Source organism: Methanobrevibacter sp. (assembly GCF_045114555.1).
Classification (GTDB): Archaea; Methanobacteriota; Methanobacteria; order Methanobacteriales; family Methanobacteriaceae; genus Methanobrevibacter.
On sequence record NZ_JBGUKT010000013.1, the window covers coordinates 1 to 57,671 of the forward strand.

General features: G+C 32.7%; 54 protein-coding genes (1 of these 54 running past the window's edge). 15 read left to right on the plus strand and 39 right to left on the minus strand.

The genetic code is table 11. The features are described 5' to 3' along the window. Nucleotides 1–65: 65 nt before the first annotated feature. The 8 genes from ACJMLB_RS02045 to ACJMLB_RS02080 form a co-directional block, all read right to left on the minus strand. Nucleotides 66–2,072: a V-type ATP synthase subunit I gene (locus tag ACJMLB_RS02045; RefSeq protein WP_405323210.1), complete on the minus strand. Its 2,007-nt coding sequence runs from the start codon at nt 2,070–2,072 to the stop codon at nt 66–68. Nucleotides 2,073–2,081: 9 nt separating this feature from the next. Further along, on the minus strand, nt 2,082–2,396 hold the full coding sequence (gene ahaH / locus ACJMLB_RS02050) for an ATP synthase archaeal subunit H (protein ID WP_292786818.1): 315 nt from the start codon (nt 2,394–2,396) through the stop codon (nt 2,082–2,084). Nucleotides 2,397–2,861: 465 nt separating this feature from the next. Next, on the minus strand, nt 2,862–3,209 hold the full coding sequence (locus ACJMLB_RS02055) for a hypothetical protein (RefSeq protein ID WP_405323213.1): 348 nt from the start codon (nt 3,207–3,209) through the stop codon (nt 2,862–2,864). Nucleotides 3,210–3,239: 30 nt separating this feature from the next. Next, the gene (locus tag ACJMLB_RS02060) at nt 3,240–3,746 is read right to left on the minus strand and encodes a nitroreductase family protein (RefSeq protein WP_405323215.1); all 507 of its coding nucleotides are present in this window, start codon (nt 3,744–3,746) and stop codon (nt 3,240–3,242) included. Nucleotides 3,747–3,833: 87 nt separating this feature from the next. Then, nucleotides 3,834–4,676 carry a citryl-CoA lyase gene (locus ACJMLB_RS02065; protein ID WP_405323217.1) on the minus strand — a complete coding sequence of 281 codons (843 nt, stop codon included), beginning with the start codon at nt 4,674–4,676 and terminating at the stop codon, nt 3,834–3,836. A gap of 95 nt (nt 4,677–4,771) precedes the next feature. Beyond that, nucleotides 4,772–5,656 (minus strand): fumarate hydratase, encoded by an 885-nt coding sequence (locus tag ACJMLB_RS02070; RefSeq protein WP_405323219.1) that lies wholly within the window; start codon nt 5,654–5,656, stop codon nt 4,772–4,774. 69 nt (nt 5,657–5,725) lie between these two features. Further along, complete coding sequence (locus ACJMLB_RS02075) at nt 5,726–6,601, minus strand: peptidase (RefSeq protein ID WP_405323355.1); 876 nt, start codon at nt 6,599–6,601, stop codon at nt 5,726–5,728. Nucleotides 6,602–6,671: 70 nt separating this feature from the next. Next, nucleotides 6,672–8,099 carry an MmgE/PrpD family protein gene (locus tag ACJMLB_RS02080; RefSeq protein WP_405323221.1) on the minus strand — a complete coding sequence of 476 codons (1,428 nt, stop codon included), beginning with the start codon at nt 8,097–8,099 and terminating at the stop codon, nt 6,672–6,674. Nucleotides 8,100–8,267: 168 nt separating this feature from the next. On the opposite strand from ACJMLB_RS02080, the gene ACJMLB_RS02085 reads away from it, so the two are divergent. Next, entirely contained in the window at nt 8,268–10,187 is a 1,920-nt protein-coding gene (locus ACJMLB_RS02085; protein ID WP_405323223.1) for a hypothetical protein, read from the plus strand. Between the two features lie 116 nt (nt 10,188–10,303). Here ACJMLB_RS02085 and ACJMLB_RS02090 read toward each other — a convergent pair whose 3' ends face one another. The 3 genes from ACJMLB_RS02090 to ACJMLB_RS02100 all read right to left on the minus strand — a co-directional run bounded on the left by ACJMLB_RS02090 (nt 10,304) and on the right by ACJMLB_RS02100 (nt 14,844). Then, nucleotides 10,304–11,572 carry a DUF3100 domain-containing protein gene (locus ACJMLB_RS02090; RefSeq protein ID WP_405323225.1) on the minus strand — a complete coding sequence of 423 codons (1,269 nt, stop codon included), beginning with the start codon at nt 11,570–11,572 and terminating at the stop codon, nt 10,304–10,306. 359 nt (nt 11,573–11,931) lie between these two features. After that, on the minus strand, nt 11,932–13,206 hold the full coding sequence (locus ACJMLB_RS02095) for a DUF3100 domain-containing protein (protein WP_405323227.1): 1,275 nt from the start codon (nt 13,204–13,206) through the stop codon (nt 11,932–11,934). 375 nt (nt 13,207–13,581) lie between these two features. After that, nucleotides 13,582–14,844 carry a DUF1743 domain-containing protein gene (locus tag ACJMLB_RS02100; protein WP_405323229.1) on the minus strand — a complete coding sequence of 421 codons (1,263 nt, stop codon included), beginning with the start codon at nt 14,842–14,844 and terminating at the stop codon, nt 13,582–13,584. Between the two features lie 214 nt (nt 14,845–15,058). Between ACJMLB_RS02100 and ACJMLB_RS02105 the strand changes: the two genes are divergently transcribed. Then, a complete protein-coding gene (locus ACJMLB_RS02105) occupies nt 15,059–16,036 on the plus strand; it encodes a transcriptional regulator (protein WP_296855613.1) in 978 nt (325 codons plus the stop codon). Nucleotides 16,037–16,080: 44 nt separating this feature from the next. Beyond that, nucleotides 16,081–16,248 (plus strand): hypothetical protein, encoded by a 168-nt coding sequence (locus tag ACJMLB_RS02110; protein ID WP_296855421.1) that lies wholly within the window; start codon nt 16,081–16,083, stop codon nt 16,246–16,248. A 30-nt stretch (nt 16,249–16,278) separates the two neighbouring features. Here the strand turns inward: ACJMLB_RS02110 and ACJMLB_RS02115 are convergent, their stop codons facing one another. The 6 genes from ACJMLB_RS02115 to ACJMLB_RS02140 all read right to left on the minus strand — a co-directional run bounded on the left by ACJMLB_RS02115 (nt 16,279) and on the right by ACJMLB_RS02140 (nt 20,935). Beyond that, the gene (locus ACJMLB_RS02115) at nt 16,279–16,707 is read right to left on the minus strand and encodes a nuclease (protein WP_405323231.1); all 429 of its coding nucleotides are present in this window, start codon (nt 16,705–16,707) and stop codon (nt 16,279–16,281) included. A 98-nt stretch (nt 16,708–16,805) separates the two neighbouring features. Next, a complete protein-coding gene (fdhD, locus tag ACJMLB_RS02120; RefSeq protein WP_405323233.1) occupies nt 16,806–17,636 on the minus strand; it encodes a formate dehydrogenase accessory sulfurtransferase FdhD in 831 nt (276 codons plus the stop codon). A 102-nt stretch (nt 17,637–17,738) separates the two neighbouring features. Next, complete coding sequence (locus ACJMLB_RS02125) at nt 17,739–18,554, minus strand: hypothetical protein (protein WP_405323235.1); 816 nt, start codon at nt 18,552–18,554, stop codon at nt 17,739–17,741. Between the two features lie 188 nt (nt 18,555–18,742). Next, nucleotides 18,743–19,837 carry a radical SAM/SPASM domain-containing protein gene (locus ACJMLB_RS02130; protein ID WP_296869300.1) on the minus strand — a complete coding sequence of 365 codons (1,095 nt, stop codon included), beginning with the start codon at nt 19,835–19,837 and terminating at the stop codon, nt 18,743–18,745. After that, on the minus strand, nt 19,837–20,463 hold the full coding sequence (locus tag ACJMLB_RS02135) for a TetR/AcrR family transcriptional regulator (protein WP_296869298.1): 627 nt from the start codon (nt 20,461–20,463) through the stop codon (nt 19,837–19,839). Before ACJMLB_RS02135 ends, ACJMLB_RS02130 begins: the two co-directional genes overlap by 1 nt. Before the next feature lie 130 nt (nt 20,464–20,593). Continuing rightward, nucleotides 20,594–20,935, minus strand: a complete 342-nt coding sequence (locus tag ACJMLB_RS02140; protein WP_296855409.1) for a heavy metal-binding domain-containing protein — start codon at nt 20,933–20,935, stop codon at nt 20,594–20,596. 301 nt (nt 20,936–21,236) lie between these two features. Here ACJMLB_RS02140 and serA point away from each other — a divergent pair, with 301 nt between their 5' ends. Beyond that, complete coding sequence (gene serA / locus ACJMLB_RS02145; RefSeq protein WP_296869297.1) at nt 21,237–22,811, plus strand: phosphoglycerate dehydrogenase; 1,575 nt, start codon at nt 21,237–21,239, stop codon at nt 22,809–22,811. Between the two features lie 183 nt (nt 22,812–22,994). Here serA and ACJMLB_RS02150 read toward each other — a convergent pair whose 3' ends face one another. The 9 genes from ACJMLB_RS02150 to ACJMLB_RS02190 all read right to left on the minus strand — a co-directional run bounded on the left by ACJMLB_RS02150 (nt 22,995) and on the right by ACJMLB_RS02190 (nt 32,221). Next, entirely contained in the window at nt 22,995–23,780 is a 786-nt protein-coding gene (locus ACJMLB_RS02150) for a Mov34/MPN/PAD-1 family protein (protein ID WP_405323240.1), read from the minus strand. 49 nt (nt 23,781–23,829) lie between these two features. Beyond that, nucleotides 23,830–24,588 carry a tRNA(His) guanylyltransferase Thg1 family protein gene (locus ACJMLB_RS02155; protein WP_405323242.1) on the minus strand — a complete coding sequence of 253 codons (759 nt, stop codon included), beginning with the start codon at nt 24,586–24,588 and terminating at the stop codon, nt 23,830–23,832. A gap of 90 nt (nt 24,589–24,678) precedes the next feature. Next, on the minus strand, nt 24,679–25,440 hold the full coding sequence (locus tag ACJMLB_RS02160) for an aspartate dehydrogenase (protein ID WP_295608317.1): 762 nt from the start codon (nt 25,438–25,440) through the stop codon (nt 24,679–24,681). 422 nt (nt 25,441–25,862) lie between these two features. Then, a complete protein-coding gene (locus tag ACJMLB_RS02165) occupies nt 25,863–26,273 on the minus strand; it encodes a PRC-barrel domain-containing protein (RefSeq protein ID WP_405323245.1) in 411 nt (136 codons plus the stop codon). Between the two features lie 669 nt (nt 26,274–26,942). After that, complete coding sequence (locus ACJMLB_RS02170; RefSeq protein WP_405323248.1) at nt 26,943–27,668, minus strand: tRNA-binding protein; 726 nt, start codon at nt 27,666–27,668, stop codon at nt 26,943–26,945. A gap of 119 nt (nt 27,669–27,787) precedes the next feature. Next, entirely contained in the window at nt 27,788–29,203 is a 1,416-nt protein-coding gene (locus ACJMLB_RS02175) for a lactaldehyde dehydrogenase (protein WP_405323250.1), read from the minus strand. A gap of 114 nt (nt 29,204–29,317) precedes the next feature. Next, nucleotides 29,318–29,539, minus strand: coding sequence for a class III signal peptide-containing protein (locus ACJMLB_RS02180; RefSeq protein WP_405323252.1), 222 nt, complete (start codon nt 29,537–29,539; stop codon nt 29,318–29,320). Nucleotides 29,540–29,552: 13 nt separating this feature from the next. Beyond that, nucleotides 29,553–30,449: a type II secretion system F family protein gene (locus tag ACJMLB_RS02185; RefSeq protein WP_405323254.1), complete on the minus strand. Its 897-nt coding sequence runs from the start codon at nt 30,447–30,449 to the stop codon at nt 29,553–29,555. A gap of 728 nt (nt 30,450–31,177) precedes the next feature. Next, nucleotides 31,178–32,221, minus strand: coding sequence for a M24 family metallopeptidase (locus ACJMLB_RS02190; protein ID WP_405323256.1), 1,044 nt, complete (start codon nt 32,219–32,221; stop codon nt 31,178–31,180). 205 nt (nt 32,222–32,426) lie between these two features. Between ACJMLB_RS02190 and ACJMLB_RS02195 the strand changes: the two genes are divergently transcribed. From ACJMLB_RS02195 to larE, 3 genes are all read left to right on the plus strand, one after another. Further along, nucleotides 32,427–33,680 carry a YcaO-related McrA-glycine thioamidation protein gene (locus ACJMLB_RS02195; RefSeq protein ID WP_405323259.1) on the plus strand — a complete coding sequence of 418 codons (1,254 nt, stop codon included), beginning with the start codon at nt 32,427–32,429 and terminating at the stop codon, nt 33,678–33,680. Then, complete coding sequence (locus tag ACJMLB_RS02200) at nt 33,680–34,312, plus strand: TfuA-related McrA-glycine thioamidation protein (protein WP_405289042.1); 633 nt, start codon at nt 33,680–33,682, stop codon at nt 34,310–34,312. Before ACJMLB_RS02195 ends, ACJMLB_RS02200 begins: the two co-directional genes overlap by 1 nt. A gap of 166 nt (nt 34,313–34,478) precedes the next feature. Continuing rightward, nucleotides 34,479–35,546, plus strand: a complete 1,068-nt coding sequence (gene larE / locus ACJMLB_RS02205) for an ATP-dependent sacrificial sulfur transferase LarE (RefSeq protein WP_405323261.1) — start codon at nt 34,479–34,481, stop codon at nt 35,544–35,546. Between the two features lie 64 nt (nt 35,547–35,610). Here larE and ACJMLB_RS02210 read toward each other — a convergent pair whose 3' ends face one another. From ACJMLB_RS02210 to ACJMLB_RS02230, 5 genes are all read right to left on the minus strand, one after another. Further along, a complete protein-coding gene (locus ACJMLB_RS02210) occupies nt 35,611–36,126 on the minus strand; it encodes a hypothetical protein (RefSeq protein WP_405323263.1) in 516 nt (171 codons plus the stop codon). Nucleotides 36,127–36,807: 681 nt separating this feature from the next. Beyond that, entirely contained in the window at nt 36,808–37,644 is an 837-nt protein-coding gene (locus ACJMLB_RS02215; RefSeq protein ID WP_405323265.1) for a CBS domain-containing protein, read from the minus strand. Between the two features lie 361 nt (nt 37,645–38,005). Next, nucleotides 38,006–38,632: a CatA-like O-acetyltransferase gene (locus tag ACJMLB_RS02220; RefSeq protein ID WP_405323268.1), complete on the minus strand. Its 627-nt coding sequence runs from the start codon at nt 38,630–38,632 to the stop codon at nt 38,006–38,008. A 22-nt stretch (nt 38,633–38,654) separates the two neighbouring features. Beyond that, entirely contained in the window at nt 38,655–39,098 is a 444-nt protein-coding gene (locus ACJMLB_RS02225; RefSeq protein WP_405323270.1) for a universal stress protein, read from the minus strand. Between the two features lie 82 nt (nt 39,099–39,180). After that, entirely contained in the window at nt 39,181–40,323 is a 1,143-nt protein-coding gene (locus ACJMLB_RS02230) for an amidohydrolase family protein (RefSeq protein WP_405323273.1), read from the minus strand. A 165-nt stretch (nt 40,324–40,488) separates the two neighbouring features. Between ACJMLB_RS02230 and ACJMLB_RS02235 the strand changes: the two genes are divergently transcribed. Next, on the plus strand, nt 40,489–40,953 hold the full coding sequence (locus ACJMLB_RS02235) for a DUF2124 family protein (RefSeq protein ID WP_405323275.1): 465 nt from the start codon (nt 40,489–40,491) through the stop codon (nt 40,951–40,953). Between the two features lie 107 nt (nt 40,954–41,060). Here ACJMLB_RS02235 and ACJMLB_RS02240 read toward each other — a convergent pair whose 3' ends face one another. The 3 genes from ACJMLB_RS02240 to ACJMLB_RS02250 all read right to left on the minus strand — a co-directional run bounded on the left by ACJMLB_RS02240 (nt 41,061) and on the right by ACJMLB_RS02250 (nt 42,363). Next, nucleotides 41,061–41,492: a DUF3021 domain-containing protein gene (locus tag ACJMLB_RS02240; protein WP_405323277.1), complete on the minus strand. Its 432-nt coding sequence runs from the start codon at nt 41,490–41,492 to the stop codon at nt 41,061–41,063. 50 nt (nt 41,493–41,542) lie between these two features. Beyond that, nucleotides 41,543–42,004 (minus strand): LytTR family DNA-binding domain-containing protein, encoded by a 462-nt coding sequence (locus ACJMLB_RS02245; protein WP_405323279.1) that lies wholly within the window; start codon nt 42,002–42,004, stop codon nt 41,543–41,545. Nucleotides 42,005–42,087: 83 nt separating this feature from the next. Beyond that, nucleotides 42,088–42,363 (minus strand): 2TM domain-containing protein, encoded by a 276-nt coding sequence (locus ACJMLB_RS02250; protein WP_405323281.1) that lies wholly within the window; start codon nt 42,361–42,363, stop codon nt 42,088–42,090. Nucleotides 42,364–42,708: 345 nt separating this feature from the next. On the opposite strand from ACJMLB_RS02250, the gene ACJMLB_RS02255 reads away from it, so the two are divergent. Continuing rightward, on the plus strand, nt 42,709–43,308 hold the full coding sequence (locus ACJMLB_RS02255; RefSeq protein WP_405323283.1) for a zinc ribbon domain-containing protein: 600 nt from the start codon (nt 42,709–42,711) through the stop codon (nt 43,306–43,308). Between the two features lie 113 nt (nt 43,309–43,421). Here the strand turns inward: ACJMLB_RS02255 and ACJMLB_RS02260 are convergent, their stop codons facing one another. Next, on the minus strand, nt 43,422–44,036 hold the full coding sequence (locus tag ACJMLB_RS02260) for an indolepyruvate oxidoreductase subunit beta (RefSeq protein ID WP_405323285.1): 615 nt from the start codon (nt 44,034–44,036) through the stop codon (nt 43,422–43,424). Nucleotide 44,037: 1 nt separating this feature from the next. Further along, nucleotides 44,038–46,029 carry an indolepyruvate ferredoxin oxidoreductase subunit alpha gene (gene iorA / locus ACJMLB_RS02265; RefSeq protein ID WP_405323287.1) on the minus strand — a complete coding sequence of 664 codons (1,992 nt, stop codon included), beginning with the start codon at nt 46,027–46,029 and terminating at the stop codon, nt 44,038–44,040. 389 nt (nt 46,030–46,418) lie between these two features. On the opposite strand from iorA, the gene tfrB reads away from it, so the two are divergent. The 4 genes from tfrB to glyS all read left to right on the plus strand — a co-directional run bounded on the left by tfrB (nt 46,419) and on the right by glyS (nt 51,682). After that, nucleotides 46,419–47,930 (plus strand): fumarate reductase (CoM/CoB) subunit TfrB, encoded by a 1,512-nt coding sequence (tfrB, locus tag ACJMLB_RS02270; RefSeq protein ID WP_405323289.1) that lies wholly within the window; start codon nt 46,419–46,421, stop codon nt 47,928–47,930. Nucleotides 47,931–47,997: 67 nt separating this feature from the next. Then, nucleotides 47,998–48,789 carry a TrmJ/YjtD family RNA methyltransferase gene (locus ACJMLB_RS02275; RefSeq protein ID WP_405323291.1) on the plus strand — a complete coding sequence of 264 codons (792 nt, stop codon included), beginning with the start codon at nt 47,998–48,000 and terminating at the stop codon, nt 48,787–48,789. Nucleotides 48,790–48,891: 102 nt separating this feature from the next. Then, nucleotides 48,892–49,767, plus strand: a complete 876-nt coding sequence (locus ACJMLB_RS02280; RefSeq protein WP_405323293.1) for a DUF362 domain-containing protein — start codon at nt 48,892–48,894, stop codon at nt 49,765–49,767. A 202-nt stretch (nt 49,768–49,969) separates the two neighbouring features. After that, the gene (glyS, locus tag ACJMLB_RS02285; RefSeq protein ID WP_405323295.1) at nt 49,970–51,682 is read left to right on the plus strand and encodes a glycine--tRNA ligase; all 1,713 of its coding nucleotides are present in this window, start codon (nt 49,970–49,972) and stop codon (nt 51,680–51,682) included. Between the two features lie 196 nt (nt 51,683–51,878). On the opposite strand, the gene ACJMLB_RS02290 is transcribed toward glyS, so the two are convergent. Then, entirely contained in the window at nt 51,879–52,694 is an 816-nt protein-coding gene (locus tag ACJMLB_RS02290; RefSeq protein ID WP_405323297.1) for a helix-turn-helix transcriptional regulator, read from the minus strand. Between the two features lie 25 nt (nt 52,695–52,719). Beyond that, nucleotides 52,720–53,523, minus strand: a complete 804-nt coding sequence (locus ACJMLB_RS02295; protein ID WP_405323299.1) for a helix-turn-helix transcriptional regulator — start codon at nt 53,521–53,523, stop codon at nt 52,720–52,722. Nucleotides 53,524–53,843: 320 nt separating this feature from the next. On the opposite strand from ACJMLB_RS02295, the gene ACJMLB_RS02300 reads away from it, so the two are divergent. Continuing rightward, the gene (locus ACJMLB_RS02300) at nt 53,844–55,895 is read left to right on the plus strand and encodes a hypothetical protein (RefSeq protein ID WP_405323301.1); all 2,052 of its coding nucleotides are present in this window, start codon (nt 53,844–53,846) and stop codon (nt 55,893–55,895) included. Between the two features lie 120 nt (nt 55,896–56,015). Further along, entirely contained in the window at nt 56,016–56,210 is a 195-nt protein-coding gene (locus ACJMLB_RS02305) for a hypothetical protein (protein WP_405323303.1), read from the plus strand. Here the strand turns inward: ACJMLB_RS02305 and ACJMLB_RS02310 are convergent. Then, a protein-coding gene (locus ACJMLB_RS02310) for a class I SAM-dependent DNA methyltransferase (protein ID WP_405323305.1) crosses the window boundary here: on the minus strand, nt 56,207–57,671 show its 3' portion. 1,241 nt of this gene lie beyond the right edge of the window; only the last 1,465 of its 2,706 coding nucleotides appear in the window; its start codon lies off the right edge, out of view; its stop codon occupies nt 56,207–56,209. The two genes, ACJMLB_RS02305 and ACJMLB_RS02310, sit on opposite strands and share 4 nt — an antisense overlap.

Genomic DNA, 57,671 nt, shown 5'->3' on the forward strand with positions numbered 1-57,671 from the left:
AAATCACATTTCCAATAATTTCATCTTTAAGCGTTGAATTATAAAACTATAAATTTAAATTTTGTCTATTTTTTGATTTTAGTAAATTGTCTTTTAGCTTTAAAAGCTTCGAATGAATGTTTTCCACCCATATAGAATTGAGAGAAGAACTCTACATAGTTAAGACGCAAAGCGTTAACACCAGCACCTAATACTTGGAAAAGGAAGTTAGCAATATGTCCACCAATAAAGATGATAATAGCTAAAACAATACCTACAACTGGAATCATGTCATTTACCATATTGGTCAAGATGTTTACAGTCATTGCAATACCACCAGTAGCTAAACAAAGAGCTAAAAGACGAGCATATGAAAGGACATCTCCCATGAATCCAAATACATCCATAAGTCCGTAAGCACCGTTACCCCAGATAAGCATACCGAGAGCAGCAACAATTAATACTGCACCTAATGCCATACCGATCATTCCAATTGCTGGGAACAAGAATCCTAAAACCAATAAAATGATACCAAGTTCAAATACAAACCATACGATTTGAGAACCGATTGCCTCTTTTTTCTCGCCGTATCTTAAATTGTCAATTGCACCTAAGATGAAACCAAGGTTGGTGTAGATAATACCAATTACAATAGCAATAACTAAGATAGTTGCTGGATATTTGAACGCATTAATGGAATCAATAACTGTAGGGAGAGCAGGGCCCCAACCTAATATTCTAGTCCATAGGTCCCCAAGTAAACCGTTGGTAACCAGACCTAAAATAATAGCCCATACACCACTTGCGATGATGATTAAACCACCATCATGCATGGTTCTATTGATTTTACCCATTCCTCTGTATAAAATGAATCCTATAATTGCAACTAAAAGACCATAACCTGCATCGGTTAAACAGAAACCGAAGAAGAAAGGATATGTAAGAGCTACAAATAAAGTAGGGTCAATTTCATTGTATTTCAATGGGGAATACATTTCAACTAACAATTCATAAGGTTTTGCATATGCATTGTTTTGCTGCAATACAGGAACGTCTTCTGCATTGTCTGGAACTTCCTCAACTTCCATGATTGCATGGCCTTCAGTTGCGGTCTCAATAATAGCTTGAGCTTTTTCCACATCTTTTTCAGGTACCCATGCCTCAAAGACATAAGTCTTGTCAGTTTCAGCAAAACCAGCGAAAACCTCATTCTTATCTTTCTCATTTTCTAATTGTTCTTTTAAAGCAAGAACTTCATCATCCCATTTTTCCGCTACAACTTTCAATTCAGCTTTAGCTTGGGATCTTTCACTTTCGATAGCTTGGAGTCTGGATTCAGAAGAGGAAATAAGACTATCAGGTCTTCCTTCTAAACCTTCAGTTTCAAACTTCTCGAATTCATTTTTCCTAAGTAAGGTATAGATATCATCCTTATACTCATTAGCAACGACGACAACCATGATAAAACTTTCTTTTTCTTCGTCTGGAACTAATTCATAGAAGAGATCATCTGTAATCTTACTGTATTCATCTTTGAATTTCTGAGCTGACTCAGCAGTGATCCTACCAACAATGGTAGAAGTGTACTTGGAATCGCTTAATAGACCTAAGTCCATATCTAAAGGTTTTAGCTTTTTAGCCAACTCCTTATTGGATTCAAGTTTACTCTCTTCACTGTCTAGTGCGGCTAACTTATTTTCAATACCTTTTGTTTCACCTTCGACCTGGCTTAATGTTGATTCTGCATAAGCTATCAAGCTTTCAGTATCAACATCCTCGACTTCTTTTGGAACTGGAAGGTCCGGATTGATAAAGGACATTATCAAATCCTTCATGCCTCTATTCTCAGACAAGGCATCTCCAAGCAAATCGGAAATACCGCTTGTCTTCATGAGAAGTGAAGATAGCTTACCGGTGTGGGGTGTAACTTTTGAAGGTTTCAAAAGTTCTGCTAGCTTAGGATCTTGCTGAATACGTTCAGAAATATCATTTATTTGAACAATACCCTCGTCGTGAAGTGCACTGACCGTAGGACTAGCGTATTTGTCCAAAGTTATAACATTAAGCTTACGCATTCTCGCAGTTCTAAACATTATCTCACACTATAAAATATTTTTAACAATAATTGAAGCAGCTTCGTCTATATTTTTTCTTGCGTCATTTTTGATGCTTTCAACATCTTTTTCTGCTTGAGAAGTAATAGATTCAGCTTCTTTCTTTGCATTTTCTTCTGCATTAAAAACAGTAGATTGAGCTTCTTCGCTAGCTTCATTCTTAGCAAGTTCAATCATTTCATTAGCTTTAACAGTAGCCTCATCAATCATTGCTTTCGCATCGACTGTTGATTGTTCTACTAAGGAATCAGCATCGCTTTCAGCTTTTTTTATTTGGGTAATAGCTTCTGATATCCCTGCCATAATAAATCACCATGGTAATCATATTTTTATTTTTGTTAATATATATATTTTATTAAAATATTTTAATAATATAATATAATAGTAAAATTATAATGAAATCATAATTTGAATTTTAAGCTTAAAATTCTAACCTAAATTAATGAAAAAATGAAATGAGTCAAGAAAAAAATAATCAGGATTTGAAAAGCTCAGAATTAATAAAAATCAAAAATAAAGTATTAAAATAAAGATTTTTAAAATTCTAAAAAATCAATTTCATGAAAAAATCTTGAAATTTCATGAAAGAAAAAACAGCTGAAAATTTAAAAAAAAATAGACTATGTGAAAAATGAATAAGTTTTTAAAAAATTATTTGTTGAAAATTGAAAAAAATAGAAATAAAAAATGAAATAAAAGAAGAAAAAATTAATAAAAAAAATAAAAAAATGAATAAAAAAATTTAAAAAAAATGGAAAAAATTTAAGATTATTTATGGAATAATCTTAAAAAGGACACAGGCAATTTTCCAAGGTATGCTGCAATAGCTATTGCAAGCAATATAATACCAAATAAAATGAAAATAAGATTATATGGCATTAATAGGAAGGTAATACCTACTAAAATGAAAATTAACCCATCAATGAGAATAGCTGCCTTAGTCCAGCTAGGTTCAAATACAGACATTGCAAGTGTCCATCCAACTACAATAAGCACAACGCTTGAAGCAATTATATCATAAGTCACTGGGTGTGCACTAACATAATTCCATAATCCTAAAACCATTAGGATTACTGAAAAAGCAAGTAAAATAATTGATTTTTTTGTAATTCTCATAATATCATCTTAATCGTTTCATTAATATAATTATTTGTAAATGACCAATTCTTCAATAGCTTTTCTAGGAGTGTCTCTTGGCTCTGCATTTCCATAACCTAAAGGAGTGAACAGTACAGGTTCCCATTCATCGTCTAAAGCCAAGAATTCCCTTGCCTTATCAGGTTTGAATGCTGCTATGAAACAAGTGTTTAAGCCAACGTCTTCAGCTGCAAGAATCATATGGGTCATAACAATGGTTGCATCAATGTCTGCAATGTTCTTATCATCATACTTTCTAGTCCAAGCCTTTTCCTTAGAGGCAACTACACAAAGGACAATTGGTGCTTGTGTAAACCAATCAGGACTGTAGATTCCTTTCAATTCTTCCTTATACTTTTTAGTGTCAATTACAATTACCTTAAAAGGCTGGAAGTTAACTCCTGTTGGAGCAAGTTGAGCAGCTTTTAATATCATGTCTAATTTTTCTTGCTCGACTTCTTTATCTTCAAAGCCTCTCATACTGTATCTTTGTTCAATTACATCAAAAAATTCCATGTTTATTTCTCCATATAATAGGATAATTATTACAATTAGTAATTAGGATAATTATGATAAATATGATAATTATGATAAATATGATAATTATTCTTCATTAATGTCTCTATTTTTAAAGCCTTCATAAACGATGTCTTCCAAATCACAGAAGCGTCTGAATTTCTCTTCCTCTTCCATCTCTTCATATGCATGAGCTACGAGTCCAGGAAGTCTTCCAATCATGAAAATTCCTAAACCTAAAGAGCTGTCAAATCCCAAATCAGAAAGCAATCCAGCATTGACTCCATCCACATTCAAGCAAATTCCTTTCCTATCAGAAAGTATGCTCTCGATTACAAGTGCCAATTTTGTATGTGGTCCAATGGATGATTCCATAATGGCCAAATCAAGCAATTTCACTGCACGAGGATCCTTATCATGATATCTATGGCCATAACCAGGAACTCTTTTGGATTCGGATTGATACTTATCAACAATTTCAATAGCCTTAGCTGCTATTTTCCTGTTTACATCCTCATCTGCAGTTTCCTCAAGGTTCAATGAACTGATTGATTCGTGGAATAATTCCATAGCCTTTTCAATAGCTCCAGCATGGTTTTTACCAAAGGACAGCAATCCTCCTGCAACAGCATTATTGATGTTTGCACCTGATGATGCTATCAATCTTGCAGACTGTGTGCTAGGGGGAGTTACACCATGATCGCAAAATGAAACAAGAATATGGTTAAAGATCTTGGATTCCCTTTCATCAGGTAACCTTTCCCTAAGCAATAGAAATACCATCTCAGCAAAGCTAAGATTTGTTATTAAATCTTCCTGATTATAACCTCTAGTAACCAATTCATTAGGCTTTACATCAGTAATCTTAGTTTTTATGCTGTGTTCAGGAAATTTAAAACCATTTTTGCCAGGTTTTGGATTATCGTTCATAATATTCTCCTTAAATAATCATAAATAATCTAAATAATCATTAATAATAATTTTTTTCATCTTTCATTTATATTTTATTTTAAAAAATTTGATAATTAAAACTCAAAACTTGAAACTCTTGGCTCTACAAAACATGCAGGCCTTACTGCTACAATTCTCACTCCACTTGCCCTTTGAGAACCAATATTTACAAAAGAGCCAAGTACAGTTGTTTTACCACCAAGACCTAAAGGACCGATATTTGTCTTATTCAACTCTTCTGCAATGTATTTTTCAATATTGGATTGATTGCTTAAATTACCATGAGCCATTGCTCTTATCATCAATGCATTAGCTTCAAAATGGGTTCTTCCAACTCCGATAGTCGGAATTGATGGAGTGCAGCCTAACATAGCCAATGATTCCTTTAGCCAATCCAAAGCCTCACCAAACACTATATTTGAGTCTCTTTTATGGAAAACCCTATATGTCTTTGCCCTTATTTCAGGACCTCCTCCTTCCAATAGAATTGTGATTCTTATCTTATCATCATCCACTCCAATCAATCTTCCATAAGTGGATTCGTCTTTCTCTTCTATTAAAAAGGAAGCGGGCTTCATCATATTGGATTCATTGTATAAACCTTGTGATTGCTCAATGCGTTCAATATCATTTCCTTTAACAGCCATTGGTCTTCCTGGAAGCTTATCAAGTCCTCGTGCAATGCCAGTATTGATTTCATTGAAAAATCCTTTAGGAATTTCCCTTTCCTGACCTATTTCAATCAAGACATGTGGAATTCCAGTATCATCACATAATGGAAGCTTCTTTTCATCAGCTACCTTAAAGTTTTCAATCATCTGTTCCAAGGCCCAAACTGCATTTTCATTGTTTAGCTCCTTTTCCAACTTTAGAGCCTTTTCATAAGCAGATAGCCTGTCTTGACTATATGAACTGCCTGCATTTACAACTGCATCTTGAACCTTTTCAATCAAATCCATAATATCAACAATAATTTATTTGAAAAAATGAATAAAAACAATTATTTTAATTTATTTCATTTATTTTCATTATAATTTACTCATTATAGCCTCAGGATAATGTCTTTCAATCAAATCCCTAATTAAAGCAACCTGTTTTGCTCTTTGACGAGCTTCCTTTTCAGTTGTATCCCAACTGTGATGCTTTGCAACGGATCCTCCAGTCTTCAAATAGACGGGACTTGCCACCTTAATCATTTCAGGGACTTCATAATGGCGTATGAATCCTCCAGTGGACTTTGGATTTTCAGTATGGATGTCAATTGGAATATCTATTGCATCACGCAATGATGCCAACATTGGAATCTGAAGGTCTCTTACTGGATTAAGTGAGTTCAATCCGATTGATTCAAAGAGCTTTGCTGAAGCAGGGTTGGAACATCCTGCATGAGCAGACAACTTGAATAATAGGTCTTTAGGAAGTTCTCCTGCATCTCTCATTTTAGAAAGAGCATAAAGCAAACCTTCATCGTATAATAATATGCCTCTAACTCCCAAATCAACTGCTCTTTTAACATCTTCAATGGCATAAACAAGGTTATTGTAACCTCTTAACCTATATCCTATGCGTTTTCCCTCTTCAGTTTGAACAGTTGCACTTGTATCATAGGGAGCCCTTGGACCAACTGCTAAAAACAATTGCATATTTGCATCACTTGCCAAATTCACCATATCAGTTATTTCATCATCCAATAGGAACATGATTCCTTTGGTTTGAGTGGCTCTATGAATTGTTAAGTCATAATCATTGGAAGCTTCTAAAAGAGATTCAAGTGCAGAAGGACCTTGTATTCCAGGAACTTCAAATCTGTATTGACCCCCATCTTCAAATCTCTTTTTGGATACATAATCATCATGTATTTCATTGATTCCTAACTTTTCCAATGATTTTTTAGTTTCATCCATCATAAAAATCACTTTTTATAATTAATTATTTGATAATCTTTAATTAATACCATTTTTAAATCAATAAACTTTAATCTAATAAATCCAATTCTTCAAAAACTTCTTGAATTGAATAATTTTCCATATGTTTAATTATTTGTAACTTATTCCTATTAAACTTAGGATTTAAAAGTTTGAATTTCTCTAAAACATCCCCTTCTTTTAAAGGATTTTCCACTTCTCCTAATGGATAATAAGTGGTTTCCTCCAAGATTTCATATGAATCATCACTGAACTTTATTGTTACTTTAGATGGTCTTTTTTCTGGAGTCATTTGATTCAATTCTTCATTGTTATCAATATTGATCTTGCTTACAATTTCTTTTATCATTGAAATGTCCTTATCAGATGATTTTTCATCAAAAAGACCCTTGTCAATCAATTCATCAATAGAATCCAAGCTTAAATCATCTAAAACCAATGCAATGGCTACTGCATAAGGCAATGATTGCTTTAAGTCCTGTGCATTTTTAGGATTGTAATTGTCATGCTCACTTGCAATCCTGTATGTTTCTATATCAATTGAAGAGATGTCTGAATAATCAATTTTCAAATCATCCAAATTTTTCAAATCATTCCATTCATTCTTTAAAACTAAAGTAGAATCAATAGCTGAATGAATATGCCTGCAGAATGGATATTTCTTCAAATAGACGTTGTTGATATGGAATTTGTTTAAGTTTATATCAATGAACTGGGATAATTTGGAGCCATCTAAATTGCCATTCTCATCACAATGCTTTTCATATAAATCTGAAGCCATTGCCTTAATGAATCCTTCTTTTCCATCAATTAATGATTCACCACCAGTAAATCCATTTTTAGCGAGATATGCAGATAATATTCCATTGTAAACTGCATTTCCAACATGCAGAGATTTCCCCATTGTTCCTGCATGATCCGCTTCAAGAAGTCCGGATGACTGGGTTGCACATAAGCCAAAACAATGTTCTGTTTTCTCCTTATCCAATCTTAAAAGCTTTGATGCGACTGCTCCAGCAGCAAATGTTCCTATTGTTCCAGTGCTGTGGAATCCTTGATTTCTATGATTAGGATTAACGAGCATTCCCAGAGCAATAGCTATTTCATACCCTCCAATAATCGCTTCAAGGAACTCTTCTGAAGTGATATCCATATCTAAATTCTTATCTGATATCATTGCCAAAGCTGTTGAAAAGACAACGGACCCCGGATGCAATTGTGCCCATCTATGACCATCATCCAAATCTAAGCTATGAGAAGCAATTCCATTGATAAAACCTTTATTTAATGAATTGAAATCTTCACCGTATAATTCATAAACGGTTTTTAAAGCTATTTTGGCATTATCACTCTCTAAACCTCTTAGATAGACTGCCAAATAGTCAATGAAACATAATTTAGCCTTTTCAATAGCTTCTTTAGGAATATCATCATATCTTAAATGAATCAAATATTCAGACAATTGATTAATAATCATAATCTTATCTTTATAATTTCTATATAATAAGTTTGTATAATTATCACTATTGATAATTATCACTTGTGGACTTGGAATAAAATAATATAAATAATAAATTGGACATATGAAAATATAACGTTAAGAAAACTATTTAATAACGTGAAATTGATAATATTTGGAGGTGAAATGATAGGATATGGGAAATTGAGATTAATTTTCATCCTTAGCATATTATCGATATTACTTTTAAATACAGTCTATGCAACAGAGGATATGGCTTTAAATGAAAATGATGATCCAATAGGAAGTAATGAAAATTGCATCATGCTGGAAGAGGATAATCTAAATGAGGATAATGATGATGGTTTTGAATCCATACAAAAATTGATTGATAATTCCAATGCAGGAGATTCAATTTACTTGGAAAATAAAACATATAAAGGAAATGGAACTCCAATAAAGGTCAATAAAAATTTAACAATCTATGGATATCAAGATAAAAGCAAAATCAACACAATTCTCGATGCAGATTCCAAATCCAGAATATTCGACATTGCTGAAAGCACTCAGCTAAACCTCTATGGATTATGTTTTATTAATGGAAATGGGAACGGAGGCGCCATTTACAACAAAGGAACTTTAAATATATATGATTCTACATTTGAAAATATAAAGGGAAATGATGGAGGAGCAATATACAATGAAGGTCTTTTGAAAATTAATGGGTCCCTTTTTAAATCGAATAGTGGAAGATATGGTGGAGTCATCTACAATTCAAAGGACTTGGAGATATATGATTCATCATTCAATAAGAATACTGCATTTGAAGGAGGGGCCATTTTCAATTCTGCCAATGCAATTATAGCCAATTCCAATTTTACAGGTCAAAGCGTCACACATAAAGCGGGAGTAATTTTTAGTAGTGGAAACCTAAACGTCAACAAATCTATTTTCAATTTAACAACCGGTTCAGATGAAGGGGGAGCAATCTTTACAAGTGGGGGGATTGCAAATATCACATCCTCCAAATTCCTTTCAAACAAGGCATTGAGCTATGGTGGAGGAATTGACAATAATGGAATAATGACCATTGAAAACTCCTATTTCAGCAAGAATTCTGCCTATGGTGCGGGAGCCATTGACAATGGTGGAGACTTAACCATAATCAATTCAATATTTACAGGCAATAGGGCAACTGTAAATGGAGGTGCAATAGACACTAATCAAAACCTGATGATTATCGGTTCCCTATTGGAAAACAATACTGCAGGTGGAGAAGGTGGTGCAGTAATTGCAAGAAGCGATGCCTCCATTAGCCATTGTTCCATAATCAACAATACTGATTCAAAAGGATATGGCATATACAGCATAGCAAACAGCGTTTCATTGGACAATAATTGGTGGGGTTCCAATAATCCGGAATTTGAAAAAATAATTAATATTGATATTTCAAATGAATTCAGATGGATTATAATGAACTTTACTAACATCACTCCATTGAAGCAGAATTCAAAATCCCAATTAATGATAAGCTTCAATCAAACTACCGATAAAAACAATAATTTCTATGATTTAGAAAATTGTTCAAAACTGGCTAATCTTAGAGGAAACATAATTCTTTATGAGGAAAATGAAATCAATAGCTATGAAGTGAATATTGATAATGGAAATCTTTTGAAATCAATTTCTGTTCAATTTGAAAATAATGTTAATGCAACTGTCAATGACCAAACCATTAGCTTAAGAATTTTGGAAAATAATGATGAGGAACATGCAGACAAGGATTCAAATTCCAATGACACTGATTCCAATTCCGAATCATCAGATTCCATAGATGACACAAATGATTTTAGAAAACAGCAAGATTTTAATTTGAAAGAATTTAAAATAAGGGATTTGACTAAATCAGTTCAATCACAAGTTATTAGTTCAAAATTAGATGATGATTCAAATGAAGAGACTAATGCTAGTGAAAATGAAAATAAGATGAATTCTAATGATTTGGCAAATAATATTAATTATTTGATACCTATTGCAATTGTTGCATTGCTTTTGTTGATTTTGATTGCATTTAGAAAAAGAAATGACGACGAAGATGGAAATTAACTAAAAAACTAAAAAATTAATAAATTAAAAAATTAAGATAGAATCTTTCTATCTTTTTACTTTTTTTAAATGATTTTTCAGGAATAATAAAAAAAACTTTTTTTAAAAATATCGTATTATACCATTCCTGTAGCAACTAAAGTTATATGAGCAATAGCTGCAGAACAAAGGTAAGTTCCTGAAATAACGATTAATGTAATGACGATTCCTTTCCAACCAATCTTCTTGAACTCTTCCCAATCGTTACCGATTGCAATACCGACATAAGCCAAGAATGCTGTACATATTGTAGTCAAATCAATTTGGGAAACGTAATGAACCAGGAAGTCGGCTGTTGGAACACCTGGAATTGCTACAAAAATACCGATTAAGCTGATATAAATGATTGCTTGAATATTCCATGGAATAAGCCTTTCAAGAGCCATACCTACGATTGTAATGAGTGAAATCAAGAGCATTCCAATGAATGCATCAATTATTGAAGTATGGAATCCTATGAAATTTCCTACCGCTACAATGAATGAGAACAATACAAGGAATGTAGCCCATCTCTCAAGCTTACCGATAGTCAAATCATCTGTAGTTGCATACTCATCATGCTTTACTTCTTCAATGGCATAATCATCATCAATGCTTATTATCTCTTCATGCCCTAAGATATGGGGAGCTAACCAATCATACATTCTTTCTGCAAGAGGAAGTGAAACGAATATGCACATATAAATACCGAAACAGAATGACAGAAGGTTACTGCATCCTGCAAAAGCCTCTAGCTGAGTAGCCATTGATGGGAACATATGCATCAATGGAGCAAGAGCCGCAGCGTTCATACTTGCACTTCCTACACCTGAAGCCATAGCGTAAGCATATGGATGCATAGGAATGAGTGAAGCACTGATACTTGATAAGAAGCTGATGAATGGAGTACCGAGAATTGATCCGATAACAAAAACAGCTAAAACTCCACGAGTCTCAGGGGATTTGAAACCATACTTATCGATAATGACACCTAAGTTAGGTTCACGGCAAATTGAACTTGTCATACCGATAACTTCCCTTCTAAATCCTAAAAACAGTGCAATAGGCAATGCCAAAAGAGTTCCTAAATTACCTATTTGCTGCAAAATCAAAGCAGGGCCCACTTGGAAAATGCTGGATATTGCCTGACCACTTGAAATAGCTAATTTAGTGATTAAGACACCAATGAATAAAACCATAGCCCCTTCAGCTACCTTAGATTGCTTAGGTCCGACAAATTTAATAGGCTTTGCGAGATAAAGAGCCAATCCTAAAACAAGCGCATAGATTAAAGGCAATAATAAAACACTGATAGTATCCGTTATTTTTATCTCCTTGACTCCAATGAACATGGAGATTATAACCAAGACAAATACAACAATGTGTAAGTTATACTCCTTCCATGGAGGTCTCTTCTTAATTGCCCTATCCGTTTTTTCCCTAAAAGGGTGTTGTTGACCATCAGTAATAAAATCCCGCCTAATTTAATGTATACATTAAAACTTTACATAGTAAAATAAGTTATGATTAAAGATTTTATGTTTATTATTTATAAACTAATCTATTTAATTTTTAAAAATTATAAATCATGATAAATTATTGATAATTTAGATTAGAAGTTTTAAAAAATAATCAGTCCATTAAAAAATTTATGAAAAAACTTACAAAAATAAGAGAAATTTTGAAAAAATTAAAAAATAAATTAAAAAAAGAAAAAAGGAATCTTTTAAATCATCCCTGTTAAGAATAAAACTAGATTTGCAATGCTTGCAGAACCAAGGTAAGTACCAGTGATTACAATCATAGCAATAATGATTCCTTTCCAACCGATCTTCTTGAACTCTTCCCAATCATTACCGATTGCAATACCGACATAAGCCAAGAATGCAGTACAGATTGTAGTCAATTCGACTTGGGAAACATAATGAACTATAAAGTCCGCAGTTGGAACACCTGGAATAGCAACTATGATACCAATTAAGCTTATATAAATGATTGATTGGATATTCCATGGAACAAGCCTTTCAAGAGACATACCTATAATTGTAATAAGTGAAATCAAAAGCATTCCAATGAATACATCACTTATTGGAGTTTTATAACCTACGAAATTTCCAATAGCTACGATAAATGAAAATATTACAAGAAATGTAGCCCATCTTTTAAGCTTACCTGAACTTAAATCCTCTGAAGCAGCATATTTATCATCCTTTACCCCTTCAATAGCATATTCATCATCAATGGTATGTTCATCATCATGCCCTATAATAGGAGACAGCCATTTATACAATCTTTCTGCAATAGGCAAGGAAATGAAAATACACATGTAAATTCCTAAACAGAATGAAAGAATATTACTGCACCCTGCAAATGCCTCAAGTTGAGTAGCCATAGCTGGGTACGAATGCACTAATGGAACCAATGCTGCAGCATTCATACTTGCACTACCTATACCAGACGCCATAGCAAATGCATATGGATGGAATGGTATAAGTGAAACACATATGCTTGAAAGGAAACTGATGTAAGGAGTACCGATAATTGATCCTATAACAAAAATTGCTAAAACTCCACGAGTCTCAGGGGATTTGAAACCGTATTTGTCAATGATAACTCCTAAGTTAGGTTCACGACAAATGGAACTTGCCATACCTATAACTTCTCTTCTAAATCCTAAAAGCAATGCAACAGGCAATGCAATAAGGGTACCTAAATCTCCTAAAAGCTGTAAAATCAAAGCAGGACCTACCTGAAAAATAATATTGATGGATTGCCCACTTGAAATAGCCAATTTAGCAATTAGAACACCGATGAATAAAACCATAGCTCCCTCAGCTACCTTAGACTGCTTACTACCTACAAACTTAATAGGCTTTGCCAAATAAAGACCTAATCCCATTACCAAAGCATAGATTAAAGGCAATAGTAAAATGCTGATAGTATCTGTTATTTTAATCTCCTTTACTCCAATGAACATTGAAATAATAACTAAAATAAACACGACAATATGTAAATTATACTCCTTCCATGGAGGTCTCTTCTTAATTGCCCTATCCGTTTTTTCCCTAAAAGGGTGTGAAGATTGATCAGTGATAAAACCACTCCTAATTATAATATGAAAAATTTTTCAAAAATAAAAAATACACTCTTAGATTTAAGTTTTTAGTTTATTACTTATAAACTAATCTATTTTTTCCTCAAAAATGACAAATAGTGATTAATAGTGATAAATAATGACAAATAGAACATAACTAGGTTAAATAAAGACAAATATTATGTAACTTGGTTAAATAATAACAATAAGCAATATTATTTAAAAAAAAATGTAAAAGATTAAATGAAAATTATTTAAAAAAAAATCATAGAAAAATAAGAATTATTCCAAATTCATACGAATCAAAGGCTTAGATAAATGACGTCTAGCTGAAACTGGAGTTTCGTAGAATTTGCCATTGATTAAAGTTCTTTCTATCTTTTCAGGAACCTTTTCATCTGACTCAATCTTATTACCACAGCTTTTGCACTTGAATCCTTTTCCTTTTCCAGCAGAAGTCATTCTCTTGCCGCATTCGCAAATAGGATTTTTGTAAACAAAATCATTTAGCTTTATGACTTGGAACTTTTCAATGTTGAAAGTGTTCTGTTCACCTATTCCACCATAAAGCTCCACTTCATCTCCAGCTCTTAATTTAGCTACAACTTTTCTAAAGTTCTTGGTTGGTTCATATGCTCCGCACTCAATCTCACCAGTTTTGTCATATAAAGTGAAAAACATGTGCCCACCTTCAATTATATGAGGCTTGTCCTTGACAATTCCTTTTATCTTATAGCAGGAATACTGTTTAAGCTCATCAATAGAATTTGCATTTTGAATGTGCATGTCAGTATGCTGGTTTGTCTTGAAAATGCATGAATCGACAATTTTCTCATTTGGAATGACAATATCCCTTGCAGTCTCAAGAACTTCAGGACTGTTAGATCTGATACCATACAATACAGGGCATGGAGTTTTAGGTTCGATAGCCAAATACTTACCATCAATGTTTTCAAAGGTTTCCGGATAAGTCTCCTTATCCATCTTAACTACAGAATCATAATCAATATTCCTTTTTGTTCCATATCTTGATGGATGCCTATATGCCAATAGCTCATATGTATAGTCTTCAAGAGGGCATGAAATAGCTGCGATAGAACCTATTATCCCCCTTCCTTTCTTGAACTTATGGATTTCAGCACCGATATGGTTTGCAAATTCCTCAGCTTCATCAATAGTGATTATTGAATAGATTGCCTTAAATGCATAATCAATCATCTCTTCAGTGATTTCACCTTGATAAAATACAACTCCAGGATTGGTATTGTCACAATCAAACATTGAAAGCTCTGAAACATACCTAAGGACAATTTCCTTTGCCAAAGCAATGTTTTGATCCATGCCCAATTTGAATGAGACTCCCCCATTTCCTCTTGTCTTGAATCTTGCAAAAGGGTTTAGGCGAATCAATCTTGGATGGCCAACAATCTCGATACCCTTATCCCTAAATTCATTTAGGATAGTTGATGCAAGAAATGTTGTGCACATCCCATCTGGAGAGTCTGTATCATCAATTCCAATATAAAAATAATCCATATAAATCACTGAAATTCCACTATGATTAATTAAAGTTTAGTTAAGCGATTAAAGATTAACTATTAATAATCAAAAATCTAGAAAATTAAATAGTCAATTTTATATTAATCTTAAAAGATAATAATATTATTAAAATTTATTGAAACTAATTAATAAATTCTATCTTAAGATTATCAAAAAATAGATCAAAAATAATTAATTTATACGAGGCAATCCTATGGCAATAACAAATAGGAATCAATTAATACGAGAGGTTTATCAACTGCTAAACAAAGAGGGCTTTGAAACATCCAACATTTATGAACAAAGCTGTTTTGATATAGTGGCTCGTAAGAAATTGCTTATTCTACTTTTGAAAGTCCTCGTGAATATTGATAGCATAAATGAATCTCATGTAGAGGAGATAAGGCAAATCTCCAACGTTTTCTTAGCTAGCCCAATCATTGTAGGAGTCAAATCCAAAAATCATATTTTGGAAGAGGATGTTGTCTACGAAAGGCATGGGCTTCCTGCAATTGGCCTTGAAACCTTGAAGAACATGATTGTCTATGACGAATATCCGGAAATTCTTGCAGACCGTGGAGGATATTACGTTCAAATCAATGGAAATGTTCTGAAGGAATACAGAGAAGAGTACAACTTATCCTTGAAGGATTTAGCTGATTTGGCACATGTTTCAAGAGCTACAATGTACAAGTATGAAAATGGAATGGTGAGAGCAAACACTGAAACTGCAATGCTCCTTGAAGAAATCTTGAATACAAAGATTACCCTTGACATCGACCTTTTTGAACCTTATCAGGAAGACATTAAGCTAAAGGCAGATACAAGCAGCCTAAATCAAACTCAAGGAACAAATGCTCAAAACTTGGCAAAATTAGGTTTTGGTGTGGTTTCAACCAATAAAAGTCCATTTGATGCACTTGCTAAAGCTGAAATAGCTACCAGAAAGAAAGAGCAAACTCCACTTATAGCAAATCTTAATGTTCAGGATGAGCAGAATACAAAAACATTGAAGAAAATGGCAATCAGCTTAAAGGACCTTTCCCTTGTAACATCTTCAGATCCATTCTTCGTGCTTAAGGATGATAAGATTAAGGATTCCATTGATGGAATTCCAGTAATCAAGTCATGGGAAATGAAAGAGGTTGAAAATTCAAAAGAGTTCTTAAGGTTGATTAGGGAAAGAAGAAACAATTAATAAATTTTTATTTGAATTAAAATTATCAAATTACAGGTGAAAATATGGATTTTCAAAAAAATAGAGGAATGATCATTCTTATTATTGCATTGATATTGGCGATTATATTGACCTTTTATGTGGGAATTGTCAATCCAATCATTTTAGGATTAGGAATACTCGCAATTATCGTAATTCTAATCAATATCTATGTAGAAAAGATTAGAAAATAAATATTTTAAAAAAAGAATAAATTGAGGAATTTATGATTCCTCTTCAATGTCACATGGCTTGATCCACTCTTCTTCACCCTTTACCAAGGTTTGAATTGCATCTATTATGCAATGTGGATTCCAGCCAACAACTGCATCTACTTTTTCAACTATTTCTTCCACAACATATTCCACCCCAAAAGAACGAACAAAAAGCAATGGAATATCATATTCCTGTGATTTCTCAATCAGTTCATCACAAATTTCCTCATTTTGATGATAAAGACCATAAAGCAATACAATCACATCTATTTTTTCGAATAATTCATCATTCAACTCATCATCTTGAGTATTGTATTCATTCCATTTGAACTCCTTTTGGCTGTTTATCCTTTCCTTGTAGAATTCATATTCATTATAGGAATCAATCCCTTTGCTTATAAGAAGATTATAAACCTTATTTTGATTTTCACTTGACATACAATCACTTTATTGAATTAAATAAAAAATATAAAAAATTTAAAATAAAATTATTATAACAATAGTTATATTATTGATTAAAAAAAATATAAAAAGAATCATTTATCCAAATTGATTCTTTCTGTTGCGGTATAAAGGTTAAATCTGTCACCACGTACAAAACCGACCATGGTGATGTTTCCCTTTTCTGCAATATCATAACCAGATCCTGCAGGAGCCGCATTTGAAACCAATATAGGAATACCTACTCTAACGACTTTTATTAGCATATCTGCAGGCATTCTTCCACTATAGCATACATAACATTTGGATAAGTCAAATCCTGCCTTAGCTGCTGCACCGATTACCTTATCAACTGCTACATGACGGCTTACGTCCTCACGGGTAATGAACTGGTCTCCATAAACCAATTGTGCAACATGGACACTACCAGTCTCTTGCCATATTTCCGCCTTAGCTGTGAGCCTTTTCATGTTTTCAATAATTTCAGTTGCATTTACTACCAAGTCAGATTCAACTGGTTCAATTGATTTGAGTTCAGTTCTCCATCCTCCTGCACTATCAGACATCACTCCCTGATATTCCAAAAGTCTGCAGGCACAAGCATGTTTAGCTCCGCCTTCCTTTTCCTGAACCAGATCATCACTTTCAAGGTCGATTTCTGGAGTGTGCATATTGACAGTTTTGATGATGACCTTCTTGTCATCGATTTCAATGCTTACAATCTCATCAACAGACTTGATCAATCCATCCCCTAAACAGTATCCAATGGCAAAATCATCCAAATCTGCAGGATATGTAGAAAATTTACGTGGCTGGAGGAAGTCTATATAGAAATATATGTTTTCATCCTCAACAGTTTCTTCCTCAACATGCTCATATTTTCCATTTTCCCATCTGATTGCAGGGATTTTCTTAATGAACTCCATATTCTTCACCTTAAACTAATAAAAATAAATAATTATCTTAATTTCAATATTATTATAATCTACAATATAATTTATAACAATAGTTATATTTATAAATTTATATTAAATTTCATTTAAAATTTTGAATGTTTCCTCTGCCTCTCTTTCACTTGCAATTCCAACAGAAACCATATCAGCAAAATCCAAAGTATTCAAGAAATTGAAAGCTTCCTCTGGTCTTTGAATGCCAACTGCCAAAATCTTATTGATTATGACCTTCTTATCAATTTTATCAAGCATTCCTTTCAGTTCATCCTGCTTATCAGACCTGAAATCTGGAATGTCCATCATGTATCCAAGCTTGTTTACTGGAATCATGTAAAAGTCAAACAGACTTTTATCTTCAAGGATAGGGGAATCAATCAATTCTTCACTTGTCTTGAATGGGAAAGAAGTGATTATTCCTGCTGGAACACCTGCACCATTGATTTCATCCAATATCTCAGTTATGAAATCCCAATCATATGTGTCTATAAGGAACTCATCTACAAGCATTACAGAGTTATCAAACTGTGCCAAATTTTCAATGTCTTCCTTCCAGGTAGCTTCCATCTTTGCCTGTTCATAATTTGGGAAAACATAATCCATTTCTGTCTTTCCTATTGTGGAAACAGATTGCATTTCAACTCCATTGTCACAAGCTATTTTGAATGCCTTCAATAGATTTTCCTTGTTTGCCAAGTTGATGGACCTTACTCCACATTCATATGACTTTTCGATTATCTTGCTAACATTGTTTGGGTTTCTAAGCAAGTCTAAATTATACAAACGAGTCCTATGGCCAAAATAGGCATCTGCAAGAAACGGTGCATTTCCCAAAACTACACGAGGGATTGATTTTCCTTTAAATTCTAAATCTTCATTAAAAATAATAAACACGACCTAAATTGAAATTGAATAAAAATTTTTATAATTCTATGATTCCATAATTCTAAAATAATTTTAAACCTAAATAAAAATTTAATTTAAATAATTATTATATTTATCGAAAAATGGCTAAAAATAGAGAAAAAATAGTGGAAAAATAGATTAAAAAAAGAAAAGGATAATAATTTAAAAAGTTTAAATCATTCATTTAATATTCTTTCCACTTCATCCTTGTGTTCAAACAATACACAGCCTCCTTCATGGTCATCCAAAAGGATGCCTCCATCACGAAGAGACCTGAACAATTTTGAATCCAATGCTTCAAGAAGAGATGAATCTCTAACATTAATATCAGAATACGGTGAAGCAGGACAAGGTTCAGCACCACCATGGGAATTGATATGGAAAAATCCTCTTCCTGCTGCTAAACAGCCTCCAGAGGTCTTTTCATCTCCAGGGAATGATAAGAACAGCATATCATCATACTCTTTTCTGAGAAGTTCAAGCTCATCCAATAGTAAATCCCTTTCATCATCACCAGGAGCAAGTTCTATTGTTTCCTCATTTACTGGAACGTATTCAATGAAAAATATCACTTTGCATCCAAAATCCCTTAATTGATTGATGTATTCCCTTGAAAGCAAATTGGAGAGATTGCCTTTTGTAAATGTAAGAGAAGCTCCGAATATAATATTGTTCTTTCTCATCAATTCCATTGAATTCAATAGCTGATTGTAAACTCCTTCTCCTCTTCTTAGATCAGTTACCTCTTCGTCCCCTTCAATGGAAAAGATAGGAACCAAGTTTCTGTTTTCATCAAACAATCTTAAATAATCATTATTCAATAATGTCCCATTTGTAAAGATTGGGAATAGAATCTCTGGAAAATTGCTTGCTTTTATGATAACATCATCTCTTATCATTGGCTCTCCGCCAGCAAGAACAATAAAGCTTATTCCAAGGTCTTTTGCTTGGGCAAAGATATCTCCCCATTCATCACCGCTTAATTGGTTTAAAGGTTCATTGTCATTGCATGCCTCATTCGCTCTTGAATAGCATCCAGTGCAATGCAAATTGCAACTGCTTGTAATGCTTGCAATTAAGAAAACAGGAATATGCTTACCCTCTTTGCCATAGCTTTCCCTAATTGCAGTGGCCTTTCTTGTATGCTTTGCAAATTTAGCCAAAAACAAGCTTTCCTTAGGATTCCTGAAAGTAGCTTTAATTGCATCTTTAACAATTATCTCTGCTCCTTCAGCAAGATATTCCTCTAAATTAAAAGTATCCTCACCCATCATTTCACCTTCACACAATCCAATAGGAAGTTTGCATGCTCTTCCGCTTCCTCAAAGAAATTTTCTAATGTACTTTCTGGAATGTCATCATATTTTGCACATATTTCAAGAAGCAAATAAATTGGAAAACTATAATACTCTTTAGCTAAAAGTTCAGGATTGCAATCTTCTCTAATAATACCATTTTCCTTTAAAATACTGAAGAATCCTTTCCAAAATATCAATGGCTTGACAAGAATCTCATCCTGGAAAAAGAGCCTTATCTTATCATTATGATTCATCTGTATAAAGATTAATTTCCAAATTTTTAGATTTCTCTCCTCGCTGAACATTGCCTTGATGGCTTCAGAACCCCTATGATAGAACAGTTCTGGGTTTTCCATTAAAAATTCGTTGTCTGCAGCCAAGTTCAAGTCTTCATTATTCAACAATTCATCATATTCAAAAAGGTTTCTTAAGTAATTAAATATATCCATCAATATCGCTTCTTTAGATGAATAGTGACTGTATATTGAACTTTTCCTAATTCCCACTTCCTCTGCAATCTCTCTAAGTGAAACAGAATCATAACCTTTTTTTGAAAACAAGTCTAAAGACACATCAAATATCTTTTCTTTAGTGTTCATATTACCTACCTACCGTTCGGTAGTTATATATTTTGAAGTGATTACTTATAAAGTTAATGATTTGAAAAAAGCTTAAGAAAAGATGAGAAAAGTTAAAGGATTATAAAAAATAAAAAAGGTAAAAAGAGAATTAATCCTCTTTTTCAATTACAACAGCAGTACCATATGCTAAAACTTCTTGCATGTTTTGGGAAATGCTGTCTGAATCCATTCTCATGGTAATGATTGCATTTGCACCTAATTCCTTAGCATGATCAATGCAACGTTTAATTGATTCATCTCTGGATTCTTCCATCATTGAAACGTATTGCTTGATTTCTCCACCGAGCAATCCTTTTAATCCTGCACCAATGTCTCCACCAATACCACGTGCACGTACGGTCAAGCCGTATACGAATCCCTTTTCTTCTACAATCTTGTATCCAGGAATATGATCTGAACTTGCAATTGGAAATTCTTCAATACTTACCATTTTAATACCTCACATTATTTTTCTAGTGAATTTTAAATTAACATAAGTTAATTAGTTTTATATAGGGCTATAAAGTATATAAAGTTTATTTTAAAAAATATTCATTATTCAACAAATATTTTAAATATTATGTAAACAATACATAATATATTATAAGGTACTTCGTATGAATTCCTATAAAATAAATTATCCAAAAACTAGATTTACTATATACGAAGTACCTTTATAATTATCATTAATTTTAATCTTAATCAATATATTAAAATTACATAATTTATTTCGAATAAAAAACGGTGAAATAATGAAAGCATTAGTCGCAGATGCAATAAATGAAAAAGGTATTGAAAACTTAAAAGAAGTTTGTGAAGTTGTGGTGGATACTAGCATTACCCCTGAAGAGTTACTTGAAACCATTGGTGAATATGATGCAATTCTCATAAGAAGCAGAACCAAATTGCCTGCTGAAGTCATTGAAAAGGCAGACAATCTTAAAATCATTGCAAGAGCAGGTGTAGGTGTAGACAACGTTGACGTAAATGCAGCTACCCAAAAAGGTATTATGGTAGTTAACGCACCTGAATCCACTTCAATCACTGTAGCGGAACACACAATGGGACTCATCTTAAGCACTATCCGTAAAATAGCTATTGCTGATAAATCAACCAAAGCAGGAAAATGGGAGAAAAAGGCATTTATGGGTATGGAACTTAGAAACAAGACCCTTGGTGTAATCGGTATGGGAAGAATCGGATCCCAAGTTGTAAACAGATGTAAGGCATTTGAAATGGATGCAATTGCATACGACCCATATTTACCACCTGAAGTTGCTAAAAACATGGGTGTTGAATTATACGAAAACATTGAAGATGTATTGACCAGAGCAGATGTAATTACAATCCACGTTCCACTCACTCCTGAAACCGAACACTCAATTTCAACTGAACAATTCAAACTAATGAAAGACACTGCACTTATCTTCAACTGTGCACGTGGAGGAATCATTGACGAAGATGCATTATACGATGCATTGGTAAATGGAGAAATCCTTGGAGCAGGTCTTGACGTATATGAAGAGGAACCTGCAAAAGAAAACAAGTTGTTCGAATTGGACAATATCGTATGTACTCCTCATATTGCAGCATCCACTAAAGAGGCACAAAGGGATGCAGCTATCATCGTAGCAAATGAAGTAATTACCTTATTCAAAGGAGACATGCCTAAAAACGTAATCAACATGCCTCGTATGAACAATAGCGAATTTGAAGAAACCAACAATTACTTAGAGCTTTGTGAAAAATTAGGAAGCTTCATTTCCCAATCTGCAAGCAGCCCTATCAAAAAATTGGAAATCACCTACAAAGGTGAAATCGCTAAACTTCCAAATAGGGAATTGTTCACAAGAACCATCTTGCAAGGTATCTTAAACCCAATCACTGAAACTGCAGTAAATGCTGTAAACGCAACTACCGTTGCAAAATCAAGAGGAATCAGCATCACTGAAGCAGTAAGCGATGACAGCGAAGGCTACGAAACCATGATTAAGGTTACTGCAAAAACCAAATCAGGCCAAATGTCTGCAGACGGTACCTACTTGCACGAACCTAAGATCATTAAGGTCAATGGCTACTGGGTAGATGTAAAACCTGAAGGAAACATGTTCATTGCAAAATACAAAGACATCCCAGGAAGTATTGGTGCAATTGGAACCAAGTTTGGTGAACAGAACATCAACATCGGTATCATGCAAGTTGGAAGAGACTCCTCTGGTGGAGAAGCTATCATGATTCTCACTTTGGATGAGCCTGCTACTAAAGAAGCTGTTGAAGAGATTAAACAATTAGAAAACGTTTATGACGCAACTAGCTTAATTCTTTAAGCAGATTGTTAAAAAATAGTTTAATTAGAATTCATTGAATTCTAATCTTTTTTTCTTTTTTCTTTTTTTAAAATTTTAAAAACAGCAAATAATTAATCTATTCTCTTTTTAAAAAATTTATCTTTTTTCAATTATAAAAATTAATAAAAATAGCAAATAAAATCTTTTTTATTTGACTTGTGGTTACTCATCATCCTCTTCGAGGAATTTATTTGAAACTCCTTTTAAAATAGGTTTTCCATCTCTGAATTCAATGACAATCCCTAATTTAGGACTTTGACCATTGATTCTCTCTCCACCTATTTCAACCACAGTTGGATTCAAGTCAATAGCTCCCAAATCCTCATCGGAAATGCTGTAAGGATCATAATTTTCACTAAATTCATGTGAATACTTATTGGTCTTTTCCTTATCATCATCAAAGTAGGACAAATCCTTATCCAAATCAAAGAATGATGGGCTTAGATCTTCTCCATCCATTTCATCAATTTCCTCTTTGATTTGATTCAAGTCCTCAAGCATCAAATCCTTATTCTCATCCCTAAAGTTTCCAACTTCAAAGCCAACTGGCTCTCCATAAGCATTGTAAGCTTTCATAGTCTCTAAACTGTATGGTTCACAGACGATTATATGGAATGGGCCATGCTTAGAGAACGTCATCAAATCTGCATGGGACGGATTTGCATTGTTACCTGGATGGGAATGTACAGATCCCCATTTCTTCTGATTAGGTGGAATCATCCAATCATTAAAGCTTGCGCTTGTATGGGACCTTTCACCAGGCAAGAACAATAAGCCAGTGATATATAGAACATTATCCTTAACATGTCCGTCAAGCATTGCTAAAAATTCATTAGGATATGATTTTTTAGAATAGAACACTACAGAATCAATCACTCCCTGATCAACACAGACCTTCCTGAACTGATTCCTCTTATTCATTTTTGAAACTAAATCTTCAAATCCCATAATATCACTTTAAATCATATAAAAATAGTTAACATAATATTATTGAAAGTTATAATTTTTCAAAGAACTCTTTGCTAAAGATGTCCAATTCATAATCAACAAAAACTTCAGACCTTGTAGAAACTGTCTTTTCATTCTTTTTAGGATTGAATCCTTCAATTTCCCATGATTTCTTATAGACTCCAATTCCTCTCTTTTTCCAGGTGTCCACATCATTAAGGTTTATTCCTCTTTCAAATAGCATGTCATGGATTTCATTTGATTTCAACCCTTTTATCTTTTCATTAGCTTCTTCCTTATCGTATTCCTTTTTCAGTGCCCAGGTGCCATATCCATTGATGCAATTTCTCCAACATTCATCTTGTCTCCATTTGAAGTACTCAGATATAGATGCATCATCGATTGGAATGATTCTTGAATCAAATGATATAGGAAATACAATATTCCTTTCATTATCTGATAAGTTATCCAAATCAAATTCATTAGAATAATCGTTTAATAAATTATATGTAAAGGAACTTGAAGCCAGTGAAGCGAATACAGAATTAATCTTCTCAACTCTGCCTGAAAATGGAATCTCATCCAAAAGTATGCTGATTTCATCTGAAAATGCATAAATGAATTTAGGTGCAAACTGATTGAAAATATCGAGGCAAACATTTTCTATTATCTTATAGAAATTCTCATCATAAGGCTTTACAAGATTTAATGCCTTAGATAAACTATGAAACTTGCGCCCATCTAAACGTATGATGATATTTGAGTTCTTTGGAACCTTCATAGTTGAATAAATCTCATAATCCTTCATCTAATCACCTAAATTCTAGTTAATTCAATTATGCAAAATACATATTTGAAAAATTAAATTGATTTTAATTAAAAATATATTAAATTTAAATTATGTTCCTACTGAGAAACATTCACCAAAACTCTTTAAGAGTTTAATAGCTGAAAATGCAGCTAACATGCTTGTTTTTGGATTTGCAGCGAATGGATAGTTTTCAGAACTTGTTCTGAATTCACCGAAGTCACCTTTAACTACAACCTCATGAACGTTCCTATCCACTTTTGGATCCACAATTATCTTTACATCAATATCCATATTGCAAGCAATACTTAAGGATGCCGCAACATTGATATTTACTGGGAATTTCTCAACAGCTTCTGAAGCTTTTCCTTCAAATAGGATTTCTTCCTCTTCAACTTCCCTTCCTAATGATTTAGGTGCTTTCCTTGTAGTCAATGAAGCTTCTGAAATCTTACCAATGGATGCTGCCTTAATACCATCCAAACCGACAATAGCACCAGAAGGAGCATATACTTTCGCATTATGTTCTTCAGCGGTTTTTCTAACCTTGTTTCTGAATTCCTTATCCATCAAAGCACCAACACTCATAACCATAAGATCAATGCCTCTTTCTAGGATGTCCAATGCAATGACCTTTAAAGCAATTGGAGAAGCGGATTCCAAAATCAAATCCACATCATCTAGCATATCCTCTAATCTTAAAACAGCAACACCGTTTGCAATCTGTGCAAGATTTTCAGCCCTTTCTATGTCTGTGTCATAGAAATATTTTATTTGTATTCCACTATCGGATATGAATTCATTCACTATAGTGTTAGCTATAGCTCCACATCCTACAATACCTACTATCATCAGTTCACCTCAAATAATGAAAATTAATTTAAAATTTTTTTGAATTAATCATTCTTGAATTAAGCAAATATTAATCCATGTAAATTTTCCTAACAATAATTAATTTTTCCTTAATAATAATTAATTTTTCCTTAATAATAATTAATTTTTATTAAATAAAAAACTTATCTTATTGAATATAGTTAAGTGTTATTTTGATTTTTAATAAAAACTAGAAAAATTTAAACCATTTATTATAAATTGTTAATAACATTGATAATAACAAGAAAAATGATGAAATTCACTTCATGAAAAATAAAATAAAAAAAGAGAAAATTAAATAAATATGTTAATTAATCTGAAACTACATTTAGAAAAAATAGGCTAATAATCAAAGGATATGGTAAAAATCTCAAAGATTAAAAACATATTTAGTTAAAGAACTATTGTGCTTTTGGTATAGGAGCTTCTACAGGAGCTTCTGCCGGAACTGCTCTAACAGGCTCTGGTCTTGGGCGAATAGACATTTCTTCTCCAGCTACTGGAGGTTTTGGTCTTTTTAAGTCTTGAGGATCAATTAACATAATGTCGCCAATAGCAGTTACTCTGTCAAACTCAATGTTAAGTAAGCCTTCTTGGAAGGTTCTGCCTACTTCTTCTTCAGGTACGAACTGGAATCCACCTCTAAAGATATCTCTGAACCCCGCACTTTTTCTTTCAGGTTCTAAAGCTTTTACTTGAAGTCTAGAGATAGTTCCGTATCTGATATTTAAAACTACGTCGTGTACTTGACCTACATACTGTCCTGCTAATGTATATATATCCAAATCGTAAAGAGTTGAAACTTCTACCATTTTTTTCACCATTATAACTCAATAAATCAAATAAAAATGTTTGTTGTCAATGCACTTAAAACATTGCAAAATCCTTTAATTTTTAAAAATTTTAGCCTATGGATAATGAATTAATAATTAAAGATATGAATTTTTTAATTTTAGATTTTATTAAGAAATTCATATGAAATTTAACAATTAAACATCAAATAAGCCTATTATATAATATATGTCTATTTGCTTATATAAATACTTTATGTTTTTTAAGTCAAAAATAAGTATTAAAATTTAAAAAAATTGCTAAAATTGAAATAAAAATTAAAAATAATAATAAAAATTATCTAAAAATTAAAAAATAGAAAAATTTCAATATTAAAACGAAAAAATAAGTAAAATTTTAGAGAAAAAATTCAAAATTTTCCAAAAAATGATAATATCATGATAATATCATTGAAAATTTCATGAAATCTGAAAAAAATGTTAATATCATGTTAATGTCATTAAGTAAGTTCGTTAGTATTATAATAAAATTTAAGAAAATTTTAATAAAAAAATTTTAAATAGAGATAAAAATCATTGAAAAAAATGCTGATAAAAATAAAAAAATAAAATAAAATAAAATAAAAAAAAGTGAAAAAGTTTTGATCAAAGCTTTTCTAAAAGTTTGCCTAAAAGTTTGCCAAACGTTGGTTAATTATCTAAGAAGTTTGTAATCATGTTTTTGGTTTCATTCAATGATTCCATAGGTATTCCATTAGGCATTTGGCCCAATTCACCTTGAACATCCTTCAAGATGCTACCATTCATTCCTAAAAACATTCCTTCAGAAACAATTTCCATAAATGTAGCAGGAGGAAGCAATGAAACGCCTACTCTATTACCTTCCTTTACATTCAAGTCATTGGTAACAACTTTCAAAGCTCTTTTTCCAAGATTTACATTACAGATCATTAGGGAATCAGCATTAGGGTGCTTGCTGACACTCATGATTTCACCAACCTTTACATCAACTCCAATGATTGGATCATCAATTGGTCCAAATTTGAATCTGTTTCTAAGACCTAAAATGGTGTCTAGGAAGAATCTGACCTTAGCAATGTTTTCCTCAGTCTTTTCCCTTTCATCCTTTGGAGCTCCATTCATAAACTTATGAGCCCAATCTTCACCACCAAGGAAATCAATGATTCTATGAGCCTTTTCTTCAAGCTTATCAACATCTTCACAATTAGCCAATGTATCTCCTTCAAGATAGCAGTAAAGCAAGGACTTTAAGTCTGGCTCCATCCTTTTGGTTTCTTCAATAGCTCCTTTCTTATTCCAATTTCCTCTAAAACTTCCTGTTTGAACAGTTCTTAAGAATAATTCACGAGCATGCATAGCTATTAAAATTCTATAATCTTTAGCAGTATCCCACATAATATCACTTGATAATCATAAAAATTTTAAAAATTTTAAAAAATTAATTTAAACTTTAATTTTTTCTTGAATAATAATTTATTCCTCTTTAAATTAATACTTTATCAAAATATTGGAAATTATCTGCAATTGAATGCTATCAATTTGGTCTTGCACATATCCTCAACTGCATACTTGATTCCTTCCTTGCCCATACCACTTGACTTGAATCCTCCAAATGGCATTGCATCGGTTCTGAATGTGGATTCCTTATTGATTAAAACTGAACCTGCATCGATTTCATTTGCACATCTTAAGGCACTATGGATGCTTTCTGTAAAGACTCCTGCCTGAAGGCCATATTGGGTATTGTTTGCCTCTTTGATTGCTTCATCAAGGCCATCCACTCGGATTATAGGTGCAATTGGACCAAAGGTCTCATTAGCTACAATATCCATATCCATAGTTACATTGTCTAAAATGGTTGGTTCATAGAAGCACTCTTTTCTGTTTCCACCAAGCAAGAGTTCTGCACCATCCTCAATTGCCCTATTTACAGAAGTTTCAATATTAAGAGCTGAGCTTTCATTAATTACAGGGCCTATATCAGTTGACTCATCCATAGGATTGCCCATTTTTAACTTGCTTGCCTCTTTTACAAACATGTCAATGAATTCATCTGCAATATTATTGTCAAGAATTAATCTTTTGACTCCAATGCACACTTGACCTGAGAAAAGGAATGCACCGGATACTGCAGCACTTACTGCCTTTTCAATGTCTGCATCTTCTAGTATGACTAAAGGATCGTTTCCACCAAGCTCCATTGTCAATTTCTTCATTCCTGCTCTTGAGGAGATGAACAATCCTGTTGCTACACTTCCTGTAAATGATATCTTGTCTATTCCTGTTGAAACCACCATTGCATCTCCAACTTCGCTTCCATAACCGGTTACAGAATTAATCACCCCATCGGGGAAATGATTATTGATTATTTCAGCCAATCTTAATGCAGAAAGAGGTGCTTCCATAGAGGGTTTCATCACAACAGTGTTTTTAGCTGCAATAGCTGGAGCTATCTTGTGAAGCGCCAAATTCACCGGATAATTAAATGGAGTTATTGCTCCAACAACACCAAGAGGAACTTTCTTAGTGAATGCCAAGAATCTTGCTTCAGTTGAACCAGTTGCATCGATAGGCACAGATTCACCATATATTCTCTTTGCCTCTTCAGCTGCAAATTGAAGTGTTTCCACAGATCTTTGAAGTTCTACAATAGCTTGCTTATATGGCTTTCCAGCTTCTGCAACAATCAGTTTTGCTATGTTCTTGCTTTCCTTTTCAAGCTCTTCACAAGCATTTTGAAGGTTTATTGAAACCTCCTTTGCAGATAATTCATTCAATGCCTTCTTTGCATTGTTTGCAGCTTCAACAGCATTATCAACATCACTTCTATATGCTATTGGAACAGTATCCACAATTTCTCCATTGTATGGATTGATAACATCATAATGGTCTGATTTATCTATAAACTCACCATTAATTAAGAATTTCATGATTTTGACTCCTAAACTTTTTTTAATTTAAATTATTCATTAAAACTTTGAAATTTTAAATAATTAATAAACTATTTGTTTTATTCAATAATAAGTTTTGGTAAAATAATTAAACTATTCAAATTTAGAAGCAATATCACTAAATGAACTGTTTAAAGTGTTTATTTCATTTGAATCAATTTCACTGCCAAAATCAACCAAATATGACTTATACATTGAAACAACCAGAAGAATGATGACTATTATCCCTCCAATTATCAATATCAATTCAACAGCTCCTTGACCTCTATTGTCATTAATGAAACTGTTTGGGAAATTTAAATCTAATTTTTTCATAATATCGCACCAATTATGTTAATCCAAAGAATCCTGCTCCAAAGTTGTTGATTAAATAGAATACTGAAAAAGCAGAGCAGGTTATTGGAATGGAATACCTGAGCCCTTTCTTCAAGTCCCCATACATTATCAAAGCTATGAGAAAGCCGGCTAAAATTGAATGAATGATTAGATAAATCTCTGCAGCAAGCGGCGCCAATTCACAGATTGCTCCTCCTTTTCCAAGTTCAATCATGAAGGAGGAATAGACTCCAACCATACCAAGAGCAAAGGGAGCAGCTATTGTTGAAGCAATGATTAGAAACATGATTGACATCATAACGCTTGCCTTACGTTCCCTCTTTAATACAAGCATAGCCCTTAAGTCATCACTTACATCAAGAATGATATCTGACAATGACCCTCCGCTTTTATGGGCATTGAGTATTATCTTAAAGCTTCGCTCAAGGTCCTTTGAATTCAGTCTCATTGCCATATTGCTAAATGATTCATCAAGGGATTTCCCCATCCTTATCTCTACAACAACCCTTCTTAATTCATCATACAAGGGTCCTTTTCCATGGCCAGACATGTCAACCAAAGCATTTTCCAAGCTTAATCCAACCTTCAGCATAGATGACAATTGCCTTAAGAAATCAGGAATTGAGTTTTCTATTTCACTTGCCCTTTTTTCTATTTTTAAAAATAAGATCAAAATGAATACAATTGTTGGAATGAAAATAGCTAAAACTAAAGCAATTGCAACATTAAATGATAACAATAATGAAACTATTGAAAATAGAATGATGAATGCAATATAAACCATTAGAATAATTGCTAAAATCTGGGATGCCAATGTAAATATTCCTGCCTTAAGCAAGTACTCCTGAAAGGCAATTAAAATAGATTGGTTGATTTTATTTTCTATCATATTCGATAATTCGATTATTAAATCTTCAATAAACATTGATAATAGATTTGTATAAGTTATTAATAAATTTAACTTATTTATAGACTTAAAAAAACAATTTAATTAGAATATAATAAAAAATAAGAAAAATTACAATGATATTGTAAAATTAAAGTGATTTAATAAATTAAAATTAGATTGGAAAATTAAATTGGATAAAAAAAGTCAATGAATGTTAAATGAATTCTAAAAGAATTCAAATAACACAACGTTCTTAAAAAATTTTGGATCTGCCAATAAATCCATAAATATAATATAATAAAAATGATATTTAAAAGTTTTTATTAGCATTCAAAAATAGGAAAAGCCCATCAGGGGAAAAATCTAACCTAACTTTTTTCATGGCATTATGACAGAGATGATTATTCAATAAAAATTAGAAATAATTTTATTAGAACTTCAAGAAACAATAAAATTGTTCTAAGATTTATTTCCAAATCAACACCTCCTAAAAATTTTTTAAGAACGTTTGATTTTTTTAGATGGTGAAACCCAAAAATAGATTTTTAAAGATTAATAATTAAATATAACGATTTTAAACCCTTTGAATTCCAAAATAAAGTCATTATCATATTTATATGAAAAAATAACTAAAAATAAGTAAAAATTAAGCGATTTAGTAAAATTATAATGAGATTAAAAAATTAAAATTAGAATGAAAAAATCAGAAAAAAAATTAAAAAGAAAAATTATAATATTTGAGGCAAATTTCCAATCAATTTGCCCTTTTTGTCAACTAAAACCATATCTTCTATCCTTATTCCAAACTCTCCTTCAAGATAGATTCCTGGCTCAATTGTTATAACCATATTGTTCTCCAAAACAGTTTGATCCTTTAGGGAAACTGATGGGTTTTCATGAATATCCAAGCCTAAGCTATGGCCAGTGCTGTGAATGTAATTATCTCCATAGCCATATTCAGTTATGATGTCTCTTGCCACCGTATCCACTTCACAGGCTTTTACTCCTGCCTTAACAGCTTCAATTGCCTTGTCATGAGCTTCAAGCACAATATCAGAGATTTCCTCCTGCCTTTCAGTGTAGATGAAAGTTCTTGTTGTATCAGAGCAATATCCCTCAAACTTGCAACCGTAATCAACTAAAACAGGTGTGTCAAGAACATGTTGCCTTGGAGTTGAATGAGGCAATGAGGATACAGGGCCAGATGCAAATATTGTGTCAAATGATTCAACGGTTGCTCCATTCTTTCTCATCAGATAACCTAATTCATATGCACATTCCCACTCTTCTGCCCCCTTTTCCTGCTTGGATCTGACATCCAATTCAAGGAGTGACTTATGTGCAATTTCAGTTGCTTTAAGCATCTTTTCAATTTCATCATCAGACTTTATCATCCTTTCAGTTGATATTGCATTGGAGATGGTGAGATTGAAATCCTTGAACTTTTCATAAACGTTTGCAGTCAAGTCTGATTCAATGGCTAAACTCTTGATTCCCTCTTCTTTTAGATATTCAATCATCTTATCAAAGGACTCATACTTCACAATATCAATGGAAGAAGTGTTTCCTGCATTTTCCATATCCATTCCAGAAACAAATATAATTGGATTTTCCTTAATGATCATGAATGCAAAGCTTGTTGATAGGTATCCTGACAAGTAGTATATATTATTGAAATTAGCCACCAACATGGCATCCAAGTCTTTCTCTTCCAATTTTTTCAAGATGTTTTTTATGTGAAAATCATGAATAGTATTGTCTTTAATTTGCATTTGAAAGCCTCAATTGAATTATAAATTTTCTTCTATACTTTCTTTTATCACTTATTATTTAAAAATTAAACTAATTATTTAAAATCTTTAGAAGTTCATTATAACAATTAATATAAATAATCAATTACATAATATAAATATTATAAAATTTAAAATTTTAAAACATTTTTCAAAATAATTTTAAAAATAGCTAAGGATAAAAAACATGTTTGAAGATATTCCAATAAAATTCTTTAAGGGAACTCATAGAGTGAGAGACCCAAGGGAAACAATTGAGATAAATGAGAAAAAACTTAGAACTGCTGGAATAACCAGATTGACCGACATTACCGACTTGGATAGAGTCAAGATTCCAGTATTCTCCGCTATCCGTCCAACTGCACAGTCTGGAAGCGTAAGCGTCTATGCAGGAAAGGGCGCTACTAGAGAGCAGGCAAAGGCATCTGCAATGATGGAAGGATTCGAAAGGTATTCTGCTGAAAGGCAGGATATCGATGGCGATAGAACCTTTGTAGACACATACAATAACATAAAGAATGAAAAAAATGTGCTTGACCCAAAAGAACTCCTCTTGCCAAAGAATTACGGCAATGAGAATGTGGAAAATTCAAGGCTTGAATGGATTGAAGCTGAAGACATCATAAGTGAAGAGACAATTTATGTACCATCTAATGCGGTTTTCCACCCATATATTCCAACAAGGGAAGTTAGCCCTAGTCCAATAGCTATTTTTAAAGGAAATACAAACGGCCTTGCATCTGGAAACATCATAGAGGAATCAGTCTTGCATGGAATCTTTGAAGTTGTTGAAAGGGATGCTTGGAGCATTTTCGAGCTTACCAAAAGAAACAAGAAGGAAATCCGCCAAGACAACATTGACAATGAAATTATCAATGAGCTATTAGGCAAGTTCAATAGCCAAGGAATTGATATAAAGCTTATGGACATTACAGCAGACTTGAAGATAACAACAATAGCTGCAAGCGCTGATGATACTCTACTGAAAGATCCTGCACTCCTCACTTTAGGTGTTGGAACCCACTTGAACCCGGAAGTTGCTGTAATTAGAGCACTAACTGAAGTTGCACAAAGCAGAGCAACCCAGATTCATGGAACTCGTGAAGACACAATCAGAGCAGACTTCATGAGAAAATCCGGCTATGAACACATGAAGAGAATGAACAAGCATTACTTCCAAAGGGAAGATGAAACAATCAACTTATCAGACATTGAAGACAAAAGTTCACATTCAATCAAAAAGGATATTGAAACAAGCATTGAAGAGGTTCAGAAAGCTGGATTTAATCAAATATTATACACTGACCTTACAAGAGAGGAAATCGGAATCAATGTTGCAAGGGTAATCATTCCAAAAGCTGAGCTTTATTCATTAGATGAAGAAAGATTAGGTAATCGTGCTTTAGAATATGATAGAAAAGCAAGAAGAGGGTTAGTCTGATGAAGAAGATAATAGTTTACCTTGGATTGTCCATTTTAGAGGATGAAGCTAAAACAATACTTGATGCTGACTACAGACCTCCAGTTAAAAGAGGAGACATCCTAAAGGCAATATCTGAAAAGCCAGACATAATCGGAATCATCGATGGCGCTTTCCACCACACTCCTGCAGTTGCCCATAAGGAAATCATGAAGGCATTGGACAAGGGAATAACTGTAGTTGGAGGAAGCAGTATGGGAGCTTTAAGAGCATCAGAACTTGATGATTTAGGCATGATTGGAATCGGTTATGTTTACAAGGCATACAGATCTGGAGAAATAACTTCAGATGATGATGTGGCTTTAAGTTTTGATCCAGTAAATCAGGTTCCATTATCCGAAGCTCTTGTAAATGTTGATTACAAATTGAATCTGGCAGTTGATGAAGGAATAATTACAGAAGAGGAAAAGGATTACATTCACAATATTGCCAAAGAGATCTATTACCCTAAACGTTCCTATCAAAACATATTCTCAAAAGTGGAAATGGAAGATGAAAAGAAAACCAAGCTTATCGATTTCATATTGAAAGAAAAGGACATAAAATACTTGGATGCGATTGAAGTCTTGGAATACATTAAAAACTTAGAATAAGCTCATTTTAGAATATAACGTTGATATAGAAAATTTTAAAAGCAATAAATAATATAACAATAGTTAATTTATTATTTTTTTATATTTGATATGATATTGAACTCGGGCGATTAATCAAATTAAACTAATAATAAATGAATTTATTATTAAGTCAACGAGGCAAAATATGAATACAAATATCAAAATAAATAAAGTAAAAGAAATATTTAAAGACTATGGCAAAGTAGCTTTAGCTTTTTCTGGTGGAGCAGACAGCACATTGCTTGCATACCTTGCTAAGGAAGCAGGTGTTGATGTGCTTGCAATCACTTATGACAATCAAATTTTTCCAAGTGGATTTCTGGAATTTGCAAAAAGAAGAACATCTGAACTTGGAATAAGACACGAAATCATAGATGGTAACTTCCTAGATGTAGATGAGTTTGTTGAAAATAGTCCAAAAAGATGTTTACTATGCAGAAACTTAATGTATGGTGCAATTAAACAAAAAGCTAATGAAGAAGGATATGAAATTATCATAGATGGAAACAATATAACAGACCTTACTCATGATAGGCCTGGGATATTGATGAAATTCAAGTATGAGATTGAAAGTCCATTCATTGAAGCTGAACTTGAAACTCCTGAGATTCATAAGTTCCTTGATGAAAATAATATTGAATACTCAAATTCCACAACATGTCTTGCAACAAGGGTCAAGACTAATGAAACCGTAACAATCGATAAGGTGAATAGGATAGACCATTGTGAAGCATATGTGAAAGAAATCACAGGTTCTGATGTAGTCAAGCTTAGAGAAGAGAAAAATGTGGCTACAATCGAATTAAGTGATTTGGATGCTATTTTAGACAATGAAAAGATAGATTCAATTGTTGAAGAATTGAAATTATCACAATATGACAAGATCCTATTGAATCTTAAAGCAATCGAAAGTGATGATGAGCTTATCCTAGACGATGAACTTGAAAAAGGAGCAAATAATCTTAGACTTAGAAAGAGATTGCCATTTGGTATTGATATTTCAGAAACCGATAAGATTCTTAAAAGTAGAGGAAATGAGCATATAAGCAATATTGAGACTATTGATGAAATTGGATACATCAAATTTAATATTGATGGAAAAGAGTCTAAGATATTTAGAGATGGTAAGATAAGCATTGAAAACAATGAAAACAAGGAAGATGCAAAAGAATCTTTAGTAAAGATATTGCCATTTATTAGAAGAACTGTATAGTTCTTCTTCATTTACTTTTTTTTAATTAATTATTAATTTTAAAAATCCTATTTTTCAATTTTTTTTAATTATTATTTTTTAATCGATGCTGCCTTGCAAACTCCTTAAAGGAAATCTTCTTTTCAGTTGGAATGTTCTTTTCAACAGATTTAACTATTATTCCATCATTTGAGTCATCTTCTTTTTTAAATTTTAAACCTAAAATTCCTTGTGAATACTCTTCTTTTGATGAAATGCCCTTTAAGGCAAGTATTTTTCCATCCAATCTTAAACCGGTATCGTCTGCTTTCACTTCAATCAGATGAATCTCAAATCTGCTTGCTTTATCTATCTCGTCATCTGTGATAAGATCATATTTCAATAAGAGGTTTTCATGTGGAAGGACTTCATTTATTGTCCTCTTGACAGCTGATTCAAAAAGGTCTATCAAGCTTTCTATAACTGGAAGATCATTGTCCCAATAATATGCAAGCATGACATTCAATTGGATTTCATGTTCAGAGAATTCCTCTCCAACCCTTGCTCTGATTCCAATTGTTGAATCATTATCCTTTATTACTAAAATAGGCTCAGATGACATGTTATCGCTCCAAAAAATGATTAAAAAAAATGAATACTAAAACATTTATTTAAACTAATATAAATATTTTAAATCTTAAAAAAATTAGAAAAATAGCTTAAAAAATGTTAAATGAATTCTAAAAAGAATTCAAATAACACCAAACAAGTCAATTTTAGGACTAATAATAATCCATGAATATAATATAGATTTTTTTGTATATAAAATTTATCTCAGAATAATATTTAGAAGAACTTGAAATAATATTAAAAAGGAAAAGTCCACCAAGGAAAATCTTAACCTAACTTTTTTACCATGGATGCTTATTATTAGGATATGATTATTCAAGGAAAATTAAAACAAAACTAATTATTGCACTGATCAATAACAGCAAAAATTTTAATGTCAATTCCATTAAACCACCTCCTAAAATTTGACTTGCCTGTAAATTTTTTAGGTGGCGAAACCTAAAGATATTTTAGACTTTAAAATTAATAAAACTTTCTAAAAATGCTTTAATTATAAAATTAAAGCAATTTTATAATTTAAAATCAATTTACAATATAATTATAATCTTATATTAAAATTAAAGCAATTTATGGAACAAAAAATATCCTATATAAATTACAATATGAAAAAAATAGTGAAAAATAATATAAAAATTAAAAAAAGAATAAAAAAAGAAAAAAGAAAAAATTAAAACTATAATAAAGTTTTAATTAAGTCACTAGCTCTGACGAGCCCAACGAGCTCTCCTTCGATTCCTAAAACAGGCAATTGCTCTACATCAAGAGATCTCATTTTTTCAGCACATACAGAGACTTTAGTTTTGGTATTTGCAGTTACAACATCTTTAATTGCAACATCCTTGAATACTTTGTCTGTGAATTTGAGATGGTTTTTCTCAATGTACAATACAGAAGTACTGTCCCAAGACCATTTGTCTCCTTCAGTACCTACAGAAGAGCTGTGTTCAGTTCTCTCAGAGATGATTTCACTTTCAGCAATGAAATCGGTTTCAGTTAAGATACCGGTCATTCTGTTGTTGGAGTTCAATCCAATTACAGATTTTAATCCGAAGAATTTCATTACTTCAAATGCAACATTCAATGGAGTTTCATCCCAAGTTGCAGGAATGGTTGTAATCATGTAATCTTCGACAGGGTCTTTGATTCCCATATCTGCAATAGCTAAAGCTACAATATCAAAAGAAGTTACAATTCCAACTAATTCATCTTCATCATTAACGACAGGAATTCTTCTGATGTTGTTTTCCACCATCTTTTCTGCAACGGTCTTCAAGTCATCATCCATCTTTGCTGTGATTAAATCTCTAGTCATCAACATAGCAATTTGTTCTTCATCAGGATTGGTGATCATATCAGAACGAGTTAATATCCCGACTAATTTGTTAGTATCATTTTTAATAACAGGCACTACAGATACATCCTCTTTTTTCATGATTCTTAAAGCATCTTCTCTGCTTCCAGGAACGGTTACATGAATAACATCTGTAGAAGCTACATCTTTTACTTTCATAAGTAACACCTAATTGATTTTTAAATAAGATTAAAACAAGTATTGTGATAATTCTAAATTCATTTTATTTTCTTGTCTATTTCACACCTAATTATCACATACCGATATAATTTTTGTTATAAGTTTTTAACAAAAAGTAGTATTCTTATTATACATTTGTTAATATATTGTTTATCATTTAAATAATTTTAGTATAAAATGGAAAAAATTAGTGATAAAAAAATTAACTTAGTTGATTATCAAATAATTTTATGAAAAAATTAGAAATTATTGTAAAAAATATTTTGAAAAATGGGCAAAAATAAAATCTTAATCACTGCTTCTTGAATGGAAAAAAAGAAAATAAAAAATAAAAAAATAGTTATAATAAACTGTCAAAGTTCTCTTGAGCATTCTTATAGAACTTAGCCAGTTCCAACCCATTTACAAAGATATGGCTAACTGTTATGGATACAGTCATCTCATAATTCTCATTGACCTTTCCCCAAGTGATTAAAGGTTGGATTGCATTTCCCGCAGCAGTTGCATTGGTGATTGAATCGAAATCAACCCAAGGGATGCATGAAAAATTAGCAATGTTTATCTTATCCCTTTCCATTGTATCCACATCAAATGCCTTATCCACACCTTCCAAAACATTAAGCTGATAATCCACAACATAATCATGCCATTTTAGAATGTTATAGAATCTTTGAGGACCTTCTATCCTTATTTCCTTAAAGACTGTCTCCTCTTTATCCATTATTGGGCAAACTGCATCCAATGACTCGAATTCAATGACCTTGCCATCTATGATTCTTCTTCTCATTTGAGGAATATCATTCAATGCATTCATCAATGCTCCAAGTGACATGACAAAAAAGGACAAATCCTGCTCCTTTGATTTAATCCACAAGTTTTCAACATTGACCCTTGCAGACATGGTGTACCTTGATGACAAGAAGTTTATGAATGGATTGTTTTCCAAGTCAAATTCTATTTCCTTCATTTGAAACTCCTATTCAATGCAATCAATGAACAACTAAGACAGAACATTTTGCAGACTTGACGACCTTTTCTGCTACACTGCCCATCAAGAACTTGTCAATTCCGCTCTTTCCTGAACTTCCCATAACAACAAGGTCAATGTCTTCCTCATCAATGGTTTCGAGAATTACCCTTGCAGGAGAACCTTCCTTAACCATTGTTGTGATATTTACATTCACACCACATTCATCTCTAAGCCTTTCCACCTTCTTAAGGTTCTTTTCATTCTCTTCCTTAAGCAATCTGTTCACTTCAGAGATAGTATCGGTATCTGGAAGACCTATTGAAAAAGAGTTTTCAATTACGCTTAATGCAATTATTTCAGAATTATTTGTAGCTGCAATTGATAATGCATGCTTTTCAGATATGTCTGAGTATTTTGAGCCATCTGTTGGCAATAAGATCTTTTTATATAATTGTTCACTCATTTTATCACAAGCTTATTATTAAAAATTAAATTAATTAAATAAATATAACTTTAATCAAAACATCTAAATTATATTTCTTTTATTAAAGTATCTTTACAATATCATTTACTTCAGTTCTATTAATCAAACTAAGATATGGATTGTTTGACTTTTGATTTATGATCATGAATTGTCCTTTTTGACCTACTTCAATGTATGATTTACTGATTTTTGAAGATAATGGACTGTCTACACATACATTTGTTGTTGCCATTTTCAACACTTCAATAGGCGCTATGTAATTCTTAGAGAAACCCTTCATTATCTTTAATGTAAATTCCATTTCTCTAAAAAGATTAGGCCTATTTATCATTATATTGTCACTTCCAATCAAAGGCATAACTCCTGTTTTCAACACTTCAAAAAGTGGAATTATTCCAACACTCAATGCACCATTTGATCTTGGACAAATGGTGAGAGAGCTATTTGATTTGGAAAGCTGATTGATGTCATCATTTTTTGGATTGGTCATATGGACAACCTGATTGAATCCTGCTTCAAATGCTCTTTGAGGTTCGGTTTTACTTGTCTTTTCAATTGATGTGAATTGATTGCTTTCACTTTCAGCTACATGAATGGAGGATATCTTTCGTGCTTCTTCACATTTTTCACAGATTATTTCAGCAACTGTTGTATCAATTTCACCAAAACCGCTTAATCCAATACCATCAGCATGCTTTAGAAGCTTTCTGATAGCCACCTTGACTTGATGATAATTAGGGTCTTCGCCATAGAAAGAACTGTCTCTTCCAAGAATGATTGGAGTTATTGGAATGTCCTTAGATGCTTCCTTGATAAGCTTGACTCCTTCAAGGCCACCTTCACGATAATCAATGAAATGGCTTATTCCAAGATTATACATATCCCACATTGATTCTCTCATGGCTTCAATGAGCTCTTCATCACTTGCAGATTCCAATGCAAGATGCTTTATTCCATGAGGCGGTTTAACAACCTCATCTAAGCTTAATCCATCTCCTTCATCCTTTATGATGGAATCTCCGATATGTGTATGTGCATTGATGAACCTTGGGCATACAATCTTATTTGATGCATCTATGATTTCTCCTTCTTCCGCGTCCTTGGAGATTTCAATGATGTTATTTTCATCATCAATGACAATGTTCTCCTTTACAGGACTTAAATCAATGCCTTTTAGGATTAATCCATTTGCTATAGTTTTCATTATTAATAATTTTAAAATAAGTTTTATATATTTTTATTTAAAAAAATTTAGAAAGAATATTAAATTATAAGTTTTATTAATTTTATTTTAAAAAAAAAATTAGAAAGAATATTAAATTATTAAAACATATGATTAATTAACTTTAGAAAATCAGGACGTGAAATCATGGAAACAATTAGTGAATTTAAAGGATTGAATGGGAACATTGTAGCATTTAAGGAAGCTGTTGGAGATGTTGAAAAGGTAACTTTTTTAGGAACTCCTGGAGTCTGTACTCCTTTTGCAGCATTATTCTCATATGCAATTAGAGATAAGGAATCTCATTTCATTAGTGGAACTGACATTGATAAATGCCATCAGTTTGAATTCAAGTCATATGGAATGCAGCTTAACGAAGAGGTGTCTGACCCTCATGACTCTGATGCAGTTATCCTATTGGGCGGACTTACCATGCCTAAAGCCAATACTGATGTTGATGAATTGAATGAAACCATTGCAGAAATCCTAAAGGATGATGGAAAAATCATTGGTGTTGGATACATGGACATGTTTACCAAAGCAGGCTGGCTAGATAAGGTTGACTTTGACTGCATTGTAGATGGAACATTGACGGGAGTAACCAAAAAATAAGAATAAGAATAAAAATAAAAATAAAAAAAGGTAAAATCAATTTAAATAGCAATGAAAAAATTTATAAAATTATTAAAAAAAAGAAAAGAAGAATGAATTATCCTGATTTACTCGTTGGATAATTCCAATTTTTTATTTATATCTCTTGCTTCAAGAGTGTAATATATGTAAAATCCTATCCAGGATATTGCAGCAAAGATGCATGCTATTACAACCCAAGTAATTATTGGACCGATTCCTAAGCTAATCGGCATCCATTTCAAGTAAACTGCCACAGCAAACAATACACCCATACCAATAACCATCTGGAATATTACTTGAATCAGAAGAGGAAACTCTTCCTTTTCATAAATCAATCCGCTTAAAGAAAATGCCCATCCAACTACAATGGATCCGAAGAACGCATTAATTATTTCAAACCCACTGAATGTTACATTTCCAGGACCTGCAATATATGACCCCAAGACCATTACAAGCATTACAATAAAGCACCCTACAAATGCTCCCAATCCCAGCCTTCCAATCAAATCACTTTTCATATAACCACCTTTACATAATCAAATAAAATTAATTCTGAAACATTTTTAAATCATAAATCCAAAGCTTGCTTAAAATCGGATAAGTATTTCCTTGAAATATTATCCTTCAATCCGTTCTTAAGCTCAATAAACATCATTCCCCTTAAGGAAGGTGCCACTCTTTTTATCTTTCTCAAATTGACAATTGTAGTCTTTGAAACCCTTACGAAATTAGTGTCAAGATTCTCTTCAATCTGATAGAGAGGCTTTTTAATCAAATAATCCTTATCCTCTGTATAGACTTTGGTCTGCTTTTCCTCAACTCTAATCATGAAGATGTCTTCAAAGTCCAAAAGAACAATATCCTGTCCCTTCTTAACAGCCAATATTGAATTGTCACCGATTCCTTCCTCATATTCATCTTCATTTTCCAAAAGAACCATTGCCTTTTGAATATTGTCAGTCAATGCATCAGTATAGATTTCTGCATAAGGCTCCTCAAGGTCTTTTGAAACAAACAAATTCACTTTCATAAAATTACCAAACAATTTTTTATAAATAATAATCAATTTAAAATATTGTTTTTAAATAAAATAAACATTTTTAAAATCAATGCTTATTTTCTCATCTTTTCCATTTCCTTTTCAATCATTTGATCTCTGTATTTTTCATCAAATTTCTCAAAGAAAACAAAGGTTTTAAGATAATGGGATACTAAACCTATTCCCCAGAAAAGGGTTACCCAATAAAACCACCATTCACCACGAGAAAACAAGACATTTATAACAATGAGAATTATGTTTACAGCTATGAAACTGTATAAATGATGATAAAAGCTCATCTTTTCATCCACTCTTTTCTCTGCTCTACTATATAATTCACTTTCAGACATACAATCACACTTAATTATAATTTATTTTTTAATTTTCTAAAATGATTAATGAAATTCCATTTGTTTTTAGATAATATTAGTTAGATTATTCTTATATAAATGAATACTTACCAAAATTAACAAGATGCAGAAATATTATGCTGAAATGCAAAAATATGATACTGAAAAAATTTTTAAAAAATATGAATGAAAAATTTGAAAATAAAAAAATTAATTTTTGAAAAAATTAATTTAAAAAATTGATTTAAAAAATTTAATATATTATTAAAACATAATAATATTACTATAAAATTTAATTATTTTTTCTTATTTTTTTAAAAAATTTTATAAATTGACAAATGGCAATTGCGTCTAATCGGCTTGAATGGAGGTGTTAGGATAGAGACTAATAATATAAGATATTTTTACAGAAATATTGTGAAGTCCGGTAAGAAATATCGTATCAAATATAATAATAAGGATTACGGCGAATTCAGTAAACTATCCGATGCACTCTATGAAAGGGATTGCTTGTTTTATTGCAAGTTTGACTATGACTTGCTTGTGGAATGCGATTTGCCAAATAGATACGAGAACATGGATCTTCCACCATTTCCAGAAAGCCGTCCAAGAGGACAGATAAAAGGACTTAAATTCAATAAGAAAGAACAGGAAGGGGAAATAATATTCGACCATAAGGAAAGGAAGTTCTGCGTGAAAAGAGGAGATGAGCATTTCGGAAAATACGACAGTATGGTCGAAGCTTATTTTGTCAAAAAGACATTGATGGAACATGATTGGGATAGAGCTTGCCTAATTCAAAACAGAAAGATTAGAGAAGATATTTTCCTTAATCAGAAAGTCAAGTCAACTAAGCCACAACTTCCTAAATATTGTCCTCAATGCGGTAATAGGGTTAAGGAAGAAGATAAAATATGTAAAATTTGTGGTATTAAACTTGCTTAAAGAATAAATTGTTAATAGTAGTCTTCAAAAAAATGATATAAAAAAATAAAAAAAGAAATAGTTGGAAACTCCCAACTAGTAAAAATATTTTGGTCAATTTTTATAGCCTAAGGCTATAAAAGCTTGTCTTTAATTGCATTATAACCGTTTTCAATAGCTTTTAAATTCATTTCATGGAATTTAGGAGCTAAATTGTTTTTCATTGCAGTTTCAACGGTTTCCTTTGAAAGTGGGAAATCATCATTTGCAACACATGCACCTAAAAGCACCATATTTAATGATAAGATACTTCCAGCATCTATTGCAAGCCCATTTCCTTCAATTGGGTAAACTGAATCAAAATTGTCCTTAAGATTCTTTACAATGTCATCAATTTCAGGATAGGTCTCTCCAGTTTGAGTCAATGTTGAAGGCACAATAGGGAAAGTATTAAAGATCAAGGTTGTGTCCTTGTTTGCCTTATTCAATCCTCTTAAGACTTCAATAGGTTCAAAAGCAAGAATCAAGTCTGCTTTGGATTCCTCTACAATTGAGGATTTGAAATTTCCTATCTTAAGTTCAGTAGACACGGATCCTCCCCTTTGGCTCATACCGTGAATCTCACTCATTACAACATCATAACCTTCAAGCATTGCAGCTTCACCAATGATTACAGATGTTTTGATAATTCCTTGACCACCTACACCGGAAATGTAAATACTGTAATTCTTATTATCATTACTCTCCATCTTAATCACCTTTCTTTGCTCCAATAGCCTTGTTCGGACAGACTTGTATACAAACGGTACATGATTTACATAATGCTTCATCAACAACTACCTCATCATTTAGATAAGAGATTGCAGGACACGCAAGAGTCTTTACACAAGTCAAGCATTTTACACAATTGTCCTTGATGACCATAGGTGCCTTTTTCTTTTGTCCCTTGATCAATGTGCATGGGTATCTTGCAATTACAACAGCAACACCATCATATTCAAGTGCCTCCTTATAAATGTCAACAGTCTTTTTGATGTTGTGAGGATTTACAATCTTAAGGAACTTGACACCGATTGCCTCTACAATATCTTCAATGGAAACAGCAGGAGCTTCATCACCCATTCCATCAACTGGAATACCAGGGTTTGGCTGACCACCGGTCATTGCAGTGATTCTGTTATCTAAAATTGTGAGAACGAACTTGTTCTTATTATGAACTGCATTTACTAGTGGAGAGAGTCCACTGTGGAAAAATGTTGAATCTCCAATGAAACTCATAACATGCTGATTGGTTGCAATTGAGAAACCGCATCCGTCACCGACAGATGAACCCATTGCAAGAAGATAGTCAGCAGTTTCATAAGGAGGGGAAATTCCTAAAGTGTAACATCCAATGTCAGATGCAAATATCATATCTTCCTTAGCATATCCCATTTCCTGATAAGCCTTTACAGCAGCATAATAAGCAGACCTATGGGAACATCCTGCACATAATGTTGGAGCTCTTGTTGGAATGTTTTCAATCAAATCATTCAAACCATCAGTAAATTCCATCTTGTCTACGATTTCAATTAAATCTCCTTCAAGCTCTTTGCCATTTTCTGATTTGTACTCTTCCTTAAACTCAGCATCATCAGTTAAATCAGAAACGACCTTATTGATGGATTCCTTTACAATGTCTGGATTAAATTCATGAACCATTGGGAAAGTTCCATCGAACTTACCGTAAACAGGACAATCCAAATTGTTTTCACCAAGAACAGCAAGAACATCCCTTTCAAGTACAGGATCCACTTCCTCTACTATGAATACTCCTTCCAAGTTTTTGCAGAAGTCATAAATCAAATCTTTTGGAGTAGGATAAGACAATGCTATTTTAAGAATATCCATTCCTAAATTCTCTTGAGAAACAACATCATAAGCATAATTGAAGGCACCACCAGATGAAATAACACCATATTTTCCTTGAAGTGAACCGTTTTCAAAAGAATAAACCTCATTTACTGGACATTCATTAGCTGTCTCTTCCATTCTTTCCATTTTTTCTGCAAGTCTTTCATGCATTGCAAGAGCATTTGCAGGAACAGGTACAAATTCCCTTGGATTTTTAACGAAGTATCCTCTTAACCAATGTCCATCTGATTCTGTTTCCTTGGTAGTGGATTTAGGTTTTTCAATCTCACCGCATTCCACAATTCCTCTCATATGGGATACACGGGTGCTTGTCCTAAGAATTACTGGAATTCCAAACTGTTCTGATAAGTCAAACCCGTAAACCATCATGTCCTTTACTTCTTGAGGATTGGAAGGTTCTAAAATTGGAATGGAAGAAAGCCTTGAATAGTTTCTTGTATCCTGTTCATTCTGTGAAGAGAAGAGTGAAGGGTCATCCGCTACAAGAACAATCATTCCTCCCTTAACACCAGAGTAAGCAGTTGTCATGAATGAATCCGCAGCTACATTCAAACCTACATGCTTCATGAAAGTAAATGACCTGAGGCCACTTGCAGCTGCAGTAGCTGCCACCTCCATAGCCACCTTTTCATTTGCAGAAAATTCAAAGTACATTTCTGCATTTTTAGCAACAACTGATAATATGTTACCTATTTCAGATGAAGGAGTTCCAGGGTAAGTAGCTGCAACTGATACACCAGCTTCAATAGCTCCTCTAACAGCAGCTTCATTACCTAAAAGGAATAGTTTATCCCTTTTTTCACTAGTTACTAATTGATCATAAGCCATATAAATTCACCACACACGAGATTTCGATTAATCTCTAAAATTTTTATAATAATTGTAAGTATTAGATAATAATTAGAATTCTAAATTTCATGAAATACCATAAAATTTTATAAAATTTCATAAATTATCATAATAAACTATTAGTTTCTTTACATATTTAATACATGGCATTTTTAAGGAAATTTTAAAGTGATTACTAAGAATTGAATGAAAGAATTGTTGGAATTAAAAAATACTAAACTTTATAACAAAACAAATAAAAATATATAAAGTGATTTATTATTATATTATATAAAATAAATAAATGCAATTTAAAGGAAAAATATAAAATCAATTTAAAAATCATATTGATAAAATAATTATTTGATAGTTTTAAAAAAGGGATTGCTATGATAACCGTTTATGTAAAAAGATTCAACAAGGAGACAGATGAGGAAGCTCATATTGAATCTTATGAAATTGAAGAATATCCTGGAATGAAAGTGCTTGATGCATTGGAAGAAATCAACAGAAAATATGATGCTGATATCAGCTTTAGAAGCTCATGCCTTGCAGGACAATGCGGTTCCTGCGGAGTGAAAATCAATGGAAATGGTGCACTTGCATGTAAAGCTGAAATCAAGGACAACAGATTAATCGAACCATTGGACTTCCCAGTCATTAAGGATTTGATTGTGGACAGAAGTTCAGCTGATGAAAAGATTAAGCAATTGCAGTTAAGCTTGGATTGCGATAGCGAAACTTCCCATGAAAATCTTAAGCCAGAAGATATAAAAGACACTAAAAAGGTCAGAAGCTGCATTGAATGTTACACTTGCCTTTCCACTTGTCCTGTTGTAAAGCACTTTAAGGATGAATTCCTCGGACCTTATTACTTAAGATACATCTCCAAGTTTGACTTCGATCCAAGAGATGAATATGACAGACTTATTGAAGCTCTTGACAGCGGAATGTATGCTTGTACAAGCTGTGGCAAATGCGGTTCAATCTGTCCTAAAAACATCAACAGTTTTGGAGATGCAATCGAAAAGCTTAGAGCAATGGCTTATGCAAGAGACCTTGGACCTCTCGATGCTCATAAAGTATTTAAAGACAATGTAGTGGCTAGTGGACGTTCCGTAAGCAAACCTGAAGAGCCATTCATTGAAACCATACATAAGAAATGGGATGAAGAAGGCAAATACTACATCGATGAGGATGAAAACAAGGAGAAAGTAGCATTATTCACCGGTTGTATGGTAGATTACAGGGCTCAAGATGTAGGATATGCACTCATTGATGTATTAAAGGCAAATAACATTGAAATAGACATTCCAGAAGGACAGGTATGTTGCGGTTCCCCTCTTTTAAGAACCGGTCAAGTTGATGTAGTTCAAGAGCTTGTAGACAAGAACAAGGAAATCTTTAAGGATTACGATAAGGTAATCACCATCTGTGCAGGTTGTGGAGCAACACTTAAAAATGACCATCCAAAATATGGATCCGACCTTAATGTACAGGATATCAGCGAATTCCTTGTAGATAAGTTAGATGTAAGCAAAATGAAGGAAGTCAATACTAAAGTAACCTGGCATGACCCTTGCCATTTGTCAAGAGGCCAAGGCATTAAGGATCAGCCAAGGGAAATCATTGAAATGATTCCTGGAGTAGAATTTGAAGAGCTCGAGCTTCCTTGCCAATGCTGCGGTGCAGGAGGCGGAATCAAATCAGGCAAGCCGGAAATTGCATTGCAACTTGCAAAGGACAAGGCGGAAATGGTTAGAGTAACCGGTGCAGATTATGTGACTACAATCTGTCCATTCTGTCAAATAAACATTCAAGACGGATTGAATGCAATTGGTCTTGAAAATGTTAAAACTTTAAATCTTATTCAATTACTTAAAATGGCTTATGATGAATAAGCAATTGACAACAAAAGACTATTAAATAACTTCTAAAAAATAGCAATGAAAACAACAGAAGATTAGCATGAAAAACAAAAACAAAGCAAGCGATAGAGGTAAGGTTAAGGAGATAGTTGAAGATGAAGAGACTATCAGACTTAAGGAAAACATCTATGTTGTTTTTGTAGAATGTGAATCTCCTGGAAATGTTGGATTTTTGGCAAGAACCATGGGTAACTTTGGACTCCATAAATTAGTTCTAATCAACCCATGCACCCTAAAGGATGAAGCATATTATCAGGCAATGCATGCAAGGGAAACCGTTGAAAATGCATTGATTTATGATACAGTTGAAGACTTTGTAAAGGACAATGAAATTGACTTTATAGTCGGTTCAACTGGAGCTCCTGGAGGAAGCTATAACCTTTCAAGGATTCCAATAAAGCCTGAAGAGCTTGGAAAGTCAATGAACTACAACGATAAGATAGCTATCCTTTTTGGAAGGGAAGGAAACGGGCTTACAAATGCAGAAATAGAAATGTGCGACATCACTGTAAGCATTCCAACTGACCCAAGTTATCCTATAATGAACATTTCACATGCAGCTGCAGTGATTCTCTATGAAGTCTTTAAAAACAGGAACAACTATCCTGTTGAAGGGTTGGAGGAAAGCACTGCACTTGAAAAGGAATACCTGTTAAGCGATATGGGGAAGCTAATCAACACATTATCAATTCCGGATCATAAAAAGAAAAACGGATTGAAAGTGTTTAAAAACATCATAAACCGTGCTTTCATCACTGGAAGAGAGGCACATACATTAAAAGGCATTTTAAGACGTTTAAATAAAAAGATTGAAGAAGATAATAATGAATAATAAAAAAATTAATGCTTAAAAGAGTTATCAAAAAATATTTAAAGGTAAATAATATTATATCTATATTATATTTATATGAATAAAAATTCAAGGGACTAAACTATGGACGATAAAGATAGACGAAAAGGATATTATGAAGATGTGACTACATTTTTAGTTGGACACACCTTCCACACACGATTTTTCCTTTCTAGAATGACAAGAAGGTCAAGGATATTTAAAAAAATCATTGATAAAATCCTTTTCGAAGATGACGAGGTTTATGTCCTTCCAAATAAGAATGCTGTCAATAAGACCATCACTTCAAATATTGAAATCAATCAAAGCTTTGAGAAATCCGAATCAGAATTTGTGCCAAGCCAAATCATCAAAGAAGTCATAAAAGAGGCTGAAGACATTGTAATCATGCACAAATGTCTCTGCAGATCTTCTGCAAATTGTGAGGATTACCCACAAGACTTCGGTTGCATTTTCATTGGTCCTGCATCACGCAGAATAGCTTCAAAATACGGCAGAACCGCAACTGTGGAAGAGGCTTTAGCTCATGTCGATAAGGCAGATGAATTAGGATTAAGCCATGTTATCGGAAGAAATAAAATCGATAGCGTTTGGATGAATGTAAGGCCAAAAGAAAAGCTATTGACCATTTGCCATTGCTGCCCTTGCTGTTGCCTATGGAAAGTTCTTCCGGACTTGGATGATGATATAAGCAACAAGGTAATGCGGCTTGAAGACGTTGAAGTGCATACAATCAATGACAATTGTAAAATGTGCAAGAAATGTTTAGGAGACAATGTCTGCTTTGGTGGAGCAATCAGCCTTGAAGATGGTAAAATAAAGATTGATCAAGATAAATGCGTTGGCTGTGGACACTGTGTCCAAGCATGCAAATTTGATGCAATTGAATTGAATTACACTCAAAAATCCATTGATTCTGTGATAAATAGAATCGGAGAATTAGTTGATTATAAAAAATAATTAACTAATAACTTTTATTTACTTTTTTTAATTTAACTTATTTTAATCTAATTTTATAAAAACTTATAATAATAATTAAAAAGAAAAATTAAAATGTTAAATTATTAATTTAAATATTAATTTAAATTATTTAATTATAATAATTATTTCAATAACTATTCTAATTAATTTAAAAAATTATTTTACTTATGGAGAAATATTAATGAATCATGAAAAAATGTTTAATATTGCACGTAAAAGAGGTTTCTTATGGCCATCTTTTGAGATTTACTCAGGAGTGTCTGGATTTACAGATTATGGGCCTCTTGGAGCAAGCTTAAAGAATAACATCATGCAAAAGTGGAGAAAGCAATACATTGCAGGAGAAGGTTTCCACGAAATTGAAGGGCCTACTGTAATGCCTAAGGAAGTATTGAAGGCATCTGGACACGTTGACAACTTTACAGATCCAATGACCAAATGTCTCTCTTGCGGTGAAGTGTTCAGGGCAGACCACATCATTGAAGAGGCAATCGGTGAAGATGTGGAAAGCTTGGAAAATAGCCAAATGGATGAGATCGTTAAGGAAAACAACATCAAATGTCCAAGCTGTGGTGGAGACTTGGCAAACATCTGGAACTACAATTTAATGTTTAAGACTGAAATCGGAGCAAAAGGTGACAAAGTAGGTTACATGAGACCTGAAACAGCACAAGGAATTTTCATCCTATTCAAAAGATTATCCAGATTCTTTAAAAACAAGCTCCCATTCGGTGCTGTGCAACTTGGAAAAGCATACAGAAATGAAATCTCTCCAAGACAAGGGGTTATCCGTCTAAGAGAATTCACCCAAGCTGAAGCTGAAATATTCCTTGATCCTGAAGACAAGACCCATCCTAAATTCAGCCAAATAGCTGATGAAATTTTATACTTATCCTCTCAAGATGTTCAGATGAATGATAAGGAAACCTTGGAAATCACTGCTCAAGAAGCTCTTGACCAAGGTGTTGTATCTTCTGAAACATTGATTTACCAATTGTATCTTGCAAGAAAATTCCTTAAGGAATTAGGCATTCCTGATGAAGTATTGAGATTCAGACAACACTTGCCTGGAGAAATGGCTCACTATGCATTAGACTGCTGGGACGTTGAATGCTTGACTGACCAATACGGTTGGGTTGAAATCATCGGTATTGCAGATAGAGGAAACTATGACCTAACTGCACACAGCCAGTTCAGTAATGAGGAATTGAGCATTTACATGGAATACGATGAGCCTAAGCTTGTATCTAAAACCATCGTAAAGCCTAACTTAAAGTTATTTGGACCTGCATTCAAAGGGGATTCTCCAAAAATCAAGACTTATATCGAAAACTTATCAGATGATGAAGTTCTAGCACTTAAGGAACAAATCGAAAGTGAAGGAAAATTCACTCTTGAACTTGACAGCACATTCGAGATTCTTGAAGAGCATTTGATCTTTGAAGACATTGAAGAGGAAGTTAAAGGGGAAAGAATCATTCCTCATGTAATTGAACCTTCATTTGGTATCGACCGTATCCTTTACTGCACATTATTGCATTCATTTAAGACTGAAGAAGAAGGATTTGAAAAGGAATACTTCAAGTTTGCAAAAGAGATTGCACCAATTCAAGTAAGTGTCTTCCCATTGATGAACAAGGAAGGTCTCGGTGAAATAGCAATTGACATCACTCACAAACTTCGTGAAGCTGGCTTCACTGTAGACAATGACACTTCAGGAACCATTGGAAAAAGATATGCTCGTGCAGATGAAGTAGGTGTTCCAATAGCTATTACAGTTGACTTTGACACCAAAGAAGACAATACTGTAACAATAAGAGACAGGGACACTGAAGAACAGGAAAGAGTAAAAATAGAAGATTTAAAAGAAGTTATTGAAGCAAAACTTCAATAAACTTTTTTAAATTTTTAAACTTTTTTTAACTTTTACTTTTTTAAAATATATTTATACTTTTTAATACTTATTTAAATTTTTAAAAAGCCAAATACTTTTTTATACTTATTTAAAACTCCTAATACTTTTTTTAACTTTTTCTAACTTTAAAAAATACCAAATAAGATTTAACATCCTTTTTTTATAAATGAAAACCTTAAAGTGCCCTGATTGACTTTTCAGAAAACTTCTTAAACAATATTCTGGCCCACTTTATCCCATCAGAATGTTCATTTAGAATAAAGCAGGAATTGTCAAAAAGCCCATCCTTAAAAAACAGACTTAAAGACATGAAATCATCACAGATTGTTAAGAATATCTTTAAGTCATAATCAACTTTTCTGATTATAAGCTGGCTCTTTTTTGAAAAATCAATCAAGTCATCATAATATTTGGATTTCTTTAAAGATGACAATACTTCCTCATTTGTTATTAAAATCAAATTATCCCCATTTTCAAGATTTTCCAGTATTATCTCCAAATGTTCCTCAAGGAATATGGGGAGAAGTATTTCCATATTTCCACAATTGCTTAAGAGTTCAAGGTATTGGGTAAAGGATTTTGAAAGGTTATGCTCATCAGACTCGACAAAAACAGAATCCTTCAAAAGATAGGTATTTTTAAATGACTCTATAGGAATGGATTCTATAGAATGATTAAGCCAAAAATCCCTATTGATTTCAAAAATATACAAATCCTTAAAAAGTTTTTTCAAACTTGCAGAACATAAAACCCCTTTAGAGGATAGGGAATACTTTTTAAAATTCTTCTTGATTAAATTAATCCGTTCCAATTCCTTTAATCCGTGCAATATTGAAGCTGAAGGCTTATTCAATTCTTCTCTAAAATCATTTAAATCATACTCCTTATCAGATAATAACAACAATAGCAAAGGCCTCATCTTAGAAGCCAATAAAAATCGAACAGTTAAAAAATCAACATACTTATTTGGTGAATCTTCTTCATTAAACATTAAACCACCTAAATTTAAAATAAAATTAATTCAAGGTCAAAGGCAAAGCACATTGAGCATAGGAATCAAAAATGCTTAATCCCCAATCAATTGCCTTTTTCCTATTGGATAACAATAATCTGTTTTGATCATAAGTCCCATCCAACTTAAACAATCCCACTGTAATGAATTCATTGGAAATGGCTAGGGCAATCTTAATATCCTCATCCAAATATTTTATGGAAAAATTGCCATCATAAATGCCTTTCTTAACAACATCATTCCCAATGTCTCTTATGAAACTATCCAATATGTCCCTAGAAACTACCAATTCCACCTTGATTCCTTTTAAGATTAATCTTCTTATCAATTTAGGATATTCAGGGTGAAGATAGGGAAATATGACCTTCAAATTTTTTGAATTTTTAAATAATCGTTTAAACTCCTTATGTGTCTTGTAGATATCCATTGAATTGCATCTTATCAATTCAGAGCCTTCCAAAGAGGATAGCTTATTTAAATCTTCAAGGGATAATGAACTTATGTCATGATCCAGCCAAAAATCCGCATTATTGCTTATTGTAGCAATAACATCTCTAAAATCCATCAATATAGTTGTATAAATCAACCCTAAATTTGTTAGCTGGAAGCTGTTATGAATTTTTTCAACATACCCTTCAGCACATAATTTATGAATATTGCTTGAAATTGAACTGTAACTTAATAAAGACCGTTTATTTATATCCCTTATTTTCAAGGGACCGTCCAATAAGTCTATCAGGACTTTTATTCTAATATCAGAATTGTTTAAAAACTTTAACTCATCTCCAACAACTGAGAAATAATCCATATTATCACCATTTATATAACTAACTATCAAATCATTGATAAACTAAAATACCTTTAAGTTTATATAAACCATGATTTTAAAAATTATAAAATTAATACGAAAAATCAACAAAAAATCAAACAGAAAAATCAACAAAATTTAAACCTCACTACTCAAAACACCCCAATCAAATCGATAACCCCAGTAAAAAGTTAAAGATTTGAAAAAAATCAATGTTAACAAATAGTTAACTCAATAAATAATTTTTCTGAAGGAATGGTTAATAGAAAACATTTATATAACAGCAAGAAGAAAATTATATTCGCAGGAGGACGAATTTTATGGATAGAGAAAATTTTGAAAATTTTTTGGATAATTATAATATTGAAGATGACATAATCTATCAAGACTTCATGAGACTCAAAGAAGATAAGACAGAGAGTACAAAAACATCATATAAAAAGACTTTAAATGATTTATGCAATGCTAATGTGATGCCTTTATATGAAATTTATAAAAACTGCAAGGAGGAACAGAGAGACAGAGTTGTTGATGGAGCAATAATCCCATTCTCACCTAATGACATCGACACACATACAAAAAAGTATTTTAACAACTTCCTAAATTATATTGAAATCAACAAAGCTCCTTACGAGACCGAAAGGGAAAAAAATAGAGGCAAGACCATCAATCTAAAAGTCGCATTACTTAAATCCTTTTTCGAAAAATATGATTTAAAGTTACCAGATTATGAAAAGAAGAACGAAGATGATAGTAAAGACTGGAAACCTTTAAGTAAAAAAGACATCGAATACATCGTTAATGATTCAACATTGGAACAAACCGCACTTTGGAGCTTCATGATGTCAACAGGAATGAGAGAATCTGATTGCGTTAACTTGAAAATTAGAGATTTCATGGAAGCAACTGCAAAAATGGGCTATCATAATTATGTGGATGTGAATGACTTCATTGACAATGCACCACAAGACATGATAGGATTCTGGGACTTTATGCCACAAAAAACAATAAAAGATAGAATAAAATGCATGACTTTTAACAACAGAGAAAGCAGCAACTATATCCTACAATCCCTTCGAAAGATTAAAAATGACTATCTTCCCAAACACAATAAAAAACATGACAAAAATCTTAAAATCAGCAAAGACGCTGCATTGTTCGGTTCAAGAACATATAACTATTTAGGACACAGAAAACCAAACAGTATCACTCAAGCAGCCAATAAAAAGAACAAAAAGCTCAGGGAACATTACATAACACAAATAGAAGACAAAATAAGTAATGGAGAAATTGGAGAAGAAGATAGAGAGAAATACATTGAAGATATACCAGTATTCCACGGACACCAACTAAGAAGATATTTTATTACCACTATTCGCCGACATGCAACAAACTTAAGTCATTCTGCTATGATGGAAGGACATGCACCACCAATGCCAAATGATCCCTCTTATGTGAACATTACCAAAGAGGATGTTGAAAAAATTTATAATAAAGCCATATACGAATTATCATTGTTTGAAGTTGATGAAGATGCAATATTCGATTCCAAATCTGATGAGTTAAGAGCAGAATGGGCAGATGAAAGGTCAGAATGGGCTAAAGAAAAAATCAAATTGAACGAGCAAATACAAAAGCAAGCAGAATTGCAACAGCAAAAAGATGCCGAAATTGCTGAACTCAAGGCAGAACTTGCAAAAGCAACAAGTTCATTTGAAACCATGGAAAATAGGTTGGCTAATGTGGAAAGCCAGTTGCCACATTTGCAAAACACTAACCCAGCGAGTATACCAATTAATAGCGAACCAATAGATGCAGCTCAGATGATAGGTATCAAAAATTTAATTGATTATCATTATAACAATACGGATAATCCTCAATGGATTGACATGAAGATTCAAGAACTAAAAGGCAGCGAACGAGTTGCATTGATGGATATAACTTATAACTTAATAAAAGAAGAACATAAGAACCCTGAACTCTTTGAGGAATTTGAGCCTTTAATAATCAAGGCATTATTCAAGATGGAAGATGAACCAACATTAGTACAAGAAAGTTTCAGATACCATAATGAAAGAAGCTTTAACATGACAAAAATATTAAGATATACTGACCTATTGTATGATTTATTGGCTGAAAACTACTTAACTGAAGAAGAAAGATTAGCTTGGGAAAAACATAAGCAATGGGAAGAGGAACATGGAGCAAAGCTTCTTACTAAAGAATTTTCAGAATCAAGATTAGCAAAAATGGCAGATGACATCTCTCGCAATTTTTATGATAATGTGAACGATTACCTGCTTGAAGAGATCAATGAAGACTTAGTAAAGGAAGACATCGAGAAATTTTTCCAAAGCAATGTAGATGAATGAATGTAAAAACAATCAATAAAAAAAGAACTAATGGATAAATGAAGAAATGGTTGATTAAAATGCAATCACCATTTAATGATATGATTTAATCGACCAACAATTTAATTTAAGGTGATGAATATGATACTCCACAAGGTCTACATGACACATATCGAACTGATGGGCAAAATACATGCAGAATTTGAAAAAATTCACGGCATAGATCTTGAGCTACGAGAAGTCAATGACATAATCAAAGCATATGAAAAATACTGCGAAGAGAACGAACCAATACCAACAAACGAGTTTATAAAGACATTCTTAGACCAGTTTTAGTCTGAAGTGTATTCCAAGTAAAGCTGGAATAAGAACTTCATTCTATCATTGTCATCTTTGAATTTCTTGGAACGATAAATCTTATCGACCACCTTATCCAATGATTGATGTGCTTTTTTAAGTTGCGGTGGCATCAATAATGAATCATACAGATTAGCTAATGACTCATTAGGGTAATTGTCACGAACATTAAGTATTTCTTGTGCTTTTTTTATCACACTCTCTTTTTGTTGTTCAGATACATTTTTGGGAAATGGATAAGTATTATAAACAATTGTATTAGCATATCTGTATCTTGATTCTAATCTACCAGCAACATACCTCATCCAAGTCATATGCATTTTAGAGGTGATTATACCAAAAATATATTTATCATCACAGTCAATAACACCTACAGAATTATTTACAATAATATTTTTATCAAAAAAGCATATAGGAACATATTCTCTTTTTTCTGAAGTGGTTAATGGAACTACTATATAATCATTGTTTGGTTGTTTATCTTGTGTAAATAGTGTTGGAAATTCTGCATAATCCCTTGTACCTTTAGATTTACTTTTTAAACGAAACTCCCTTACATTTTCCACCCTTTTACAAACCTCTGGTAAACAACTTAATTCTGAAGGAGATATGTCTTTCAACCATAGGCAATATCTCTCCTTTCCATTTAAAAATTCTTTTGCACTTGCTAATGGACGAATCCATTTCTCTGCATTAGGTTCTTTAATAAGTAATTCATTTTTTTCTTCAACAGATAATAATAGATTTCCATCATCGGTAGGTTGACTGCCTTTTACCATAATAGGCACATCACATATCGGAGGATTAGATTTCTGTTCAATTATCACATTTTCAAAATCAACAAGATAACTATTAATATTTTTTGCTTTTAATGAATAAGGTATGGATGTTGGGGTTTCATAAACATAAATAGTCTTATTTTCTCTTTCAATAGCACTAAATCCAACAATTACTACATAAACACCTGCATTATTCTTTGCCTCATTTGACCATTTAAATGACTGATGGGCAAAGTTGATGTGGAAATCGTATTTTTCATGTAACTGCTTCCATAATAATGGCACTTGTTGACCTTGGCAGATACTGTTTGTAGATACAAATGCACATTCAATTGTTGTACCTTGCATAAAGTCTAAAGCTTTTTTATACCAAGCAGTAACATAATCAAGGTTCTTGTAACTTTTAAAATCTGAAAACACAGTTGCCATATCTGCTTTCTGCTCATCTGTCTGTAAACTTGAGCCTACAAATGGAGGGTTACCAAGAATGTAAAGATTATCTGAAGGCTCTACTATATCTTTCCAATCAATTCTTAAGGCATTAACATTGTGTATGTCTGCAGATTTAGGCAATGGCAAATTGTTTTTATGGATATCTAATGATTCATACATTAAATCCATCTGATGCTCTACAAGATACATTGACACTTTGGATACCAAA

Excerpts from the sequence above, each read along its gene's own strand:
- ACJMLB_RS02280 (WP_405323293.1), top strand. The coding sequence starts at position 48,892 with ATGGACGATAAAGATAGACGAAAAGGATATTATGAAGATGTGACTACA.
- ACJMLB_RS02185 (WP_405323254.1), bottom strand. The coding sequence starts at position 30,449 with ATGATAGAAAATAAAATCAACCAATCTATTTTAATTGCCTTTCAGGAG.
- serA (WP_296869297.1), top strand. The coding sequence starts at position 21,237 with ATGAAAGCATTAGTCGCAGATGCAATAAATGAAAAAGGTATTGAAAAC.
- ACJMLB_RS02250 (WP_405323281.1), bottom strand. The coding sequence starts at position 42,363 with ATGTCTGAAAGTGAATTATATAGTAGAGCAGAGAAAAGAGTGGATGAA.
- ACJMLB_RS02080 (WP_405323221.1), bottom strand. The coding sequence starts at position 8,099 with ATGATTATTAATCAATTGTCTGAATATTTGATTCATTTAAGATATGAT.
- ACJMLB_RS02055 (WP_405323213.1), bottom strand. The coding sequence starts at position 3,209 with ATGAGAATTACAAAAAAATCAATTATTTTACTTGCTTTTTCAGTAATC.
- ACJMLB_RS02175 (WP_405323250.1), bottom strand. The coding sequence starts at position 29,203 with ATGAAATTCTTAATTAATGGTGAGTTTATAGATAAATCAGACCATTAT.
- ACJMLB_RS02235 (WP_405323275.1), top strand. The coding sequence starts at position 40,489 with ATGGAAACAATTAGTGAATTTAAAGGATTGAATGGGAACATTGTAGCA.
- ACJMLB_RS02200 (WP_405289042.1), top strand. The coding sequence starts at position 33,680 with ATGAAGAAGATAATAGTTTACCTTGGATTGTCCATTTTAGAGGATGAA.
- ACJMLB_RS02220 (WP_405323268.1), bottom strand. The coding sequence starts at position 38,632 with ATGAAGGAAATAGAATTTGACTTGGAAAACAATCCATTCATAAACTTC.
- ACJMLB_RS02260 (WP_405323285.1), bottom strand. The coding sequence starts at position 44,036 with ATGGAGAGTAATGATAATAAGAATTACAGTATTTACATTTCCGGTGTA.
- ACJMLB_RS02065 (WP_405323217.1), bottom strand. The coding sequence starts at position 4,676 with ATGAACGATAATCCAAAACCTGGCAAAAATGGTTTTAAATTTCCTGAA.
- fdhD (WP_405323233.1), bottom strand. The coding sequence starts at position 17,636 with ATGGAGTTCATTAAGAAAATCCCTGCAATCAGATGGGAAAATGGAAAA.
- ACJMLB_RS02070 (WP_405323219.1), bottom strand. The coding sequence starts at position 5,656 with ATGGATTTGATTGAAAAGGTTCAAGATGCAGTTGTAAATGCAGGCAGT.
- ahaH (WP_292786818.1), bottom strand. The coding sequence starts at position 2,396 with ATGGCAGGGATATCAGAAGCTATTACCCAAATAAAAAAAGCTGAAAGC.
- larE (WP_405323261.1), top strand. The coding sequence starts at position 34,479 with ATGAATACAAATATCAAAATAAATAAAGTAAAAGAAATATTTAAAGAC.
- ACJMLB_RS02290 (WP_405323297.1), bottom strand. The coding sequence starts at position 52,694 with ATGTTTAATGAAGAAGATTCACCAAATAAGTATGTTGATTTTTTAACT.
- ACJMLB_RS02075 (WP_405323355.1), bottom strand. The coding sequence starts at position 6,601 with ATGGATGAAACTAAAAAATCATTGGAAAAGTTAGGAATCAATGAAATA.
- ACJMLB_RS02305 (WP_405323303.1), top strand. The coding sequence starts at position 56,016 with ATGATACTCCACAAGGTCTACATGACACATATCGAACTGATGGGCAAA.
- ACJMLB_RS02240 (WP_405323277.1), bottom strand. The coding sequence starts at position 41,492 with ATGAAAAGTGATTTGATTGGAAGGCTGGGATTGGGAGCATTTGTAGGG.
- ACJMLB_RS02225 (WP_405323270.1), bottom strand. The coding sequence starts at position 39,098 with ATGAGTGAACAATTATATAAAAAGATCTTATTGCCAACAGATGGCTCA.
- ACJMLB_RS02130 (WP_296869300.1), bottom strand. The coding sequence starts at position 19,837 with ATGGGTGAGGATACTTTTAATTTAGAGGAATATCTTGCTGAAGGAGCA.
- ACJMLB_RS02140 (WP_296855409.1), bottom strand. The coding sequence starts at position 20,935 with ATGGTAAGTATTGAAGAATTTCCAATTGCAAGTTCAGATCATATTCCT.
- ACJMLB_RS02085 (WP_405323223.1), top strand. The coding sequence starts at position 8,268 with ATGATAGGATATGGGAAATTGAGATTAATTTTCATCCTTAGCATATTA.
- ACJMLB_RS02180 (WP_405323252.1), bottom strand. The coding sequence starts at position 29,539 with ATGAAAAAATTAGATTTAAATTTCCCAAACAGTTTCATTAATGACAAT.
- ACJMLB_RS02045 (WP_405323210.1), bottom strand. The coding sequence starts at position 2,072 with ATGTTTAGAACTGCGAGAATGCGTAAGCTTAATGTTATAACTTTGGAC.
- ACJMLB_RS02190 (WP_405323256.1), bottom strand. The coding sequence starts at position 32,221 with ATGCAAATTAAAGACAATACTATTCATGATTTTCACATAAAAAACATC.
- ACJMLB_RS02215 (WP_405323265.1), bottom strand. The coding sequence starts at position 37,644 with ATGAAAGTAAAAGATGTAGCTTCTACAGATGTTATTCATGTAACCGTT.
- ACJMLB_RS02155 (WP_405323242.1), bottom strand. The coding sequence starts at position 24,588 with ATGAAGGATTATGAGATTTATTCAACTATGAAGGTTCCAAAGAACTCA.
- ACJMLB_RS02110 (WP_296855421.1), top strand. The coding sequence starts at position 16,081 with ATGGATTTTCAAAAAAATAGAGGAATGATCATTCTTATTATTGCATTG.
- ACJMLB_RS02060 (WP_405323215.1), bottom strand. The coding sequence starts at position 3,746 with ATGGAATTTTTTGATGTAATTGAACAAAGATACAGTATGAGAGGCTTT.
- ACJMLB_RS02150 (WP_405323240.1), bottom strand. The coding sequence starts at position 23,780 with ATGGGATTTGAAGATTTAGTTTCAAAAATGAATAAGAGGAATCAGTTC.
- ACJMLB_RS02245 (WP_405323279.1), bottom strand. The coding sequence starts at position 42,004 with ATGAAAGTGAATTTGTTTGTTTCAAAAGACCTTGAGGAGCCTTATGCA.
- ACJMLB_RS02160 (WP_295608317.1), bottom strand. The coding sequence starts at position 25,440 with ATGATAGTAGGTATTGTAGGATGTGGAGCTATAGCTAACACTATAGTG.
- ACJMLB_RS02170 (WP_405323248.1), bottom strand. The coding sequence starts at position 27,668 with ATGTGGGATACTGCTAAAGATTATAGAATTTTAATAGCTATGCATGCT.
- iorA (WP_405323287.1), bottom strand. The coding sequence starts at position 46,029 with ATGGCTTATGATCAATTAGTAACTAGTGAAAAAAGGGATAAACTATTC.
- tfrB (WP_405323289.1), top strand. The coding sequence starts at position 46,419 with ATGATAACCGTTTATGTAAAAAGATTCAACAAGGAGACAGATGAGGAA.
- ACJMLB_RS02295 (WP_405323299.1), bottom strand. The coding sequence starts at position 53,523 with ATGGATTATTTCTCAGTTGTTGGAGATGAGTTAAAGTTTTTAAACAAT.
- ACJMLB_RS02195 (WP_405323259.1), top strand. The coding sequence starts at position 32,427 with ATGTTTGAAGATATTCCAATAAAATTCTTTAAGGGAACTCATAGAGTG.
- ACJMLB_RS02115 (WP_405323231.1), bottom strand. The coding sequence starts at position 16,707 with ATGTCAAGTGAAAATCAAAATAAGGTTTATAATCTTCTTATAAGCAAA.
- ACJMLB_RS02165 (WP_405323245.1), bottom strand. The coding sequence starts at position 26,273 with ATGGTAGAAGTTTCAACTCTTTACGATTTGGATATATATACATTAGCA.
- ACJMLB_RS02210 (WP_405323263.1), bottom strand. The coding sequence starts at position 36,126 with ATGTCATCTGAGCCTATTTTAGTAATAAAGGATAATGATTCAACAATT.
- ACJMLB_RS02275 (WP_405323291.1), top strand. The coding sequence starts at position 47,998 with ATGAAAAACAAAAACAAAGCAAGCGATAGAGGTAAGGTTAAGGAGATA.
- ACJMLB_RS02230 (WP_405323273.1), bottom strand. The coding sequence starts at position 40,323 with ATGAAAACTATAGCAAATGGATTAATCCTAAAAGGCATTGATTTAAGT.
- ACJMLB_RS02300 (WP_405323301.1), top strand. The coding sequence starts at position 53,844 with ATGGATAGAGAAAATTTTGAAAATTTTTTGGATAATTATAATATTGAA.
- ACJMLB_RS02135 (WP_296869298.1), bottom strand. The coding sequence starts at position 20,463 with ATGAACACTAAAGAAAAGATATTTGATGTGTCTTTAGACTTGTTTTCA.
- glyS (WP_405323295.1), top strand. The coding sequence starts at position 49,970 with ATGAATCATGAAAAAATGTTTAATATTGCACGTAAAAGAGGTTTCTTA.